Origin of the sequence: Micromonospora sp. WMMD964 (assembly GCF_029581455.1) — a bacterium.
GTDB lineage: Bacteria > Actinomycetota > Actinomycetes > Mycobacteriales > Micromonosporaceae > Micromonospora.
Genome location: NZ_CP120860.1, coordinates 2742959 through 2799871, shown reverse-complemented (window position 1 = coordinate 2799871; position 56913 = coordinate 2742959). Strand labels below are relative to the sequence as shown.

Sequence of the window (56913 nt, the reverse complement as noted above, 5' to 3'; positions counted from 1 at the left end):
GTCTCCATCTTGGTCACCACCCGCCCGGAGCTGCCGAGCTGAGCGGCCTCGGGCACCGCCGACGTCGCCTCGGTGAGGGCTTTCCGCACGGCGGGGAGGTCGGCGGTGTCGACGGCACCGAGGTCCGGTCGGGCCAGCCAGGACGCCGACACCGAGCCCGGGAACGTGCTGACGAAGTCCGCCGGGTCGAGCGTGAACGGCCCGTACGAGGTGCCGGAACCGGCGCTGCCGGTTCCCACTCCGGGGGCGAGCAACCAGTACGCGTCGGTGGCGTCGCGGGGCCGCCACGTGCCGGCGAGCACCAGCTCACCGCGTCGTTCGGTGGCCCGGTCACGCACCGGGATGCGTTCCCCGACGGTGAGGCCCAGCGCGCCCGCGACCCGCTCCGGCAGGCTCACCTCGACGGGGCTCGCGCCGGGGCGGGGCCAGGAGCCGCCGGTCAGCTCGGCGTGGCCGGCGAGGTCTTCGAGCGTGGCCAGGTTCGCGAAGACCGGTTCGTCGTCCGGGCGGGGGATCTGGCCGAGGTCGCCGGTCAGCTCCCGGCCGGTGCCGTAACGGGCGGCGGCGACGGTGACCGGGGCACCGGCCAGCCCGTCGGCGAACTCCGCGCGGACCGCCTTGTCCCGGGTGGCGAACTCGGCCTCGTCACGTCCACCGGAGCCGCTGACCAGGAGGCCACGCTCCTCGGCCGGCGAGGCGGCGACCAGGGCGCGCTGCCCGGCGTCCACCGCCCGGCGGTTGTAGTCGGACAGCCCGGTGACCAACGCGACGGCGACGAGGGCGGCGATCACCGCGGCAACCAGCAGCCCTCGCGCCTCGCGGGCCCGCCTCCACACCAGCTTCATCCGATGCCTCCCCTGGCCCTGGCGGGCCGACGACCATCAAGACAGGCCACCCCCGGGGAAAGGTTCGCGCCCGTTACATGATCGTTATTGCGGGGAAGGTGCGGTCGAAGCCGGGCGGCTAGGTGCCGCGTCGGAGGTTGCGGATGCCGAACACCACCGAGCCGATCACCAGCAGGACGCCGATGCCCTGTAGGCCCGGGGAGTCGTCGGCCCCTCCGAGCACGACGGCGGCGACGCCGAGCGCCACCCCGAGGAGGGCGACGGCGATCAGGGCGTACCTCATGGGGTTTCCTCCTCCACCCACTCCAGCAGGTCTCCCGGCTGGCAGCCGAGCACCCGGCACATGGCCTCCAGGGTGCTGAAGCGGACGGCCTTGGCGCGGCCGTTCTTGAGCACCGCCACGTTGGCCGGCGTGAGCCCGACGCGCTCGGCGAACTCGCCGACGCTCATCTTGCGCCTGGCCAACTCGACGTCGATGCGGACGACGATGGGCATCAGATCACCGCTTCCATGTCGCTGCGCAGCGTGGTGGCCTGCCGCAGCAGCGCACGCATCACCACCATGAGGAGCCCCAGAACGGTGACGCCCACCGTCAGGAGGAACAGCAGGAGGGGCACTCCCGGGTCGTCCGCGTTGAAGCCGACCCAGAGGAAGACGGCCACGAGCACCACCCAGGCGGCGGCGATGGCCCAGACGATCGCGTCCACCCACTTGAGGGACGCCTCGGTGAAGATGCGGTCGTTCTTGACCAGGCTGAGCAACTGCCACGTCGCGACGATGACCACCTGGACGCACAGCACCCAGAACACCGTCACGGCGGTCGCCGGCCAGCGTAGGTGGGCGTCCTCCGGCGACTGCTGCGCCATGTACGCGAACTGACCGGGCAGCGACAGGGTCTGGAACACGACCAGCACCCCGAACAGCACCACGAGAAAGACCCTGAGAGCGGCTACCGCTCGATGCTCTGTAACCATGCATCGAGTTTCGCTCGTTAGCTATCGAAAGTCAATCGACTCGTCAGCTGTCGCCTCCGGCCGGGGCCACGCGGTCCACCGGTAACGGCCTGGCCTTCTGCGGGTAGAACGTCTCGTGTCGGGCCAGCATGGCGACGAACTCGACGATCTTCCGCTCGCGGGTCTCCGCCCGCTTGACCGCGTTGAGGCGGTGGATGAGGGCGAACCGGTTGGCCTTGGTGAGCACGTCGAGCATCGCCTGCGCGGCGGGCTCGGCGGCGATGGCGGCGAGGAGGTCGGCCGGCACCTCCGCCTCCGACGGTGGGGCGTAGGCCGCCGCCCACCGCCCGTCCGCCTTCGCCGCCTCCACCGCGGCCCGACCCGCCGGCCGCATCCGCCCCTGCTCCTCCAGCCGGGCCACGTTCGCCACGTTGCGTTGCGACCAGGAACTGCGCGACCGGCGCGGAGTGAACCGGATCCACGAGGACTCCTCGTCCCGTTTGCGGGCCTGCCCGTCGATCCAGCCGAAGCACAGGGCCTCGTCCACCGCCTGCTGCCAGGTCAGCGTCGTGACCGTGCCGCCCTTCCTGGTCAGGGCGAGCCAGACGCCGGGTGACGAGGCGTGGTTGGTCGACAACCAGGCACGCAACGCGTCGGCGTCCGCGACGACCAACTCAGCCAGCTCGGCACTCGTCATGCCGGCACGCTATCCCCCGGGTACGACAACCGGCGGCCACCGTGAGACTCGATCAACGCGTCCGCCACGGCGTCGGCGTCCGCGTCGGCCACGTCCGCCGGGTACTCCGGCAGCAGGTCGTCCCAGGCGACCAACCACGACCCGAACATCTGGGCCTGCCCCTCCGGCCGCGCGAAGAACCAGATGTGCAGGTGTGCGCCACCGTCGCCGAAGCGGTAGACGTGGGCCCGTGAGATGTGCGGCAGCGCCTGCACGTGGCGAGCGATGCGGGTGCTCAACAACCCCAGCTCGGCGGCCAACTCGTCGGGCAGATCCTCCATGTCGTGGTGGTCGAGCGGCATCAGCATGAGCACCAGCGGGACGCCCACCCCCTTGATCCGGGTCAGCCGCCAGCGCTCGTTGAACCAGATCCCCTCGTCCCGGTTGCGGCAGGCATCGCAGTCCGACGGGTCCTCGCCGTGCCGGGCCGGCTCCGGCAGCACCGGCGGCCGCAACGGCGCCACCCGAAGTCCGTCCGGGTCGAACGGGCTGATGTCCCATCCCGTCATCCGCGCCAGGGGAAGGCGGCGCTCGCCGTCCGCGGCGGCGAGCGCGTGGTCGTAGAAGTCGTCCGGTCGCAAGGCCATGCGGCAGACAGTAGTACGAGATGATCTACATCGGCCGGGCCGGAAGCGCCCACCTGACCGGCCGTGCTGTTCGCGCGCTCTTCTCGGGAGCGATCGTCCACCGCCTGGTGACGCAGTGACCCGACGTACCCGCACGCTCTTCACGCCGACGGCCGGTCACGGGCCGGCGGACGCGCTCCGGTTGCGGCCCGGGTCGTTGATCTGACGTCGGAAGGCGAGGTACGCGCTCAGGTTCACCAGCAGCATCACCAACCCGATCACCGAGGCCAGGAGTCCCACATCCAGGCTCGGTAGTGCCACGAAGGTCAGTGCGGCGAGCACGATGGCGAAGATGTTGAGGAAGGTGAAGCCCAGCACCAGCTCGTTGAGCAGGCGGGACCGACGGTCCTGGAGTCGACCGACGAGTTGCTGGTGCAGCGTTCGGACGAAGTCGAGCCGCTCGTCCAACGTGGTGAGGACGAGCCGGAACTTCCACTGCTGCTCCAGCGCGTTCCAGACGGTGCCGCCGGCCGCGTCGAGGTGCGCCTCCACCGACGAGTAGCCGAGCCGGAACAGGCGGATGCGGTGGTAGCCGCCCAGGATGCGCTTGGCCTGGTCTTCGAGAGCACTCATCGACAGGTCCGCGCGCCCCGGGTCGATCTGGGACAGCTCCGCCGAGAGCACCGCGTCGTAGCGCAGGGCCGCAGCCCAGCAGACGTGGTGCACCCCGGTCAACCGCGCCAGCAGCAGGGCCGGGCGCGACCCGAAATCGTTGACCACCGCCGTGGTGTGCGACCCGACCCGCAACACGCCACCCCGGGCTCCGTCGGGCGTGCAGTCCACGCCGTCCGGGGTGAACTGCTCGGCGATGGCGCGCCTGCGCACCGGATCGCAGTCCGGGTCCACCCGGACGGCGAAGGTGGTGTTGGCCCAGAGGACGAACACCTCGTCCGCACCGGCCGGCGCCGGCAGGACGGCCCGCAGGAGCCGGGTCACCGCGGGCAGCATCCGCTGCACCGGCGGGGCGACTTCGGCGACCACGTCGCCGGTGCCACCGGCGATGCCGTCCGGCAGTTGGTACGTGACGCACACGAGGCCACAGTCGACGTTCCAGAGGCTGACCCGGGCCGAGACCACCTGCCACGCGCCTGAGGCGGTGGTGGGCACCAGCGAGGGGTCGATCTCCTCCCCGGCCGCCCGCAGGACCTCCGGGCCACCGCTGATCTCCATGGTCGGCCGCGGCATGCTGCCGAGCAACTCGTCGAGAAGCCGTTGACCGTAGGGCTGCAACGCGAGGTCGTCGAGGCCGTCAGTGACGCGCCAACCCGCCGGCACGTCACGTCGGGAGCCGGCCTCGGCGGACAACTGACACGGGAAGTAGGCGATCACCCGTACCGACGTGACGTCCTTGAGCATCAGCGACCTCTCCCCCGACCGACTCCCGCAGGGTATCGAGAAAGTCAATGACATCGATCATCGCGAGCGCCACACCGCCCCAGGTCAACCGACGCGGCCAGGCGGTGGCGCGACGGCTCGGCATGCGCCGTGGCGGCGCTCCACGGCAGGCCTTCCCGCTCCACGGCAGGCCTTCCCGCTCCACGGCAGGCCTTCCCGCTCCACGGCAGGCCTTCCCGCTCCACGGCAGGCCTTCCCGCTCGGCCGCGAGCGACACGAGGTCGGGGCCTGGTCGGGGCCTGGTCGGGGGCTGGTCGGGGCCTGGTCGGGGTCTGGTCGCCGCCGATCACTGGCGGTCACTGCCGGTCACCGCTGGCCTCCGAGGTGGCGGAACACCGAGAGGCGCGCGAGGGCCGAGGCCACGACCTGAGTGATGCCGAGCAACCGGCATGAGTCGGCCTACGTCCGTCGGTGGTAGTGGTTGCGGCGCGGAAGCTGGTCGGGGTCGAGCCAGGCGGGCGGGATGAACTCGGGGTGCCCGTCGTCACCGAGCCGTACCGTCCACTCCCTGTGGTGGATATGTCGGTGATGGTGGCCGCAGAGCAACACCGCGTTGTCGAGGTTGGTGGGGCCGCCGTCGGACCAGTGGTGGATGTGGTGGGCGGCGCACCAGCGGGGTGGGCGGTCGCAGCCGGGGAACGCGCATCCCCCGTCGCGGAGCACCAGTGCCCGCCGCAGTGGGCCGGTGATGAGTCGGCGTTGTCGACCGACGTCGAGGACCTGGCCCGTGCCGCCGAGGACGGCGGGCAGGATGGTGGCGTCGCAGGCCAGCCGGCGCACGGTGTCGGGGGTGAGCCGCACACCGATGTCGAGCGTCCCGGAGCCTAGTTGCCGGGTCAGGGTGTCGTAGTCGGTGGTGACGACGATCTGGGCGGGGTCGCCGCCGTGCTCGGGTAGGTCGCCGGTGCGCAGGGCGAGGCGGCACACGTCGGCGAGGGCGTCGTGGCGGCGTTGCCCGGGGGATCGCCCATCGTAGGGCCCGGCGGGTGCGCTGAGCGGGTCGATGGCGGCGCGTAGCAGACCTGCGGTTTCGGCGTCGAGCGTGCCGGTGAGCCGCAGCCGCCCGTCGGTCTGCGCGGACAGGGTGAGGTGTCGGTCGCGGGTGGCACGGGCGTCCTCGGCGGCGAGGGCAGCTGCGGCGGCGGCGTCGGCGAGATCGGGCGCGACGTGGTCGAGGATCCGGCTGCCCATCCGACGCAGCAGGGTGGGGTCGAACTGCCCGGCCCACTCGACCAGCACGCCGACGGCCTTCTCGGCCACCTCGGCGCCCGCCGACGCCGTCACCGTGGCTGCCGTGTCGGCGATGACCCGCGCCTGCTCCACACTGACCACCCCGCTCGCCAGCGCCTCCCGCACCGCAGGCGGTGCGACGTCGACCGAGGCCGCGAGGCCGACCAGCCGACGCGCGGCGGCGACGTCGAGGCGCAGACGATCGCGCAACCACACTGTCGTCGAGGACGCGCCCTGCGCGACCGCGGTGCCCCGCCCGTCCAACTCCCGGACCACCGCCAACTGCACTGCCGCCAGCCGCTGTTGCAACCGGTGGGTGGCGTCGAGCGCCGCGATCAGATCGCGCTCGGAGAGGGCCCAGGCAGCGGCGTCGGCGCAGCTCGCCACCGCACTCTCCACCCGCGCCAACTCATCGATCACACGCAAATTCTAGAACAGGTGTACGACAGAAATCGGCCGCGCGAAAGCGGGAACCGGAGCGACCACCCCCACCGAGAACCGCCAAGATCCGCACAACATCAGCGATGGTGCTGCCTCGCACGCATCAGAGGCAGCAACATCCGGGGGGTAGTTCCATCCTGAGTTGGCTGGTCAGGGGGTCTTGACGGTTGGTGGTGGTGGGTGGGAGGTCCAGGTTGGTGGTGAGGTGATCTTTGGGTTGATCGTTTGCCGTGGGTGGTTAGCGGGTGGTGTGGGTTTGGGTGAGGACGGTGAGTGCGCGGATCAGGGTGGTGGCGTGGTGGTGGTTGCCGCGTAGTCGGTCGAGGATTCGCCAGTTCTTGAGGTCGTTGAAGGCGTGTTCGTTGGTTGCTCGTTCGCGGCTGATGAGGGTGTTGACGATTGTTTGGTGGCGGGTGAGGGGTTTGCCGCGGGCGGCGCGGCGGCCGGTGATGATGGTGGGTTGGTCGTGGGGGTGGCCGGGGTGAGCGCCGCGGGGGCGAGGTGTGTGGCTGATGCCGGGTTGGTCGTCGAGGCGGGTGAAGCCGAGGTCGCAGATGGCGGCGAGGTCGGCTGCGCGTAGGTGTGCGGGGATGCGGTTGCGGCGGGCGGCGGTGATTTCCGCGGTGCGTGCGGGTAGGGCTGCGGAGGTCCAGAGCAGGTTGCCGTTGAGGTCGGTGATGGCGAGGACGAGTAGGCCGAAGGTTTTGTGTTTACCGCTGTAATGGGTGCGGCGGCGGTGTCGGTCGTGGGGGCGTTGGACCGGGATGAGGGTGCCGTCGAGCAGGACTACCTCGCTGTGGTGGCGGGCGCGGCGCAGGACCCGTGACAGGCGGGGCATCTCAGCGGCCAGGACAGCGATGACTTGCGCGACCCATCGACGGACGGTGGAGGCGGATATGCCGTTGCCGGCGGCCAGGTCGTGAGGGCGTTGGTTATGGCGCAATACCGCCAGCACGATCATCGCCGCGCGGTGATCGGACAACTTGCGCCATCGGGAACGCACCCGTGAGCGGTGCTGACGGATCGCGTTGACGACCAGGGTCAGGGTCTTCGTGGACAGCGCAAGGCTCGACTGGTAGACAAGCGGCGAGCCCTCGGCCACCGGGTTTTTGTGTGTCACGACCGAACACCCTGGCCGAGGGCTCATCTATCTTCTGCACGCCACACCGTCACCACCGGCAAACGATCACCGCGAAGATCACCAGCGGTTGACCTGCTCCATCCCCGCCACCCCCGCACCGTCAAGACCCCCTGACCAGCCAACTCAGGATGGAACTACCCCCGGGAAGTTGCCCGAATCTTGGGCGTGCGGCGTGCGGCGTGCGGCGGTGGGGCGTGGGGCGTGCGGCGGTGGGGCGTGGGGCGTGGGGCGCGCGACTCGCCTGCCGCCGTTGCCGTGCCAGCCGTGGACGCGAGCCGGCGCTCCCTACTTCAGCCGGCGCCGACAGCGCACACCGCCGAACGCGTCGCCACCCGGCACCACGAAAGCAGGGCGATCCGCCGAGAGAAGACGTTGTCAGTCCCCCGCCAGGTCCGGGCGATGCTCCCGTATCCACGCCTCGACGTCCGACTTTCGCCAAACCTTTCCCATGGCCAGGACGGCAATCGGCTCGGGGAAGTTCCGTTGATTGGCGATCACGGACGCACGCTGCCGGGACACGTTGCCCAGCATCTCCCGAATCTCCGACACGCCGACGAGGTCCACACATTGACGATGACAGCGGCGGCGTCGACAGATAGCGACAACTACGCAGTCCGTTGACAGAAGCAATAGGAGACGGCACGATCGGTGCATGACCGCGCCGAAGCCCGACCAGCAGCCGTTACGCAGCCTGCACCCGGTGCATCAGCACCTGCCGCGTCGACCTTCGTGGCTCTGCCGGGTGTGTGCCGCTACCTGGCCGTGCGCGTGCGCGCGGATGTTGCTGCGGGTGGAGTACGGGACCGACCGGGTGGCGTTGTCGATCTACATGGCCAGCCAGCTGTTCGACGCGACTGCCGACCTGCTCAGGCTCGAGCCCGCGCCCGACCCACGGGAGCTGTTCGACAGGTTCCTGGCGTGGACGGCCCAGCCATGCCCGTGAACGCGCGGACGGCCCAGCCATGCCCGTGAACGCGCGGACGGCCCAGCCATGCCCGTGAACGCGTGGACGGCCCAGCCGTGCCCGTGGTCGCAGAAGGTCAGGGACCCTCGGGGGTGCGCTTGGCGCGGCTGGGCTGCACGCGCTTGGGTTCGCCGGGCATCTTGGGATGGTCCGGCGGGTACGGCATGTCACCCTGACCGGCGGCGGCGTCGCGGTCGGCCCATTCCAGCAGCGGGGTGATGTCCCAGGGGGCGTCGTCGATGCCGGCGTGCGGGTCGCCACGTTCGGCGAGTCGGGCCGGGACGCTGCGCAGGTCGAAATCGTCCGGGTCGACGTCGGGCAGCTCGTCCCAGGTGACCGGGGTGGAGACGGTGGCTCGGGCGTTGGCCCGCAGTGAGTACGCGCAGGCGATGGTGCGGTCCCGGGCCATCTGGTTGAAGTCGACGAAGACGCGGCTGCCGCGCTCCTCCTTCCACCAGGCGGTGGTCACCAGGTCGGGGTGGCGGCGTTCCACCTCCCGGGCCAGCGCGATGGTGGCCCGGCGCACTTCGGTGAACGTCCAGCGGGGCTGGATGCGCAGGTAGACGTGCACGCCCCGACCGCCGGAGGTCTTCGGCCAACCGGTTACGCCCAGCTCGTCGAGGAGCGCCCGGACCTCGCCGGCGGCCCGGGCCGCGTCGGCGAAGTCGGTGCCGGGCTGCGGGTCCAGGTCGATGCGCAGCTCGTCGGGGCGGTCGGCGTCGGCGGCCCGCACCGGCCAGGGGTGGAAGACGATGGTGCCCATCTGCGCCGCCCAGGCCACGTGGGCCAGGTCGGCCGGGCACAGCTCCGCCGCGCTCCGACCGCTCGGAAAGGTGATCTCCGCGGTGGTGACCCACGGCGGCACCCCCCGGGTGGGCACCCGTTTCTGGAAGAACGCCTCACCCTCGATGCCCTCGGGGAAGCGCTGCAGCGTGGTGGGCCGCTGCCGCAGGGCGCGCATGATGCCGTCGCCGACCGCGAGGTAGTAGTGGAAGACATCCGCCTTGGTGAACCCCCGCTCGGGGAAGATCACCCGATCGGGACTGCTCAACCGTACGCTGTGCCCGGCCACCTCGACCTCGGTGACCGCCGCCTTGGTGCCCGCCATCTCGCGACCATATGCCACGCCCCCGACGTTCGACGTACCGTTGGGGGGTGAGTCTTGACGACAACGATCTGCCCCGCACCGAGGAAGAGTGGCGGGTCCGGCTGACCCCCGAGGAGTTCCACGTCCTGCGGGAGGCCGGCACCGAACGCCCGTGGACGGGCGAGTACGTGGACACGAAGACCCAGGGGGTCTACCACTGTCGCGCCTGCGGTCTGGAGCTGTTCTCCAGCGACACCAAGTTCGACTCGCACTGCGGCTGGCCGAGCTTCGACGACGCCATCCCGGGCCGGGTCAAGGAGATCGAGGACCGCAGTCTCGGCATGGCGCGTACGGAGATCCGGTGCGCCCGCTGCGACAGTCACCTCGGGCACGTCTTCCACGGTGAGGGTTTCACCCCGAAGGACACCCGGCACTGCGTCAACTCCATCTCGGTCCGCCTCGAACCCCGCTGAGCAAGGAACAAGCAGCAAGGGCAGGCAGCAAGGGCAGGCAGCAAGGGCGCAAGCAACAAGGCCCAAGAGAACCGAAGGGCCGCTCAGGGCGTACCCCGGAGTAGTTCGACCTCGGCGGTCCGGGACTGCTCGATGCGCCGGGCCAGGTCGCGGACCCGCTCGTTGCGGCCGACGCCGACCTGGGCTCGGGCCAGGTCGGCGGCCGACCGCTGGTGGTCGGCGAGCACCTCGCGCAGCACCCGGTCGACGTCCGGGGCGGGCGCGGTCCGCAGCCGGTCGAGCGCCGCGTCGTCGCCGTGCCCCTCGTGGTGGTGTGCGGTCACGCCGGCGCCCGGCCCGGTGGTGGGCAACCAGCTCCGCATCGCGGCCAGCTCGTCGGCCTCGGTGGCCTCGATGGCGGCGGCCAGGGTGCGCAGCGCGTCGTCGCGCACCCGGTCCCGGGACAACCGCACGATCTGCAGGGTGCGTTCGCTGTGCCCGACCATCGTGCTGAGGAACACCACGTCGATGCCGCTCATCGCGCCCAGGTCGGCAGTGGGTCCGGCGACCGTGGAGCCGGCCGGGGGCGCGGGGGCCGGTCGCGGCCCGCCCGGGTCCGGTGACCCGGCGCAGGCGCTGGTGAGCAGCACTGCCGCGAGCACTGACACCAGAGGGGTACGGGGCATGCCGGTGCTCCGTTCACGCGAGGGGGCGGCGACGGGTGCGACCCGAGGGGCCGCACCCGCGCGGTCAGACCTGTTGCCAGAGCGCCGGTACGTTCGGCGGCTCCCAGCCGGGGATCGCGGTGTGCGCCTGCCGGCAGCGGTAGGTGGCTCCGCCGTAGGTGACCTGGTCGCCGACCTGGTACGCGCGGCCGCTCGCCCAGGTGCCGCCCTGGGCGGGCGGAGTGGTCGGCGTGGGGGTCGGGGTGGGTCGTGGGGTGGCCGTCGGGGTGGGCGTCGGGGTGGGGTTGGAGCCTCCGCCGCCGATCTGCACGTCGACGCAGGAGTAGAAGGCGTTCGCCGTGTCGGAGATGTTCCACACCGCGAGGATCTTCTGCCGGCCGGTGAAGCCACCGAGGTTGACGGTGTGCGAAACGGTGGCGCCCGGCTGCTGACCGTTGCCGTTGACCACCCCGACGCGGGTGTTGCCGATCCAGTACTCCCAGTTGGCGGTGGCGTGCCGGGCGGTGTTGACCCAGGTGAAGGTCAGTGAGCTGCCGACCGAGGTGGCCGGCCAGCCCCGGCTGTCGTCGTTGAGGACGGCGAAGTGGGAGATCCCGGCGTTGCAGCTGCGCAGGCCCTTGGGCCCTTCGACGCTCTGCGGCTCGTACTTGATCTGCCCGCAGTCGGGCACCCGGCCCTGCGCGCAGAGCGCCTGGCGGCTCGGCGGGGCGGAGACGTAGCCGTGCGCCTGCGCGGGGGCGGCGACGGTGAGGGTGGCGGCGACGGCACCTGCCGCCACCAGCGGGATGGTGATTCTTCGACGCATGGGGCAGCTCCTTCTCCGGGGTCCGGCGGGGTGCCCTCAAGGTAATTTAAACATTGTTAACAGTAAAGACTCTGATCGATAAATACATTGATGCTGACGGTTTTCTTCGTCAGAGGCGGAGCAGGCTGCCCCGATCGTCCACAAGGTCGGCCGACTCGTCGTCCAGCCAGACGCCACCGGCGGCGAGATAACGGAAGCGGTACTCCCCCGGCGCCAACTTGACGGTCACCGTCCGGGTGCCGTCGCGGCGGGCGACCAGCTCGTGCCGGCCGGGCTCCCAGCCGTTGAAGCAGCCGACGACGCTCACCGGGCCGGGCGGGACGTCCCGGGGCAGGCAGAAGGTCACCCGGGTCTGGCTGCCGAAGAGCTTGTTGCGCTTGATCACGTGATCCTCCGGGGGTCGCGGCGGTTCACCCGGCACAACGGACAACACGCCGGGGCCGACACGCCGCCCACCGGCCCGAACATCGAGAATGCGCCACCCCGCTCGCCGGATCGAGCGCAACCTGTAGGTACATGTCCTGATATGGGAGGTTTTCGTGGCAACCTGCGAGGTCTGCGGCAACGACTACTGGATGGCGTTCGAGGTACGCACGGTCAGCGGCGACGTGCACACCTTCGACTCGTTCGAGTGCGCGATCCACCGGCTGGCACCGATCTGCGAGCACTGCCAAATCAAGATCGTCGGGCACGGCGTCGAGGTCAACGGCCGCTTCTTCTGCTGCGGCCACTGCGCCCGCGCCGTCGAGGGCGAGGTCGGCGCCGAGATCCGGGACGCCGTCGGCGCCCGCCCGGCCTGAGCACGATCCTGCGGTACGGTCGTCCCCATGCGGCCACTGCTGGGCGTCCTCCCCCCGCCGCGCTCCTGAACGGAGCGCCGCGCCCCTCGCCGACCGGGTGACCGACCCGTTCGGCCATCTCGCCGTACGCGCTCCGTCGACGTCGTCCCCGTCAACGGCTCACCCTTCGGAGCGCATCCGTGTCCCTCTCCCGTACCGCGCGCCCGGCCGCCCCGGCGCCGGCCGTCCACCAGGCCCGCACCGGCCTGATCCAGATCACCGTCACCGGCGTGCTGTGGGGCACCACCGGCGTGGCGGTGCAACTCCTGCACGACAGCACCGGGCTCAGCCCGGTGAGCATCGGCTTCCACCGCCTCGCGATCGCCGCGCTCGTCCTGCTGGTGTGCGCCGCCGGTCACCTCCGCGCCATCCTGGCCGCCCTGCGCGCGACCCCCGTACCGCTAGTGCTCACCGGTGTCGGCCTCGGCGTCTACCAGGCGCTCTACTTCGCCGCCGTGGCGTGGACCGGGGTCAGCGTGGCCACCGTCGTCAGCCTGGGGCTGGCGCCGGTGCTCGCCGTGGCCTGGGAGTCGGCCCGCGCCCGACAGGTCCCCGGCCCGCTGCGGCTCGGCACGCTGGTCGCGGCCGTCACCGGCCTCGTTCTGATCACCACCGCGACGGCGGATCCCGGCGCGGCGACGCCCGCCCCCCTGCTCGGCCTGCTCGCGGCGGCCGGATCCGGCCTCGGGTACGCGGTGACCACCCTGATCAGCCGTCAGGTGTCACAGCACACCGCGCCGATGACACTGACCACCATCTCCACCGTGATCGGCGCGCTCACCCTGGCGCCGTTCGCCCTGGTCTCCGGGATCGGCGTGCCGGTACGCCCCGACACCGTGGCACTGCTGCTGCACCTCGGCGTGATCACCACGGCGGTGGCGTACGCGTTGTTCTACGCCGGGCTGCGCACCACCCCGGGGAGCGTGGCCGCCGTACTGACCCTGCTCGAACCGCTCACCGCCGCGGCGCTGGCGGTGGCGCTGCTGCACGAGCCGCTGCCGCTTCCGGTGATCGTCGGCGGGGTCCTGCTGCTCAGCGCGGTGGCCGCCAGCTACCTGGCACCTCGGCCGGGCACCCGGTGACACGGCCTACCATCGTCGGGTGCCCTCGCAGACCACCGAGATCCAGACCGCCTCCTTCGCCGACCTGGACGCCCGCACCTTCCACGACCTGCTCAAGCTGCGCATCGACGTGTTCGTGGTGGAGCAGAACTGCCCGTACCCGGAACTCGACGGCCGCGACGTCGAGCCCGGCACCCGGCATCTGTGGCTGACCGACGGCGGCGCGCCGCTGGCGTACCTGCGAATCCTGGCCGACCCCGACGGCACCGCGCGGATCGGTCGGGTGGTGGTGGCGCCGGAGGCGCGCGGCGGTGGGCACGCCGGCCGGTTGATGACCGCGGCGCTGGAGGTGGTGGGCGACCGGCCCAGCGTGCTGGACGCCCAGTCGCACCTGGTCGCGTTCTACCGCCGGCACGGTTACGTGGTCAGCGGCCCGGAGTACGTCGAGGACGGCATCCCGCACACGCCGATGCGGCGCACCGCGCGGCCCCGCGCCGACGACGCCAACCATTGACGCCTGACGATCGACCTGGCATGGTGCCGGGTAGAGCCATCGCAGGAGCCAGCGAGTGGGGACGGGAGTGGGCAACTCCCGTCGGTCCGGTTGTCGTCGTCCGACCTCATCCCCCGGGGGCTCCATGTCCACCCTCACCCGATCACGACGCGTGCTCTGGTTGTTCGCCGTCGTGGCGACCGCCGCGCTCCTGTCGACCGCCGCGCTCACCACGATCCTGACCCGGCCCGCCTCGGCGCACGGGTCGGTCGTCGACCCTCCGTCGCGCAACTACAGCTGCTGGCAGCGCTGGGGCGGCGACTTCCAGAACCCTCGGATGGCCACCGAGGACCCGATGTGCTGGCAGGCCTGGCAGGCCGACCCGGCCGCCATGTGGAACTGGAACGGCCTGTTCCGGGAGGGCGTCGCGGGTAACCACCAGGGCGCCGTCCCCAACGGGCAGCTCTGCAGCGGTGGGCGCACCCAGAGCCCTCGGTACAACGCGCTGGACACCGTCGGCGCCTGGAAGACCACGCCGGTGTCGAACGACTTCCGGCTCCGCTTCTTCGACCAGGCGAGCCACGGCGCCGACTACATCCGGGTGTACGTGACCAAGCAGGGCTTCAACGCGGCCACCCAGCCGCTGGGTTGGGGCGACCTGGAGTTGGCCGGGCAGATCGGCAACACCCCGGCCTCGCAGTGGGACCAGGACACCGGTGGCGTCTCGATCCAGATCCCGGTCAGCGCGCCGGGGCGCAGCGGACGGCACATCGTCTACACCGTCTGGCAGGCCAGCCACCTGGACCAGTCGTACTACCTGTGCAGCGACGTCGACTTCGGCGGAACCAGCACCCCGCCCCCGACCACGCCGCCGCCGACCACCCCACCGCCCACGACTCCCCCGCCCACCACCCCGCCCCCGACGACGCCGCCGCCGGCCGGGGCGTGCACGGCTACCTACCAGGTCACCGGTCAGTGGTCCGGCGGCTTCCAGGGTGAGGTGAAGGTGACCGCCGGCGGTTCGGCGACCCGGGGCTGGTCGGTGAGCTGGAACTACGGCAACGGCCAACAGGTCACGTCGTCCTGGAACGCCACGGTCAGCACCAGCGGAACGCTGGTCACCGCACGCAACGCCAACCACAACGGCAGTCTCGCCGCCGGAGCGAGCACGACCTTCGGGTTCCTCGGCTCGTGGAACGGCAGCAACCCGGTTCCGCTGGTCACCTGCACGACGACCAGTTGATCCCCGTCCGGCGCCGTACCCGGGCGGGGGTGCGGCGCCGGACGGCGGGGGTCAGACGAGACGGTCGGCTCAGACCAGGCAGTTGACGATCTCCGCCACCGAGCGGCGGCGGCCCGTGTAGAAGGGCACCTCTTCGCGGACGTGCCGGCGGGCGCCGGACGCGCGCAGGTCCCGCATCAGGTCCACGATCCGGTGCAGCTCGTCGGCCTCGAAGGCGAGCATCCACTCGTAGTCGCCGAGCGCGAACGAGGCCACCGTGTTGGCCCGTACGTCCGGGTAGCCCCGGGCCATCTTCCCGTGCTCGGCGAGCATCTCGCGCCGCTCGGCGTCGGGCAGCAGGTACCACTCGTACGAGCGGACGAACGGGTACACGCAGATGTAGGGGCGGGCCTCCTCGCCGGCCAGGAACGCCGGGATGTGGCTCTTGTTGAACTCCGCCGGTCGGTGCAGCGCCATCTGCGACCAGACCGGGGTCATCGCCCGCCCCAGTGTGGTGCGGCGGAACCGCAGGTACGCGTCCTGCAACGCGTCGCTGGACGCGGAGTGCCACCAGATCATCACGTCGGCGTCGGCGCGCAGACCGGAGACGTCGTACACGCCCCGGACCACCACGTCCTTGCCGGCCAGCTCGTCGAAGAGGGCGACGACCTCACCGGTGACGTTGTCCCGCAGCGACGGCAGCGGGGAGCTGGCCCGGAACACCGACCACATGGTGTAGCGGATGCTGTCGTTCAGCTCCCGCAACCGGGCCGCGTTGGTCTGCTCGGTCATCTCGCCGATCCTCCCAGTGCTGTGATGATCTCCTCGGCCGCCGTCTCGCCGGAGCGGACGCAGACCGGGATGCCGACGCCGTCGTAGCCGGCGCCCGCGAGAACCACTGTGGGGTACGCGGCCCGCAACGCCGCGCGTGCGGCGGCGACCCGGTCGGCGTGCCCCGGGGCGTACTGGGGCAGCGCCCCGCCCCACCGCTGCACGTGCCCGTCGACCGGGGCGGGCAGCGGGGTGCCGAGCACCGCCGACAACTCCCGGTGCACGGTGGCCGCGAGGTCCTCGTCGGGGCGCTGGAGATGCGCCTCCTCGCGGTAGCGGCCCACCGAGGCGCGCAGCAACGCCACCCCGTCCGAACGGCGCAGGTGCCCCCACTTGGTGGTGAAGAACGTTGCCGCCTTGGTCAGCAGGCCCTCGGTGCTGGGCACCAGGAAGCCGGACAGCTCGGGCAGCCGGGGCTGCGGCACCGCCAGGGTGACGAGCGCGACGCTCGCGTAGTCCAACTCGCCGACACTCACCGCGGCCTCCGGGGCCGGGCCGGCGAGCAGCCGGGCCGCCGGGCGTGCGGGCACCGCCAGCACCACGGCGTCCACGTCCACGAACTCCGGGTCGCGGGTCGGACCGACGGTGAGCCGCCAGCCGGAGCCGGTCGGGGTCAGCTCGCGCACGGCCGCGTCGCGTCGGATCGTCGCGCCGCTGGCCGTCACCGCGGCCTCGACGAGGGTGCTCAGCCCACCGACCAGGGTGCCGAAGACGGGCGCGCCGGGAGCGCGCGGCGCGGCGGCCTGCGCGGCCCGGACCGCGCCGACGAGGGTGTGCTCCACCCGGGCCGTGCGGGCCAGCGCCGGCATCGTGGTGACCAGGGACAGGTCGTCGGCACGGCCCGCGTACACGCCGCCGAGCATCGGGTCGACCAGCCGCTCGACCACCTCGTCACCGAAGCGGGACCGGACCAGCGCACCCACCGACACGTCCGCGTCCGGCTCGACCAGCGGCCGACCACCGTCGGTGTCGGCGTCCGCGAGCGGGCGGGCGACAGCGGTCACTCGGTCCAGATCCCCGGGTACGCCCACCAGCGTGCCGCCCGGGATGGGGCGCAGCCCTCCGTCGACGACGAGCGCGGCCTGCCCCACCGTGGGGTGCACGATCCTCTCGGCCAGCCCGAGTCGGCGGATCAGGGCCACCGCCGCGCTCTCGGCACCCGCCGGGTCGCGCATCAGGAACGACTCGGCGCCGAACTCCACCGGCCGGCCGGCCAACTCACCGGTACGCAGCTTGCCGCCCAGCACGCCGGACTGCTCGTACACCGTGATCTCGGTGTCCGTCGGTGCCCCGTCGCGCAGGCGGACCGCAGCGGCCAGCCCGGCGATCCCGCCGCCGACCACCGCCACCCGCCAGGGCCGCCGCATCGCCGATCAGCCCTGGTCGGCCCGGCGGCTGGACAGCTCGTGCACCAGCGCGACCACCCGGGTCAGCACCTCCGGGTCGGTCTCCGGCAGCACCCCGTGACCGAGGTTGAACACGTGCCCGGGGGCCGCCTTGCCCTGCTCCAGGATCCGGCGTACCTCGGCCTCCACCACCGACCACGGCGCGAGCAGCACCGTCGGGTCCAGGTTGCCCTGCACCGCCTTGTCCGGACCGATCCGACCGGTGGCCACGTCCAGCGGGGTACGCCAGTCGACACCGACCACGTCCGCGCCCGCCTCGCCCATCGCGCCGAGCAGCTCGGCGGTGCCCACCCCGAAGTGGATCCGGGGCACCCCGGCGTCCACCAACCCGCTCAGCACGGCGGTCGAGTGCGGCAGCACGAAACGGCGGTAGTCGGCCTCGGAGAGCGCACCGGCCCACGAGTCGAACAGCTGCACGGCGGACACGCCCGCGTCGATCTGCACCCGCAGGAAGGCCAGCGTCACCTCGGCCAACCGGCCGCAGAGCGCGTGCCACAGCTCGGGGTCGCCGTACATCAGGGCCTTGGTCTTCGCGTGGGTCCGCGACGGCCCGCCCTCGACCAGGTAGCTGGCCAGGGTGAACGGCGCGCCGGCGAAACCGATCAGCGGGGTGTCGCCCAGCTCGGCCACCAACTGCCGGACGGCCTCGTCGACGTACGACACGTCGTCGCGGGTGATCTGGCGGATCCGCTGCACGTCGGCGGCGGCGCGGATCGGCTCGGCGACGACCGGGCCGGTGCCCGGCACGATGTCCAGGTCGATCCCGGCCGCGGCCACCGGCACCACGATGTCGCTGAACAGGATGGCCGCGTCCACGCCGTGTCGACGCACCGGCTGGAGGGTGATCTCGGTGACCAGGTCCGGACGGCGGCACGACTCCAGCATCGGCACGGTGGCCCGGATCTCCCGGTACTCCGGCAGGGAGCGACCGGCCTGGCGCATGAACCAGACCGGGGTGTGCGGGCCGGGCCGGCGTCGACAGGCCCGGATGAAGGGCGAGTCGGCTGGTCCGCCGGGGCGGGATTCTCCGTCTCGGGCGACAGTGCCCGTGGTGTCCGTGGTCATCGCCGCAATCGTGCCACGCCCACCACCCCTGACCGGGTGGGGGTGAGAGGAAGGGCACCGTTCCTTACGCCCGGTGCCCTTCACGAGCGTCGGCGCGCCGTCGAAGCGGGCGACGGACGGCGGCATAGGCTGCCGACATGGCCCCCCCGATCGCGCTCCCGGAGACGTTCGCCCGCGCGGTCGCCGGGCTGCGATCGGCGACCCCCCGGCCGGAGATCACGTTGGAGGAGGTCGGGGCGCCGCAACGACTCGCCCCGTACGCTTTCGCGCTCGCCGCCACCGTGTTGCGCGACGGCGACGAGGTGGCGACCGGGCGACTGATCCTGCTGCACGACCCGGCCGGGCACGAGGCGTGGCAGGGCACCCTGCGGTTGGTCACCTATGTGACCGCCGAGTTGGAGGTCGACCTGGCCGCCGACCCGCTGCTGCCCGGGGTCGGCTGGACGTGGCTGACCGACGCGCTGGACGCCCAGGCCGCACGTCACCGGGCGATCGGCGGCACGGTGACGCAGACCATGTCGACCCGGTTCGGCGACCTCGCGGGCCCACCGACGGTCGGCGACATCGAGATTCGCGCCTCCTGGACGCCTGTCGACGACGACCTCACCGCACACCTGCTCGGCTGGTGTGTGCTCCTGGCCGACACGGCCGGCCTCCCCCCACCCGGTGTGACGGCGCTACCCAACCGCCGCCCCGCCGGCGCCGCCTGAGGGGCGTCGATCATGGAGTTGTGGTGGGTGGATTGCTCCTCGACGCGGCATTTGTGAGGCACCACAACTCCATGATCGACCGCGCCGGGGCGACTGCGCTCGGACATCCTCTGGACACGTGATCGACACACGCCGGACCGGCTGCACCCGCTCGATCTCCACGCGCACTAGGGTTGACAGGTGACCGACGAACCACCCCTGCGCCGTCGGCCCGCCGAAGACCTTCCGGGAAACGCACCCGAGCACCCGCCGTCGGCCCAGCCGCAGCTGGCAGGCGAGGGGGCCGCCCCGGCCGACGGTGGGCCCGTTCCGCTGATCGCCCCGCGTGACGGCACCCCCGAACCGGTGGCCGCCCCGGCCGAGTTGGCCGAGGTGGTGGCCCGCTTCGCGGCGGGCACCGGCCCGGTCGCCCTGGACGCCGAGCGGGCCTCCGGTTACCGCTACAGCCAACGCGCGTACCTGGTGCAACTACGCCGCGCCGGAGCGGGCACGGCGCTGATCGACCCGCTGCCGCTGCCGGACCTCAGCACGCTGGACGCGGCCATCGGCGACGCCGAGTGGGTGCTCCACGCGGCCAGTCAGGATCTGCCCTGCCTGGCCGAGGTGGGGCTGCGGCCACGCCGGCTGTTCGACACCGAGTTGGCCGCCCGGCTGGCTGGTTTCGAGCGGGTCGGGCTGGCCGCGCTGACCGAGCAGTTGCTCGGCTTCACCCTGGAGAAGCACCATTCGGCCGCCGACTGGTCGAGTCGACCGCTGCCCGAGTCGTGGTTGACGTACGCCGCTCTCGACGTGGAGCTGCTCACCGACCTGCGCGACGCGCTCGACGCCGAGCTGACCCGGCAGGGCAAGTCGGAGTGGGCCGCCGAGGAGTTCGCCGCGCTGGTCCGCACCGGGGCGCGCCCGCCGCGGGTCCGCGCCGAGCCGTGGCGCCGCACGTCCGGCATCCACCGGCTGCGCGGTGCGCGGGCCCAGGCCCGCGTCCGCTCGATGTGGTACGCCCGGGACCAGATCGCGGCCCGGCGGGACGCCGCGCCCGGTCGGGTGTTGCCCGACTCGGCGATCATCGCCGCTGCCGAGCTGGACCCGAAGGACGAGAAGACCCTGTTGACCCTGCCCGGTTTCGGCGGTCGGTCGGTGCGTCGACTGGCCCGCACCTGGCTCGCCGCCCTCGACGACGCCCGGCAGCTCGCGGAGGATTCGCTGCCGGTCACGCCGACGGTGGAGGGCCCGCCCCCGCCGCACCGGTGGGCCGAGCGGGACCCGGTGGCCGCCGGTCGACTGGCTCGCTGCCGGGAGGTGGTCATCCGCATCGCCGGTGAGCACAACCTGCCGCCGGAGAACCTGATCACGCCGGATTCGATCCGCCGGTTGGCGTGGACCCCGCCCGAGGTGGTGACCGAGGAGTCGGTCGCGCAGACCCTACGCGGCCTCAACGCCCGGGAGTGGCAGATCGGTCTCCTCATCCAGGACCTGACCAAGGCCCTGACCCCCACCCCCTGACCCACCCCACCCCACCCCACCCCTCGCGGTGTGGGGTGGGCCACAGCAGGGGGTCGGGACGGGGTTGGTTACTGGCAAGTAGCATTCTGAGGAACGTGCCCGCGCCGGCCGACCCTCATTCGGTCCGGAGTGCCGCCTGGCGGCGCTGAGGCCGAATCATGGTCGAATAGGAGGCTCAAGTGCCCCGTGAAGTTCGGGATGTCGTCTTCGTCGACGGCGTCCGTACCCCGTTCGGCAAGGCGGGTGGCATGTACGCCAACACCCGCGCCGACGACCTGGTGATCCGCTGCATCCGGGAACTGCTGCGGCGCAACCCGCAGCTGCCGCCGGAGCGGGTCGAGGAGGTCGCCGTCGCGGCCACCACCCAGATCGGCGACCAGGGCCTCACCATCGGCCGCACCGCCGCCCTGCTGGCCGGTCTGCCGAAGACCGTTCCCGGCTTCGCCATCGACCGGATGTGCGCCGGTGCGATGACCGCGGTGACCACCGTGGCCAGCGGCATCGCGATGGGCGCGTACGACGTCGCCATCGCCGGTGGCGTCGAGCACATGGGCCGGCACCCGATGGGCGAGGGCGTCGACCCCAACCCGCGCATCATCGCCGAGAAGCTGGTCGACCCGTCCGCGCTGGTCATGGGTGCCACCGCGGAGAACCTGCACGACCTGGTCCCGCACATCACCAAGGCACGCACCGACGCGTTCGCGCTCGCCTCGCAGCAGAAGACCGCCAAGGCGTACGCCAACGGCAAGCTCCAGGACGACCTGGTGCCGATGTCCATCCGCGACGCGGAGGGCGGCTGGGGCCTGGCCACTGTGGACGAGGCCCCGCGGGACACCTCGCTTGCGAAGCTCGCCACCCTGAAGACCCCGTTCCGTCCACACGGCAAGGTGACGGCGGGCAACGCGGCCGGCCTGAACGACGGCGCCACCGCGAGCCTGCTCGCCGACGAGGCCACCGCCCGCGAGCTGGGTCTGCCGATCGCCATGCGGCTGGTGTCGTTCGGGTTCGTCGGGGTGGAGCCGGAGGTGATGGGTGTCGGCCCGATCCCCTCGACGGAGAAGGCTCTGCGCCTCGCCGGGCTCACCATCGACGACATCGGCCTGTTCGAGCTGAACGAGGCGTTCGCCGTGCAGGTGCTCGCCTTCCTCGACCACTTCGGCATCGCCGACGACGACGCGCGGGTCAACCCGTGGGGCGGCGCGATCGCCATCGGCCACCCGCTGGCCTCCTCCGGCGTACGGCTGATGACCCAGCTGGCCCGCCAGTTCGCCGAGCACCCCGAGGTCCGCTACGGCCTCACCGCGATGTGCATCGGCATCGGCATGGGCGGCACTGTCATCTGGGAGAACCCGAACTGGGAGGGTGGCGACAAGTGAAGGCACCGAACGAGGTCGTCACCAGGGCGCTGCTGCGTCAGGTGAACGTGCCGGGGCTGGACCGTCCCGCCGCCCTGATCACCCTGGACAACGGTCTCGACCACACCAAGCCGAACACCTTCGGCCCCGGTGGGTTGGCCAGCCTGGACGAGGCGATCACCGCCGCGCTCGCCGCCGACCCGGCGTTCATCGCGGTGACCGGCAAGCCGTACATCTTCTGTGTGGGTGCGGACATCGTCGGCCTGCCGCAGCTCGCCGACCGGGCGCAGGCGCTGGAGATCGGCCGGCTCGGCCACCGGGTCTTCGCCCGACTCAAGGACAGCGCCGTGCCCACGTTCGCGTTCGTCAACGGCGCGGCGATGGGCGGCGGCCTGGAGTTGGCGTTGCACTGCCACTACCGGACGCTCTCCGGTGGCGCTGCGGCGCTGGCGCTGCCCGAGGTCTCCCTCGGTCTGGTGCCCGGCTGGGGCGGCACGCAACTGCTGCCGAACCTGATCGGCATCCCCGCCGCCACCCAGGTGATCATCCAGAACCCGCTGATGCAGAACAAGATGCTCAAGCCGAAGCAGGCCGCCGAGCTGGGCATCGCGGACATCCTGTTGGAGCCGGCCGACTTCCTGGAGCGGTCCCTGGAATGGGCCGCCGGGGTGGTCCGGGGTCAGGTCACGGTGACCCGGCCGGAGGTCGACAAGGACATGTGGGCGGGTGTGCTCTACTTCGCCCGGGAGACCCTCGACCAGCGGCTGCACGGCGCGGTCCCGGCCGCGTACAAGGCTCTCGACCTGCTGGAGACGGCGAAGGACGGCGACTTCGCCGCCGGCACCGCCGCCGAGGACGAGGCCCTCGCGGACCTGGTCTTCTCGGAGGAGCTGCGCAGCGGCCTGTACGCGTTCGACCTGGTGCAGCGGCGGGCCAAGCGCCCGGCCGGCGCGCCGGACAAGGGCCTGGCCCGCACGATCACCAAGGTCGGCATCGTCGGCGCCGGTCTGATGGCAAGCCAGTTGGCGCTGCTGTTCGCCCGCCGCCTCCAGGTGCCGGTGGTGATGACCGACCTCGACCAGTCCCGGGTGGACAAGGGTGTGGGCTACGTGCACACCCAGATCGAGAAGGCCGTCACCAAGGGTCGGATGGACAAGGGCACCGCCGCCAAGCTGTACGGGTTGGTCAGCGGCTCGGTCGACAAGAGCGCCTTCGCGGACTCGGACTTCGTCATCGAGGCGGTCTTCGAGGACCTGGGAGTCAAGAAGCAGGTCTGGGCCGAGCTGGAGAAGATCGTCTCCCCGGAGGCGGTGCTCGCCACCAACACCAGTTCGTTGTCGATCACCGAGATGGCCGCCGAGCTGGAGCACCCGGAGCGGGTGGTCGGCTTCCACTTCTTCAACCCGGTGGCGGTGCTGCCGCTGTTGGAGATCGTCCGGGGCGAGCGCACCGACGACGTCACCCTCGCGACCGCGTTCGCGGTGGGCAAGCAGCTCAAGAAGTCGAGCGTGCTGGTGAAGGACGCTCCGGCGTTCGTGGTGAACCGCCTGCTCACCCGGTTCCTGGGCACCGTCTTCGCCGCCGTCGACGCCGGCACCCCGCTGGACGTGGCGAACAGCGCCCTGGACCCGCTGGGCCTGCCGATGCGCCCGCTCGCCCTGCTCCAACTGGTCGGGCCGGGGGTCGCGTACCACGTGGGCGGCACGCTGCACGCCGCGTACCCGGACCGGTTCTCCGTCAGCGAGAACCTCAAGCGGATCGCCGACTCCGGCCAGCCGATCGTGGTCGACGACCAGGTCAACGACGAGGTGGCCAAGCTGCTCGTCGTCGGTGACCAGCCGTTGACCGCCGAGCAGGTACGGCAGAACGGGCTCGACGCCCTCGCGCAGGAGATCCGGCTGATGCTGGACGAGGGTGTCGTCGCCGAGGCGCAGGACATCGACCTGTGCCTGATCCTGGGCGCCGGTTGGCCGTTCCACCTGGGCGGCGTCACGCCGTACCTGGACCGGACCGGCACCTCCGAGCGGGTCACCGGTCGGCGGTTCCTGCCGCGTGGGGCGGCGAGCCTGCCGGCCTGACCGATCGCAGTGCCACCGGTCGCGGTGGTCGGACCGTCCATCGTGGGCGGCCCGGCCACCGCGACCGTTTGTGATCAGCTCACCGCCGGAAGGTCCCTCCAGCAGGGACAACGCCGTGTTCCGCAACGGGTTAGGATCACGCGCTCTGCACCCCCATCTTGGAGCTGACTGAATGTCCCAGCCGCCGGCCAGTCCCTACGGCCCGCCGCACGATTCCTCCAACCCGCCGCAGCACCCCGGTCAGCCGGGCCAGCCCCAGCAGCCGGGCCAGCCCCAGCAGCCCGGTGGTTGGCCGCCCCCGCAGCAGCAGGGGTTCCCGCCCGCACAGCCGGGTCAGCCGTACGGTGACCCCAGCCAGTTCGCGGGCCCGCCACCGGCGAAGAAGTCGAACGTCGGCAAGATCATCCTGATCGTGCTGGCCGTGCTGCTGGTGGTCTGCCTCGGCGGCGTGGCGGCCATCTGGTTCACGGTCAAGGACGACCTGGGCGACGTCGTCGACGCCACCAAGACCCGGCTGGTCGCACCGGCCACCCTCGCCGGCCGGCCGAAGATCACGGAGCCGGACCTGCAGGCGGCCGCCGACCAGTTGGTCACCGAGATGAAGGCGGAGGTGCAGAACGAGACCAGCACCGTCGGCGCCTTCTACGGCGACCCGGCCAAGCAGGACCTCGTGATGATCGCGGGTGCGTCCGGCCTGCTGACGGACCCGAAGAAGGAGCTGGACGACGCGATCAACGGGCTCTCCACCGAGCTGACGCTGACCAACCTGGCGACCGTCGATCCTGGTCCACTCGGCGGTGACGCGAAATGCGGTGACGGCAAGGCCGAGAGCGTGCCGCTCGGCGTGTGCGTGTGGGCCGACCGGGGCAGCCTGGGCATGGTGGTCATGTACTTCAAGACCGCCGAGCAGACGAAGGCCGAGTTCGTCACGATCCGGGGCCAGGTCGAGCAGCGCTCCTGAGCCGTCGACGACCGGGGCCCCGACCACCCGAGGGTGGTCGGGGCCTCGTGCCGACGATCAGGCCGGCTCGTGGCCCTGCGCCGCGGCCCGTGCCGCCGCTGCCGCCGCCCGCTCGGCCTCGTTGCCGAGTACGCAGAACTCGTTGCCCTCCGGGTCGGCGAGCACCACCCAGCCGCCGCCGGTCGAGCTGACCCGGTCGTCCACCAGGGTCGCGCCGATGCCGAGCAGCCGCTCGACCTCCTCGGCCCGGGTGCGGTCGGCGGGTTGCAGGTCGAGGTGCAGCCGGTTCTTCACCGTCTTGCCCTCGGGCACCGCGATGAACAGCACCTCCGGGCCGCCCGGCGGCAGGAGCATCGCCTCCGGGTCGCCGGGGAAGTCGTCGGGCTGCCGGGGGCAGTCGAAGACCTGCGCCCAGAAACCGGCGAGGGCGTACGTGTCGTGACAGTCGATGCTGATGTTATGGATGATCGAACTCACAGCTGGTCCTCCACAGTGGTGCTGGCGACACGTTCCCCGGCGCTGCGGAGCACGCAGAACTCGTTGCCCTCCGGGTCGGCGAGCACCGCCCAGCCCGTCCCGTCGGCGTGCCGCCGGTCGGCGACCATGGTGGCTCCGAGGCCGAGCACCCGCTCGACCTCCTCGTCCCGGGTCCGGTCGACCGGTTCCAGGCAGACGTGGACCCGGTTCTCGGTCACCTTGTCCTCGGGCACCGCCTGGAAGAACAGGTTCGGGGTGGTCTCGTCCGGCGGCAGCAGGGCCGCCTCCGGATCACCCGGGGCGTCCTCGTCGTGCCGGGCGTAGCCGAGCACCGCCGACCAGAAACCGGCCAGGGTGTACGTGTCGTGGCAGTCGAAACTGATGTTGCGGATCCGTGGATACACGGGTGGTCCCTCCACTTTCGGATGAGGACGCTCCGCCGCGCGGGGTCAGCCTGCGATCACCCGGGGTGCGGAGTCATGACTGGTGGACATCAAACGCACCCCCCTTCACTCTCCGAGCCGACCCGGTGATCTTGCCATCGGCCGAGCGCCGTACGCAACCCCGCTCAGCCGACCGTCGGCACCGGCCCGGACACCGCCGGGGCGTCCGCCGACGGCAGGGTGACGGTCACCTCCAGGCCACCGCCGGGCTGCGCGATCACCTTCACCGTCCCGCCGTGCGCCGTGCAGACCGCCCGGACGATGGACAGCCCCAGGCCGGAACCACGGGCGCCGGTGCGCTCCCGGCCACCGCGCCGGAACGGCTCGAACAGGCCCGGCACGTCGGCCTGGTCCACCTCGAACCCGGTGTTGCCCACCACCAGCCAGGACCGGGCGCCGTCGGTGCCGGTACGCACCCAGAGCCGGCCGTGCAGGTGGTTGTAGCGGACCGCGTTCTCGATGAGGTTCCCGGCCAGCCGGTCGAGCAACCCCGGGTCGCCGACGACGGGCGCGGACTCCAGTGACGTCTGCACCCGCAGGCCGATCCGTTCCACCTCGCGGCGCATCGCCGACAAGGCGTTGACGGTCCCTGCGGCGAGGTCACACTCGGTACGCCGACCCAGTTGCCGCCCGGCCTGCGCCTCGCTGCGGGCCAGCACCAGCAGCGCGTCCACCAGGCCGTTGGCGCGTTCCGAGGCGTCCCGGACCACTGTCGCCATCCGACGGTATTCGGCGGCGTCCGCGTCGTCGTCGCTGAGCGTCACGTCGATCTCGGTCCGCATGACGGCGAGCGGGGTACGCAGCTCGTGCGAGGCGTTCGCCACGAAACGTTTCTGCGCCTCGAAGGCGGACGCGATCCGGTCCAACATGGCGTCGAACGTCTTGGCCAGCTCGGCCACCTCGTCGTCGGCGCCCGAGTAGCCGATCCGCTGGTCCAGGGTCGCCTCACCGAGCCGCTGCGCGGTCGCGGTGACCTGGTGCAACGGGCGCAGCGCCCGACCGGCCACCGCGTACGCGCCGGCCACCCCGACCACACTGACCGCCAGCAGCGCGACCAGTCCCTTGGCCAGCAGCTCCCCGGAGGCGGCGTCGACGAGTTGCCGCTGCCACTGGGCCGCGTCCATCGACTCGCCGTCGGCGAGCACCACCGTCGTGCCGGGCAGCAGCTCGTCGGTGGGCCGCAGCGCGTCCCGGACCAGCAGCCACGCCAGCACGACCAGGATCGCCCCCGCCCCGATCAGCAGCACCCCGTTGAGCAGTGTCAGCCGCAGTCGCAGGGTGGGCCGCAACCGGCGGCTCACCGTGCTGCCGCCGTTCGCGACTGCGGGGCTCGCAGACCCGGCTCACTCCTCGCGCTCACAGCCCCACCTCGGCGGTGCGGTAACCCGCGCCGACCACCGTCTCGATCAGCGGCGGGTCGCCGAGCTTCTTGCGCAGCGTCATCACGGTGACCCGGACGATCGTGGTGAACGGGTCGGTGTTCGCGTCCCAGACCCGTTCCAGCAGCTCCTCGCTGGAGACCACCGCGCCACGGGCCTTGAGCAGCTCGCTGAGCACCCCGAACTCCTTGTTGGTGAGGTCGACCGGCAGGCCGGCGCGGGTGGCCACCCGACGGGCCGGGTCGAGCACCAGGTCGGCCAGTTCGAGCACCGGCGGAGCGGCCGGAGTGGCCCGCCGACCCAACGCCTGTACCCGGGCGACCAGCTCGTCGAAGGCGAACGGTTTGGGCAGGTAGTCGTCCGCGCCGAGCTGCAACCCCTCCACCCGGTCCGCCACCGTGCCACTCGCGGTCAGCATCAGCACCCGGGTCAGCGCGCCGGAGGCGGCCAGGTCGGCGCAGATCTGGTCACCGTGCACTCCCGGCAGGTCGCGGTCGAGCACCACCACGTCGTACCGCGTGACGAACGCCGCCTCGTGCCCGGCGTCTCCGTCGTACGCCACGTCGACGGCCATCCCCCGCTTGCGCAACCCGCGCGCGATCGCGTCGGCGAGGTTGCGCTCGTCCTCCACCACCAGTACCCGCATCCCGGCCTCCTCGCTGCTGACCACCGACAACCTAGTGCCGGTCGGCAACCATCGTCCCTCGCCGCCCGCACCGGTCGGCGTTGCGGGCCAGGTCGGCGTACGCGATGCTGTCCGGCGGCACCGAGCGACGGACGGACCTGGAATGACGATCGCGGCACCACCCACCCGGCGGGACATCGTGTACCGGGTCTTCCACCTGCCGGCCGACGGCGCGTTCGACGGCGACGAGGGCGGTGTCGACGGGCGGCGCACCTGGACGTCCCCTCCGGTGCCGGTGGGCTTCACCGTCGCCGAGGTCGTGCCGTCCTGGACCGCCGACACCCCGGACGGCTGCTGGATCGAGGTCGAGCTGCGCGGCTGGCACGACGACGCCCCCGCCACCGGCTGGTATCGGCTGGCCCGCTGGGCCGCCGACGACCGGGCGGTACGACGCACCTCGATACCCGGGCAGCGCGACGGCGACGCCGCTGTCGACACCGACACCCTGATCGTGAACGGGGCGACGGTCACCGGTTGGCAGGCGCGGGTGACCCTGTGCCGACCGGTCGGCGCCCCGACCGGACCGGTGCTGCGCAGCTTCGGCGCGGTCGCCACCGGCCCCGCGCTGACCGGCCCGACCGACGCGTCGGCGCCCGCCTCGTCCGCCGCCCGTGGGCGGGTGCTGGACGTCCCCCGCTACTCTCAGCGGCTGCACGCCGGCCGGTACCCGCAGTGGGGCGGGGGCGGCGACTCCTGGTGCAGCCCCACCTGCACCTCGATGGTGCTCGCCTACTGGGGCCTCGGGCCGACGGAGGAGCACTACGCCTGGGTGCAGCCGCCCGGCCCGCGCCCGGTGGTGGTGCACGCCGCCCGGCACTGCTACGACCACGCGTACGCCGGGGCCGGCAACTGGCCGTTCAACACCGCGTACGCCGGTCGGTTCGGGTTGGACGCGTTCGTCACCCGGCTCCGGTCGCTGGCCGAGGCGGAGGCGTTCGTCGCGGCCGGTATCCCGCTGATCGTGTCCGCCGCGTTCCGGGCCGACGAGGTGCCGGGGCTCGACTACGACACCCGGGGGCACCTGATGGTGCTGGTGGGCTTCACCGACGACGGCGACCCGGTGCTCAACGACCCGTACGCCCCGGACGACGACGGCGTCCGCCGTACCGTGCCGCGGCGGCCGTTCGAGGCGGTCTGGCAGCGCGGCAGCGGCGGCGTGGCGTACGTGCTGCGACCGCCGTCGGTGCCGCTGCCCCCGCCGCCCGCCCAGGCGAACTGGTAGTCAGCGGCGCAATTGCCACAGCCGGTAGGTGCCGGGGCCCACGCACAGCAGGTGGGAGTCGGTCACCTGACAATCCCCGGTGGCATCGCGCAGCACGTCGAGTTTGCGTACCGTCCCGGCTCGCATATCCACCTCACCGACGACCACCCCGCCGTCGGGGTGCTTGCGGACGGCCGTCAGCGGACCGCCCCGATCCCGTCGGTACAGGTCCCACTGGCCCAGGACGGCCACCTCCTGACCGGTGGGCGCGTCCAGCACGACGAAGCGGCCAGGCGAATTTCCGCCGCCGACCACGTTGGCCAGCAGCCGATCCTCGGCCCCCCACGCCCACCCCCAACGATCGCTGCTCCAGCGCACCTCGCCGGTGGCCGGGTCGAGCGCCTGCAGTTGGTTGGCACCGGTGCGCAGACACAGGACGGGGCCACAGTCCAGCGCGAAGTCGACGGTCACGTTCGGGCGGATCCAGCGCCGGTCGAGCTGGTCCAGGCCGTACGCGGTGACCGCGCCCGAACCCCGGTCGATGACCAGCAGGAGGTCGTCCAGCACCTCCAGCCCGAATCGCCCACCATCGGCTGGTCGCAGGTCGGCGCGGGCCAGCACCGCTCCGGTGGTCGCATCGCGTACCTCGACCGGGCCGTCCGGCGGGTTGAGGATCAGCCGATCCAGCCCGCGCTCGGTCTCGCGCGGGATGATTGCGGCGGTGGTGGCGGGCAACTGCCAGCGGACGGTCCCGCAGCAGGGGTCGACCACCCGCAGGACGCTCGGCTCGCTCTCGCCGCCGGAGCGCAGCAGCAGGTTGCCGTCGACCAGTCTGTCGGCGCTCCCCGGTTGCTGCCACCGGTACGCGCCGGTCGCCCGGTCCAGCGCGATGGTCGTCACGTCCCGGCCTCGCGGGCCGATCTCAAACCCGGTGACGACCAGCAACTCGCCCAGCGGGAAGATCCCCCAGTACCGGGCGTCCGCCGACAGCGGCGCCTGCCAGGCCGGCTCGCCGCCGGGCAGCCGATACGCCGCCAGTCGCCGCTGCTGCAGGTTGGACGTGCTGGTCGGCTCGATCACCACGGCGAGGTCCCCGTCGACGAGCACGTCGGCCCCGGGCTGCGCCGGCAGCGTCACCACGGATCGCCGGGGCTGCGGCGCACCGGCGGCGGCGAGGGTGAGCAGCGCGAGCAGGGCGACCAGCGCCACGCGCAGCTGCCGACCGTTGGTGCGAGGTGGGCGGGGCGACGGGGCCGGGTCCGGGCCGTGCCGCAGCACACCGAGGTCGATCACCGAGTCGCTCATCGGGTCAACCGCCACAGCGCGGTGGTGCCGTCGAGGCGCTGACAGAGCAGCATCGGCAGGGACGCCTGGCAGCTGCCGGCGATGGCCGGCAACACGTCGACGATCCGCGCCCGGTGGGCCACCAGATCCAGCTCGGCGACGACCATCCGGCCGTCGTCACCCGACCGCGTCCCGACCAGGGGGCCGCCGGGACCGACCACCTGCATCAGAGACCACCCACCCAACTCGGTACGCACCTGACCGGTCGCCGCATCCCACACCTCGTACCCTCGGCCGGGCCTGGCCATCAGCAACTGACCATGCCGGACGTCCGCCAGGTTGTCCGGACCGGAGTCCGACCACCGTACGACGCCGGTGGCCGGATCGAGCACCTGGAGGCCACCGGTCTGCGGTACCGCGCAGAGCAGATCGGCGCAGCCGACCACGTGGGAGATCAACGGCACCTCGGCCGTCCACAGTGGCTCCAGTTCGGTCAGCCGGTAACCCACCAGCCGGGTGCTGCCGGGCGGGACGAGCAGCAGCAGATCCTCGACGACCTGTGCCCGCTGGTACGCCTCCCGGTCACCGGGCAGCGTGTCGACGCTGCGCAGCAGGCGGCCCGTGCCGGCGTCGTGCACCTGCACCTCGCCGGTCGGCAGGAGCAGCACGAACCCGTCGACCCGGCCTTCCCGGAGGTGGTAGGAGGGATTGGCGGCCGGGGGGATCGGCACCGACCAGAGCATCCGGCCGGTGTCCGGCTCGATCCGGTTCAGCGCGCCCGACCCGTCGTCCCGGACGTCGGTCAGCAGCAGGCCGTCGTCTGCGGTCGGTTGGGGCGCACCGGGAAGCTGCCACCGTCGCTCGCCCGAACCGATGTCGAAGGCGATGGTCCGGAACACCCGGCCCGGCGCGTCGACCGCCATCGCCAACACCAGCCCCTGCTCGACCCGGACGTCGAGGTAGTCACCGAGGCGGGCCAGCGGGGCCTGCCACCGCCGACGCACGCCCGCACCGGTCGGGGACGGCTGGGCGTACGCGGTCAGGTACCGGTCCCCCTCCGGTGCCGGCGGGTCGACCACGAAGACGCTGTCGCCGCCGAGGTACGCGGTGGACGTCCGCACCGCCGGCACCACGCTCACCACCCGCTGCGGCACCGGTGTCGCAGCGGCCGGCAGCACCAGGGCGAGGACCAGCACCGCCACGCTGCGCAGCGGGCGGCCGGCAGCGCGCGGTCGACGGACCGTGGGCGTCGACGCGGCTTCGTCCCGGACCTCGCCCAGCTCGATGATCGACAACAAGCGTCCTTCCGTCACCCCTGGTCACCGTCCGGCAAACCGGCCGTGGGTGCACCGGCCCGGCAAAAGCGACGGAACCGGGCCTGTACGATGGCCCGTCGTGGCCGTGCCGGTGGTAGACCCTTCGCTGAATCCCCTGACCGACGCCGACCCGGCCGAGGCCGAGTCGCCCCGACGGCCTCGACGCCGTCCGGCCCGAGCCGACCTGTTCGCCCTCGGAGCCTATGTGCTGCTGGGCGTCTTCGTCTGCCTCAACTACTGGGGTGACGTCAACGGCCGGGTCTCCTCGCACCTGCCCACCGACCACAGCTGGTTCGAGTGGCTGTTCGCGCACGGCGCGTACTCCGTGCGGCACCTGGAGAATCCGCTCTTCACGGCCCGGCAGAACGCCCCGGACGGGGTGAACATGATCGCCAACACCTCGTTGCTCGGGGTGACCCTGCCGCTGGCCCCGCTGACCATGCTGCTCGGCCCCCAGGTGATGTACGCGCTCTACCTGGGTGGAGCGCTGGCCGCCACCGCCGGCACCGGCTACTGGATGCTCTCCCGCCACCTGGTGCGCTCCCGCGCGGCGGCGTTCGTCGGCGGCGCGTTCCTCGGCTTCGCGCCGGGAATCGTCCACCACGCCAACGGCCAACCCAACTTCGTGTCCAACTTCCTGCTGCCGCTGATCGTGGTGCGGGTGCTGCGCCTCGGTGAGCCGGGCCGGTGGCGGCGCAACGGGCTGGTGCTCGGCGCGCTGGTGACGTACCAGATCTTCATCAACGAGGAGATGCTGCTCCTCACCGCCCTGGCCTGCCTGGTCGTCGTGCTCGCGTACGCCGTGCAGCGCCCGGCCGCCACCCGGGCCGCCGCCGGCACGTTCCTGGCCGGGCTCGGCGTCGCCGGCGGGCTCGCCCTGGCGCTCGCCGCGTACCCGATCTGGTTCCAGTTCAACGGTCCACAGTCCTACCGGGGCCTGCAGGGCGGCGTCTTCCACAACTGGGGCGAGGACCTGGTCGCCTTCGTCACCTTCGCCCGCGACACCTGGGCCGGTGACCCGGCGGTGGAGAAGACGATCGGGCTGACCGAGCAGAACACCTGGTTCGGCTGGCCGCTGGTGCTGCTGACGGTGGTCGCCCTGGTGCTGCTCGTCCGCCGCTCACTTCCCGCCCGGATCGCCGCGGTGCTGATCGTCGTCTTCACCGTGGCGTCGATCGGGCCCCGGGTGCGGTTCGACGGCGTCGAGACGGATGTCCGCGGCCCGTGGTCGTACGTGCCGGACGACCTGCCGCTGGTCGAGATGATGATGCCGACCCGGTTGACGCTCGTGGTCGCCGCCGCGGTGGGCGTCCTGCTCGCGCTGACCTGGGACGCCGCGCACCGCCAGGGACGCCCGGTGGCCGACCGACCGCGGGTGCCGGCGCAGCGCGCGGGCGACGCGGTCGCGGCGACTCCCGACGACACCGGGGCCGGAGACCAGCCCGCGCCGGTCGCGACCCGTCGCCGCTGGCTGCGCCCGGTGGGGTACGCGGCGGTCGCCCTCGCCGTGCTGCCGCTCTTCCCCCGGCCGTTGCCGGCCCAGCAGATCGACCCGCCGCCGCACTTCATCACGTCGGGTGGTTGGCGGCCGTACGTGCCGGCGGGCCGGACCCTGGTGCCGGTGCCGATCCCGAGCAACGTGCACGGCCTGCCCACGTTGCGCTGGAGCGCGCTGACCGGGCAGGAGTTCCCCATCCCGGGCGGCTACTTCATCGGCCCGAACGAGGTGGGCGAGGGGGTCTTCGGGGCGCCGAACCGGCCCACCAGCACGCTCGTCTACTCCACGATGGACAAGGACGCGGTCCCGGTGCTGACCGAGGAGAACCGCCGCCAGGCCGTCGAGGATCTGCGGTTCTGGCGGGCGTCGGTGGTGGTTCTCGGGGCGCACCCACGCGAGGCGGTGCTGCGTGAGCTGGTCACCGGCCTGATCGGGCCGCCGCAGCGGGTCGACGACGTCTGGGTCTGGGACGTCCGCGCCCTGGTGGGCTGATCAGCCGACCTGGTTCCGCACGTCCCACATCCACCCGCCGTCCACCGGACGGCCCGGCCCGAGCAGGTCGTCGACGGTCCGCCGGACCGGGTCTGCGTTGGGCAGCGGGCCGAGCACCACGACAGCGGCCCGCCAGTGCCGCAGGTCCTCGACGGCCCGGCGGCGGTCGAGGTCGGTCAGCACGGGCACCGCGCCGGTCTCGGCGACCCGGCGCAGCAGCACCGACGTGGGCCGGTCCGGCGCACCCCAGCGGGCCGCCGGGTCGTCCGGGCTGCTGGGGCCGATGAAGTAGCCGCCCGGCGCGGTGAACGCCAGACCGCTACGGGCGGACCAGAGCATCACCGGGCTCCGCGCCGCGCCGGTCACCGGCGGTACGGCGACCAGCGTGCGACCCGGCGGCACCAGCGACCGCCACCCGCCGTCCGCGACGAACCCGGGCACCGGGTTGACCGGCACCACCCGGATCGGCGTCGGCACCAACGGCAGCAACACGGCGGCCACCGCCCCGGCCCACAGCAACCGCACCGGCAGCCCGGGGGCGGCCGCCAGCCGACGCGCCGCGCGAACCCGGTCCAGGGAGAGCGCCACCAGGACACCCAGCACCGGTACGCAGACCAGCGCGAACCGGGCCGGCACCGCGAGGTCGAGCAGGGGCAGCCCGGCGACCAGCCGGTACGGCCCGGGGATGCCGGTGGCGGTGCCGTCGACCCGCAGTTCGGTGCCGAGGGAGAGCAGGGCGAACACCAACCCACAGCCGGCCAGGGCGCGGACCAGCGGTCGCCGCCACAGCCAGATCACGATCACCACGGCGAGCACCAGCAACCCCGGGCCGAAGAACGAGTTCTCCTCGGTCGGGTTCGGCGAGAGCAACCCCGGGAGCCAGTCGTCGCCGAGTACGGTCTGCCGCGCCGACGCGGTGAACGACGCGGCGTCCAACTGGAAGGCGTGCGCGGCGAACGCCATCCCCGAGTAGTGCTGCGGGCCGTAGAACTGGAACCACAGGGGGTACGCCAGCAGCACCGTCGCGACACCGGCCGCCACCGCCAGTCGGCCGAACAGTGCCGGTGCGAGCCGCCGGGCGGCCACCCGGTCGGCGAGCGCGTAGCCGAGCGCGAACACCCCGGCCGCGAGCGCCAGGAAGACCAGCACCTCCTCGCCGATGAAGACCTGCCAGACCAGCAGCAGCCCGAGGACGACGCCGGGTCGCCACACTCCGGCCAGCCGGTGCGGCCCGTCCGAGGTGGGCCGGAACACCACCGCGAGGATCGCGGGCACCAGGAACTGCGCGGCGATGTGCAGGTGCGCGCCCGCCTGGGCGATCATGCCCGGGGCGAAACCGCAGACCAGGCCACCCACCGCGGCTGCGGCCCGGGTGGTGACCAGGCGGCGGCGCAGCAGCGCGTACCAGGCCGAGGCGGTGCCGGCGAGGCAGCAGACGACAGCCACGCAGAACGCGACCTGCGAGCCGAAGAGCAGCGTCACCGGGGTCAACGGGACGCCCAGGCCGAGCACCGAGGTGTTCGCCATCAGGTTCACCCCGTCGGGGGCGTTCAACAGGGCGCTGTAGAGCGGGTTCTCCCAGTCGACGACGGCGTGCGCCGCGTGGGCCAGCATCCACTCGAAGAGGATCTGGTCGCCCGCCTGGTGGAACAGCCGCCACTGGTACCCCCACTGCGCGCTGGTCAGCACGACGGCCAGCGCCAGGTAGCCGGTCACCACCAGCAGGTCCCGGAGCCGGTCCGGACGGGGTGTACGGGCCTCGGTCGCGGGCGCCTCGGTCGGGGACGCCGTCCCGGTGGTCATCAAACCGAACGGTCGGTCAGCGCCCGAACGTCCCACACCCAGACGTCCAACTCCTGGCGGCCGGGGCCGACCAGATCCTCGACGGCACGTCGTAGCGGCTCGGAGTTCTGCTGACGGACCGGGAGCACCAGGATCGCGGCCCTCCAGTGGCGCAGTTCGTCGGTGAAGCGACGCCGCTGCCGGTCGTCGAGCTTCGGCGTACGCCCGGTGGTCGCCACCTCCTCCAGCATCTGACCCACACCGCTGGGTCGGCCGCCGAACCGCCCCGCGTCGCCGGTGTTGCCGTTGCGCGGGGCGAGGAAGTAACCACCGGGGATCTTGAAGTCGAGGTTGGTCGCCGCCGCCCAGCGCATGCCGTGCGTGTTGCCCATGCTGGGCACCGGAATCGGCACCAGCGTCTGGTCCGGTCCGACGTACGCCCGCCAGCGGTCGGCCGTGATGAAGTCCGGCACCGGCGGACGGGAGACCATCCGCAGGGGCATCGGAGCGATCGGCAGCAGCGCGAACGCCAGGCCCGCCGCGGTGAGCGTCCGAACGGTACGCCGGTCGGCCGGGCGCAGCGCCCAGGCCCGCTCGACGGCGAGCGCGAGCAGCAGACCGACCACCACGCTGGTGATCAGGCCGAACCGGGTGGGCACCACCGCGTCCAGCAGCGGCAGGTGCACCAGGAACTGCCACGGCCCGGTGAACAACTCCCGGTCCCACCAGGAGACCCGCTCACCGAGGGAGAGCACGGCGAAGAACACGCCGGTCGCCGCGAGCGCCCGGACGATCATCTCCCGGCGTAGCCAGACCACGATGCCGATGGCGAGCATCGCCAGGCTCCAACCGAAGAAGGCGTTCTCCTCGGAGTAGTTCGGCGCCAGGTTGATGTTGGCCCGCTGGTTGCCGCCGAGGGTGGGCGAGCCCTGGGCGAAGAAGGCCGCGATGTCGTTGCCGTAGTCGCGCACCGCGTCGCTGAGCCCGTGGTACGCCATCGGCCCCGCGAACTGCACGTACAGGGGGTACGCCAGCAGCGCCCCGGCCAGCAGCGCGCAGGTCAGCACGCCGACGCCGAGCGGTCGCCACGCCGCCCGCCAGCGGGCCGGCTCCTGGGCGAGCACCGCGAGCAGGAACACCCCGCAGGCCAGCGCCGTGAAGAGCAGGATCTCCTCGTTGATGAACGCCTGCGCGGTGACCAGCAGGGCGAGCAACGCCCCGTCCCGGATCGGCCGACCGGACCGGGTGAGCACCAGCACCCGCCAGATGATGAACGGCAGCAGGAACTGACTGATGATGTTCGGGTGCCAACTCGCGTGCGACAGCATCGCGGGCGAGAAACCGCAGAACCAGCCGCCCACCGCGGCGGCGAGCGGGGTGCGCACCAGGTGGCGGGAGAGCATCAGGTACCAGGCCATCGCGGTTCCGGCGAGGCCGAGCGTCACCAGCACCACGAAGGAGACCGCCGGCCCGAAGAGCAGCGTCACCGGGACCATCGGGATGCCCAGTGCCAGTACCGCCGTGTTGGCCATCAGGTTGACGCCGTCGGGGTAGTTGAACTGCTCGGTGTAGAACGGATACTCCCCGTGCAGCACCACGCGTACCGAGTGGGCGAGGAAGAACTGCACCTGGGCCGGGTCACCGGTGTAGAGCGACGCCACCCGACCGGACGGGTCCAGCCAGATCCGGCTGGTGACCCAGAGCGCGGCGAGCAGGAACAACCCGCCCACGGCGAGGTGCTGTCGCCGCCGGGTCCAGCGATGCCACCACCGGTTGGTCGCCACCGCCTCCGCGTCGTCGGCGGCCGCTCCGGGCTCGACCGGCGCCGCGTCCTCGACCGGAGCGTCCGGCTCGACCGGAGCGTCCGGCTCGACCGGAGCGTCCGGCTCGACCGGAGCGTCCGGCTCGACCGGAGCGTCCGGCTCGACCGGCACTACGGGTTCGGCCGGAGCGTCCGGGGTCTTGGTGGGGGCCGGCGCGGTGGCGTCGGTTGTCGCGGCGAGCGCCGCGCCGGAGGCGGGCGACGACTCGGCCGGGGCGGTGGACGTGCCGGTCAGGGCGGCGGGGCCGGCGAGGATGCCGACAGGTGTGCGGTAGTTCACCAGTTCGTCGGGGCCGGCGGCGGCCTCCGGGTGCGGCGCGGGCAGGGCGCGGGACTCGGCAGGCGTCACAGTCGGCGGAGTCTACCGGAGCAACGAAAAAGCACTAAAGCCCCGGTGTGGTCCAATGTGGCGAGTTCGGCGGCGGGCAACTGAGGGTTCGCGTCGGACATCTCGTACTATGGCGCTTTCCGACAGCGACGGTGAAGCGATCGGGGGCGGGCCAGGTGACTCCAGGCCGTCGGTACGGCAGGGCGCTTCCCGTCCTGCTCAGCGCGCTGCTGGTCAGCACGGCCTGCGGTCCGGTGGCCGAGAGGAAGTCGCAGGACCTGCGGGTCGGGTACGACACCCTGGACGGGGCGTTGGCCGTCTGGCCGCCCCGGGGTGACCTGTCGACCGACGCCACGGCGACGACAGCCGTCACCCGGGCCGTCCGCGACTGGCGCTCACCGGACGACGACCGGGCGCACCTCCCCTCGTCCGGCATCCTCTTCTCCGGTCGGGTGGACGGCGCCCCGGTGGCTCTGGTGGCCGCCGACGTGCCCGGTGAGAGCGCCTCCTGGCTGCTGCAACTCACCCGCGACGGCGACCGGTACGCGGTGACCCGCGCCACCGAATACACCGACCCGGGTTACCTCGTCTACTCCGACGTGCTGCCGGTGCAGACCGCGGCCGGCCGGCGCTACCTGGTCTCCGCCCGGGTGCAGACGCTGGTCGGGCCGCAGGATCGGACGTTGACCGTGGCGGACGGTCTCAGCGCGCCGGTGGACGTGCCGTCCTGCACGGCCGTCGGGGTGACCGCGACCCTGCGCAGCACCGAGTCGCTGCCCCGGGGCCGGGCCGCCGACCGGCTACTCGACCTGGGCACCGGCACCGTCGATCCGCGTTATCCGCTGGTCCGCGACGAGTCGGGCACGGGGCGGCGGGCACTGACCGGCCTGGACACCTGCGTGCTGGCCGGGGACCGTGGCCCGTTCGGCAGCATCCCGCGCCGGATCGGCGACCGGGACGCGCCGCGTTCGGTGCCGACGTCCTGGCCGATGGCGAAGCTCACCGTCCGCTCGCTCGGCGAGGTCGCCCTCGGCGGTGGCGAGGCAGCCGAGTTGCAGCAGCTCAGCTGGGACACCGACGCCGGGGCGATGACCGCGGTGGTCTACCGACCGGCCGACGGGAGCGCGCCGGTCGTCTCCCCCGCCGACCGGGCCACCCCGTTGCAGGCGTACCAACTGCCGGTCCCCGGTCAACCGCTCGTGGTGCTCAGCTGGCGGCCCACCCGGGACAGCTCCCTGTCGGTGCCGCCGGGCACTCCGCTGCTCGTCGAGCGGCCCGGCCTGGCGGTCATCCCCAGCCCGTCCCGTTCCCAGACCTACAGCCTCGCCAACACCGACAAGACCCACTACCGCTCGATCAAACCCACCGACTAACCCCCCCCCCGTCCCCCCACCCTGGTCCACCCCACCCCACCCCACCCCCGGTCGATCATGGAGTTGTGGTGCCCTACAAAAGGGGCGAAACACCACTCATCGCCCACCACACGTCCATGATCGACGGCGCAGGGGGGCGCAGGGGGCGGCGCGGGCGGCGGGGGCGGGGCGGGGCGGGCGATACGACGGCGGGCGCCCCCGGGAGGGAGCGCCCGCCGTGCGTTGATCGGGTCAGTTCTGCGCGGCCGCGTCGCTCGGGGTCAGGCGGTCCGGCGTGGCGTCCAGGCCGGAGATCCAGCCGGTGACGTCACGCGCCACGTCCTGAGCGGTCAGGCCCAGGTCAGCGAGGATCTGCGCCCGCGTGCCGTGCGGGTGCCAGTCGGCCGGCACACCCAGGTCCTTCAGCGGCACCCGGACGTCAGCGTCACGCATCGCCTGGGCGAGCGCGTCGCCCACCCCGCCGACCCGTACGCCGTCCTCGACGCTGACCACGAGCCGGTGCCGGGCGGCCAGGTCGACCAGCTCCGCCGGGACCGGACGCACCCAGCGCGGGTCGACCACAGTGACTCCGTAGCCCTGCTCGGCGACCCGAGCGGCCACCTCCATGCCCAACTGACCGAACGAGCCGACGGCCACCAGCAGCACGTCGGTACGCGCCGACTCGGCCAGCACGTCGACGGTGCCGACCCGGCGCAGCGCCGGAAGGTCCGCGGCGACCGAGCCGGTCGGGAAACGCAGCACGGTGGGGCCGTCGTCGACGGCCATCGCCTCGCGCAACTCCTCCCGCAGCGTGGCGGCGTCGCGGGGGGCGGCGATCCGCAGCCCGGGCACCACCCCGAAGACCGACATGTCCCAGATGCCGTAGTGGCTGGGGCCGTCCGGGCCGGTGATGCCCGCCCGGTCCAGCACGAAGGTCACCGGCAGCTTGTGCATCGCCACGTCCAGCAGGACCTGGTCGAACGCACGGTTGAGGAAGGTGGCGTAGACCGCGACGACGGGGTGCAGGCCGCCGAGCGCCAGCCCGGCCGCCGAGGTGGCGGCGTGCTGCTCGGCGATGCCCACGTCGTACACCCGCTCGGGGTACTTGCGGGCGAGCTTCGCGATGCCGGTCGGCTCGGCCATGGCGGCGGTGATGCCCACCACGTCCGGGCGCTCGTCGGCGATGGCGAGCAGCTCGTCGGCGAAGACGTGCGTCCACTTCACCGACGGGGCGGCCAGCAGGGCGCCGGTCTCGACGTCGAAGGCGCTGCTCGGGCCGTGCAGGCAGTCCGCGTCGTCCTCCTCGGCCGGACGGTAGCCGTAGCCCTTGCGGGTGACCGCGTGCACGATCACCGGGCCGCCGAAGTTCTTCGCCGCGCGCAGCGCCGCCTCGACCGCCGCCACGTCGTGCCCGTCCACCGGGCCGACGTACTTGATGCCGAGGTCCTCGAACATGGCCTGCGGGGCGACGGCGTCCTTGATGCCCTTCTTGACCGCGTGCAGCACCTCGTACATCGGCTTGCCGACCAGCGGGGTGGAGCCGAGGGCGTCCTTGACCGTGTCGAGGACCTTCTCGTAGCCCGGGTTGAGCCGCAGCGAGGAGAGGTGGTCGGCCAGGCCGCCGATGGTGGGCGAGTAGGACCGACCGTTGTCGTTGACAACGATCACCAGCGAGTTGCCGGCGGTGGCGATGTTGTTCAGCGCCTCCCAGCACATGCCGCCGGTGAGCGCGCCGTCGCCGACCACGGCCACGACGCTGCGCTGCTCACCTCGCAGGGCGTACGCCTTGGCCAGGCCGTCGGCGTAGGAGAGCGCGGTGGAGGCGTGCGAGTTCTCGATGAGGTCGTGCTCACTCTCCGCCTGGCTGGGGTAGCCGGAGAGGCCACCGCGCTGGCGGAGCTTGTCGAAGCCGGCCTGGCGCCCGGTGAGGATCTTGTGCACGTACGCCTGGTGGCCGGTGTCGAACAGGAGCCGGTCGCGGGGCGAGTCGAAGACGCGGTGCATGGCCAGGGTCAGCTCGACCACACCGAGGTTGGGCCCGACGTGCCCACCGGTGCGGGAGACCTTGGCGATCAGGAAGTCCCGGATCTCGGCGGCGAGGACGTCCAGCTCCTCGCCGGACATCCGCTTGACGTCCTGCGGACCGCGCACCGTCCCGAGCAGCCGGCCGTGGTTGGCCGTGTCCTCTTCAACACTCATGACCGGAGAGTCTATCGGCCCGGTGGTACTCCGCAGCCCGGGCCGAGCCCGGCGTACCCACGCCCACGGGCTGACTGCCCGATCAGGGCCGGATCCGCAGCCGCCGGGGTGGTTCGGCGGGACGGCCCGCGTACGTCGGCCCGGCGGGTGTCCAGGACCCCAGCACCGCGCCACGGGCGGCGCCGGTCACCGACGGGATCGACCCGGGCAGCCCGTGCCAGGACAGCCAGCCGAGCAGCGCGAAGGCGTACGCCTCCTTGGCCTGCGCGGGGACGCCCAACTCGTCGGTGCCGCGCAGCCGCCACCGGCCGTCGCCCAGGGCGGCGAGCCGCCGCAGCAGGGTGGGGTTGCGCACCCCACCACCGGCGGCGATCACCTCGGTCACGCCGTGCCTGTCGCACTCGGCGGCCACCACCCGCGCGGTCAGCTCGGTCAGCGTGGCCAGCAGGTCGTCCACCGGCACCGGCGTGTCCAGCGCGGCGAGGTGCCGGTCCAGGTAGCCGGCGTGGAACAGCTCCTTGCCGGTGGACTTGGGCGGGGCCGCCGCGTAGTACGGCTCGGCCAGCAGCGCGGCGAGCAGCCCGGGACGCACCCGACCGGCGGCCGCCCGCGCGCCGTCGATGTCGCACGGCTGGTCCAGGAAGCGGCGGGCGGCGGCGTCCAGCAGCGCGTTGGCCGGGCCCACGTCGTACCCGAGGACCGGTGCCCCCGGGGCGACCACGGTGAGGTTGGCGATGCCGCCGAGGTTCAGCGCCGCGCGCGGTCCGGCGGCGGCGTCGAGCAGCAGGGCGTCGAAGGCCGGCACCAGCGGCGCGCCCTGCCCGCCGACGGCGATGTCCGCCGAGCGCAGGTCACTGAGCACCGGTACGCCGACCCGGGCGGCCACCCGCGCCACCGCGCCCAGTTGCAGGGTGCCCAGGGCCCGGCCCTCGTCGACCCAGTGGAAGACCGTCTGGCCGGGCGAGACCACCGCGTCGGCCCGCCCACCGGCCAGTTCCAGGCCGATCGCCGCCGCGTCGGCGAAGACCTCGCCGAGCCGGTTGTCGAGCCGGCAGACGGCCTCGACGGTGGTGGTCGCCGGGGGCAGCAGCGCCGCGATCTCGGCGCGCAGCTCCTCGTCGTAGTCCAGCCCACGGTGGCCCAACGGCCGCAACCAGAGGGTGTCCCCGTCGACGTCGAACTCCGCCGCGACGACGTCCACCCCGTCGTACGACGTCCCGGACATCAACCCGACGATCTTCATCGGGCCAGGGTAGTCAGGCGGTCGGTGGGAGCAGCAGCCCCACCTGCTCGACGTGCTGCGTCATCGGGAACAGGTCGAAGCCCCGCACCGCGGCCAGCCACCACCCGAGATCGGTGAAGGTGCGGACGTCCCGGGCGAAGGCCGCCGGGTCGCAGGCCACGTACGCGACCGCCCGCGGGCCGGCGGCGGCCAGCGCGCGCACCACCGGGGCGCCCGCGCCGGAGCGCGGCGGGTCGAGCACCACCACGTCGACCGGGCCGGTGATCCGTCGACGGGCCAGCGCGGTCTCCACCCGGGCCGACACGACCTCCACGGTGGGCAGGTCGGCGAGGTTCTCCCGGGCCGCCGCGACGCCCTGCCCGGCCGCCTCGACCAGGGTCACCCGGCCGGTCGCACCGACCCGCTCGGCCAGCCCGGCGGCGAACAGCCCCGCGCCGCCGTACAGGTCCCACGCGATCTCGCCCGGCTGCGGGTCCAGCAGCTCCAGCACCGCAGCGGAGAGGGTGCTCGCCGCTGCCGGGTGCACCTGCCAGAACGCGGACGCGGGCAGCGTCCAGTCCCGCCCGGCGGCCACCTCGCGGACCTCGGCCGGCCCACTCACCGGGGCGGGCACTCCCTCGCGGATCTCCGTGACCGTGACGTCCCCACCGGTGCTGGCGACGGTCTCCACCGCCTCGGCGGCCGACCAGCGCGCGCCGGTCGGGCTGAGCACCGGCAGCTGCTGGATGGCCGGGTGGGCGATCCGGCAGCGGTCGATGGGCACCACCTCGTGCGACCGGTGTTTGAGCAGGCCGGCCCGATCCGCGGCGTCCACCGCGTAGCGGACCCGGGAGCGCCAGCCGAGCAGCCCGCCGGGCAACGCCCGGACCCGGACGTCGAGCCGGTCCAGCTCGGCGTCGGTCAGCCCGCCGAGGCGGACCAACTGCTCGCGCACCACGGCGGTCTTCCAGGCCAGTTGCGCCTCCGGGGCCACGTGTTGCAGGTCGCAGCCACCGCAGGCACCCGGTTTCGCGTACGGGCAGGGCGGCTCGACCCGATCCGGTGAGGCGTCCAGCACCGTCACCGCGTCGGCCCGCACGAACCCGCGGTGCACCTCGGTCACCTCGGCGATCACCCGTTCACCGGGCAGCGCGTGCCGGACGAAGACGACCTGCCCGTCCACCCGGGCCACGCAGTGCCCGCCGGGGGCGACCGCGTCGACGGTCAGCTCGACCCGCTGCGCCTCGGCCAGTCCGCGCTCGTTCGGCTCAGCCACGGCCACCGTCTCCCGTCCCGTCACCGGCCGGGCCCTCCCCGGGCGGGGCGGAGACCGGCGCCGTCGAGACCACCGGCGAGCCGGAGGCCGGCGGGGCGGAGATCACCGGTGGGGCGGAGACCGGCGGCACCGTGCCGCGTGGCCCGCGCGCCGGTGTCCGGGACAGCGTGGCGTCGAGCCGGTCCAGGTTCTTGCTGGCCGTCGACGCGAGCTGCCACGGCACGCTGACCACCATCACCCCCGGCTCGAAGAGCAGCCGGCCCTTGAGTCGCAGGGCGCTCTGGTTGTGCAACAGGTTCTCCCACCAGCGGCCGACCACGTACTCCGGGATGAAGACGGTGACCACGTCGCGGGGTGACTTACGGCGGGTGGAGGCCACGAAGTCCAGGATCGGCCGGGTGATCTCCCGGTACGGCGAGTCGATCACGGTGAGCGGGATGGCCATCTCCCGCCGCTCCCAGTCGGCCTGCAGGTCCCGGGTGTCGTTCTCGTCCACGTTCACGGTCACCGCGGTCAGGGTGTCCGGGCGGGTGGCCCGGGCGTAGGCGATGGCCCGCAGCGTCGGCTGGTGCAGCTTGCTGACCAGCACGATCGCGTGGTTGCGGGCGGGTAGCACGGCCCGGCCCTCGTCCGGCGGGGTCAGCTCGACGGCGATCCGGTCGTAGTGCCGGCGGATGGCGAGCATCAACACGTAGATCACCGCCATCGCGGCGATCGCGATCCACGCGCCGAGCAGGAACTTCGTGACCAGGACGATCACCAGCACGGTGCCGGTCAGGCCCGCGCCGAAGGTGTTGATCGCCCGGGAGCGGTACATCCGGCGGCGCGCCTCCGGGTCCCGCTCGGTACGCAGACGCCGGTTCCAGTGCCGGATCATGCCGGCCTGGGAGACGGTGAACGAGACGAAGACCCCGACGATGTAGAGCTGGATCAGCTTCGTCACCTCGGCCTGGAAGCCGACGATCAACACGATCGCGAAGAGGGCGAGGAAGCTGATGCCGTTGGAGAAGGCCAGCCGGTCGCCCCGGGTGTGGAACTGGCGGGGCAGGTAGCGGTCCTGGGCGAGGATCGAGCCGAGCACCGGGAAACCGTTGAACGCGGTGTTCGCCGCCAGGAACAGGATCAGCGCGGTCATTCCGGCCACCACGTAGAGCAGGATCGAGCCGGAGCCGAAGACCGTCTCGCCGAGCTGGGTGGTGACCGTCTTCTGCACGTACCCGTCGGGGCCGGAGACGATCTGGAGACCCGGATCCTCGACGAACTGCAGGTGGGTCAGTCGGGCCAGCCAGATGATCCCGACCAGCATGCTCACCGAGATGGTGCCGAGCAGCAGCAGGGTGGTGGCGGCGTTGCGACTCTTCGGCGCCTTGAACGCCGGCACCCCGTTGGAGATCGCCTCCACGCCGGTGAGCGCGGCGGCACCCGAGCTGAACGTCCGCAGCAGCAGGAAGACGAGCGCGAAACCGGTCACGCTGTGCTCGGCCTGGATCACCAGGTCGGCGCTCGGCGCGCGGAGGTCGTCGCCCAGCACGAACACCCGGAACAGCCCGGTGAGCAGCATCCCACCCATCACGATCACGAAGCCGTAGGTGGGGATGGCGAACGCGGTGCCCGACTCGCGCAGCCCGCGCAGGTTGACGGCGGTGAGCAGGACCACCGCCAGCACCGCGATCATGACCTTGTGGGTGGCCACGAACGGCACCACCGAGCCGAGGTTGGCCACCCCGGAGGAGACCGACACCGCCACCGTGAGCACGTAGTCGACAAGGAGCGCGCTGGCCACCCCGACGCCGAACTTCGGGCCCAGGTTGACGGTGGCCACCTCGTAGTCGCCGCCGCCGGAGGGGTAGGCGTAGACGTTCTGCCGGTAGCTCGCCACCACGGTGAGCATCACCACGACCACCGCGAGGGCGATCCACGGGGAGAACACGTACGCGGAGGCCCCCGCGATGGAGAGGGTCAGCAGGATCTCGTCGGGCGCGTACGCGACGCTGGACAGCGCGTCGGAGGCGAACACGGGCAGCGCGATGCGCTTCGGCAGGAGGGTGTGCTGCAGCCGGTCGGACCGGAACGGTCGACCGAGGAGAAGTCGCTTCACCAGCGAGGTGGGACTGGCCACGAACGCCAAGAGTACGACCACCACGGCGGGAACGCGGGGGTGGGCGATCACCTCCGCTCACGACGACGGGGTACCGTCGGTCCCCGCTCCGCACCCGGACGTGGCAGGCTCGCACTCGGAAGGCCACCGGCAGCCGGGGGCGGTCGCACCTTGGGAGGGACAGCGTGCACGTCGTGATCATGGGGTGTGGCCGGGTCGGGTCGACCCTCGCCCACAGCCTGGAGTCCCGAGGGCACTCGGTGGCGGTGATCGACCAGGACGCCGACGCCTTCCGCCGGCTCGGCCCCGACTTCGCCGGGATCACGGTGACCGGCGCGGGCTTCGACGGCGAGGTGCTCCGACAGGCCGGCATCGAGCGCGCGGACGCCTTCGCGGCGGTCTCGAGCGGCGACAACTCCAACATCATCTCGGCCCGACTGGCGCGCGAGACGTTCGGCGTGTCCCGGGTCGCCGCCCGCATCTACGACCAGCGCCGCGCGCAGGTCTACGAACGGCTGGGCATCCCCACCGTCGCGACGGTGCGCTGGACGGCCGACCGGATGCTGCGGCACCTGGTGCCGGAGGGCAACGTGGAGATCTTCCGCGACCCCACGAGCACGGTGTCGATCGTCGAGGTTCCCGTGCACAAGGACTGGATCGGCCGGTCGGTGCGCAACCTGGAGGACGCGACCGGCGCCCGGGTGGCCTACCTGATCCGCTTCGGCATCGGCACGCTGCCCACCGGCTCGACCGTCATGCAGGAGGGTGACCAGGTGTTCATGCTGGTCAGCGATGACATCGTGGCGACTGTCACGTCGGTGGCGGCGGCGCCGCCGGAAGGGGGGCACTGAGCCATGCGGGTCGCCATCGCGGGCGCGGGCAACGTGGGCCGCTCGATCGCCCAGGAGTTGATCGACAACGGCCACCAGGTGATGCTCATCGAACGCCAACCCAAGATGCTGCGCCCGGACCGGGTGCCGGCCGCCGAGTGGGTGCTCGCCGACGCGTGCGAGGTGGCGAGCCTGGAAGAGGCGAACGTCGCCGGCTGCGACGTGGTGGTCGCGGCGACCGGCGACGACAAAGCCAACCTGGTGCTGTCGCTGTTGGCCAAGACCGAGTTCGCGGTGCCCCGCGTGGTGGCCCGGGTCAACCGGGCCGAGAACGAGTGGCTGTTCACCGAGCAGTGGGGGGTCGACGTCGCGGTGAGCAAGCCGCGGGTGATGGCCGCGCTGGTCGAGGAGGCGGTCACCGTCGGCGACCTGGTCCGGCTGATGACGTTCCGCCAGGGTGAGGCGAACCTTGTCGAGATCACCCTGCCGCCGACCGCGCCCTACGTCGGTCAGCCCCTGCACGCCGTGCCGCTGCCCCGCGACGCCGCGCTGGTGGCGATCCTGCGCGGCAAGCGGGTCCTGGTGCCCAGCCCGGACGACCCGATCGAGGCCGGCGACGAGCTGATCTTCGTCTGCACCGCCGAGGTGGAGGACCAGGTCCGCGTGGTGGTCCTCGGGCCGGACAGCGTCGAGCGGACCCGCAGCTCACGCTGACCGGCGGCCGACCGGCCCCGCCTCGCTCAGGCCCCGGGCACCGGGGTCGGCGGAGCGTCCCGGGTGACCCGGCGCACCGTCCAGACCGTGATCAGCAGCAGCAGCGCGTACGGCGGGTAGCCCAGCACCAACCGGGCCACGCCCAACGCGGTGTCCTGGTGGGCCAGGTAGAGCCCGGCCTGCACGCCCACCTTGGCCAGCCAGACCACGCCCCAGAGCACGGTGAGCTGGGTGAAGGTCCGCACCAGCTTCGGATCGGCCCGCCACTCCGAGCGGCCCTTCGCGACCAGCACCGACCAGATCCAGCCGACCAGGGGCTGCCGGATCGCCGCCGAGATCAGCAGGGCGACGCCGTACCCGATGCCGTAGAGGATGCCGGGAAGGTAGAAGTCGCGCTCGTCGCCGGTGCGCCAGGCGATGGCCGCGCCGACGCCGACGCCGAACAGGCCGTTGACGGCGTGCCGGATCGGCCGACGCTGGGCCAGTCGCACCCCGGCGATCAGCAGCGCGACGGCGACCGAGGCGATCACCGCGGGCCGCAACTCGCCGATGATGTTGGCGAGCACGAAGACCACGACCGGGATGCTCGACTCGACCAGGCCCCGCCAACCGCCGAGTTGGTCGGCCATCTGCTCGGCGATGGTCGGCAGCGGCTCGTCGCCCTGAGGGTCGATCTCCGGCTGTGCCGCCCGGTCCTGTCCCGTCGTCATCGCCGGCCTTCCGTCCGCGGTGCCGTCACTTCGGCGAGTCCAACTCGTAGTACGGGTTGTAGATGACCTTGCGGTCGTCACGGACGGCCACCCGACCCCGCGCGGTCAGGTGCCGCCCCGGCTCGATGCCCGCGATGTGCCGTCGACCCAACCAGACCAGGGTGACCACGTCGCTGCCGTCGTAGAGGTCGGCTTCGAGGGTGGGCAGGTTGGTGCGTGGCGTGTAGACCACGGTGCGCAGCCGACCGGCGATCGAGACCAGCTGACCCCGGGAGCACTGCTGGGCCGGGATCCCGCCGCACTCGGCGCTCTCCCGACGCAGCTCCTGCGCGTCGATCTCGGCCTCGCTGGCGGTGAACCGTTGCAGAAGCCGCCGCAGCGACGCCCTGCCCTCGTCGGTCATCATGACCTCCGCGTCACCCTCTCCACGCTCGCCGGCACCGGCGGCGCCGGAACCGTGCCGCCAGCGTACGCCGACGGAGCCGATTCCGGCGGGCCGGTGCGCTCGGGTCAGACCTGGCGCGGCTCGGCGGCGGCGTCGCCCGACTGGGCGGCGGCCTGGTCAGCGACCTCCCGGGGCAGCCGCAGCGGCAGCGGCTCGCGGACCGGCTTTGCCTCCTGACCACGGTCGACCACCAGACCGTCGAGGCACTCCACCAGCGGTCCGGCCAGGGCCGGGTCGGTGGCCACCGGGCCCTGGAACACGCCGCGGACCATCCAGCGCGGCCCGTCGACACCGACGAACCGCAGGTTCGTCGGGCCGTCCGGGGTACGCACCTGAGCGTGCAGCTCCGGCCCGTACTCGCCCTCGACCTCCTGGGCGCTCGCCCCGTCGCGCAGCAGCGACTGGCGGATCTCCTCGCGCACCTCGTCCCAGATCCCCTCGGACCGGGGGGCGGCGAAGACGCCCAGCTGAAGCGCGTTGTCGCCGTGCACCAGCACGACCTGCTGGATCACGCCCTGCGGGTCGGCCTGCACCCGAACCTCGACGTCGGCGATCGCCGGGATGTGCAGGCTGCCCAGGTCGAGCCGCTGCACGTCGGGGTAGCTCTCGGAGATGTCGTACGGACCGCGCTCCAACGTCGGCGCCGCATCGCCCTGGTCCGGGACCTGGGTGGCCCGCTCGTCACGGGTCTGCCGCTCGGCACCGGCCCGCTTTCGGGAGAAGATCACTGCGCCCACCCTCCGCTGTTCACACTCACCCTGCCATTTCTTCCGTCTGCCCGCGGCCCGGCTCGTCCGTCCGACGCTCGACGCGCTCCTGACCCGTCGGCGACGGCACCAGCCCCGCGTGCCCGCCGGTGGAACCATGCCCGCCGGTCCCGCGCCGGGAGGCCGGCAGCTCGGCAACCGGCTCGAACCGCGCCCGCGCGACCTGCTGGACCACGAGCTGAGCGATCCGGTCACCACGGGAGATCTTCGCCGGCACATCCCGATCATGGTTGATCAGGTTGACCAGGATCTCACCCCGGTAGCCGGCGTCGACCGTACCGGGCGCGTTGAGCACCGTCACGCCGAGCCTGGCCGCCAGACCGGAACGGGGATGGACCAGGCCCACGTACCCCTCCGGCAGCGCGATGGCCACGCCGGTGGGCACCAGGGCGCGGCCACCGGGTGGCAGCTCCACGTCCGCGGCCGCCACCAGGTCGGCCCCGGCGTCGCCGGGATGGGCGTACGTGGGCAGCGGCAGCTCGGAGTCGAGCAGCTGCACGGGCACGGGTACGACGTCGGTCACGGGTCCCCTCTTCCGTCCGTTTCTCGGGGTGACCCTGCCATCCTGCCGGTTCACCCGGCCGCCGTGCGCCGTACCCTCGCAGGAGTGAGCATGTCGCCCTCTCCGTCCGCCGATCAGCCGCCGGTCGACGCCCGCACGGCGTACGCCGAACGGCTGGACCTGCCCTGGTGGCTGTGGCTGGCCGGGCTGGTCGCCGCCGCGCTGTTGGCCGTCGAGATCTGGATGGGTGCCCCCGGCCTCCGCTCCTGGCTGCCGTTCGCCGTGCTGCTGCCACTCACCGCGGCCGGCCTGTGGTGGCTGGGCCGGATCCGGGTCGGTGTCGTCGGCTCCGAGCTGCGGGTCGACGACGCGCGCCTGCCGGTCCGCTTCGTGGCCGACGTGGTGCCGTTGGACACGGCCGGCCGCCGTGAGGTGCTCGGCGTCGGCGCGGACCCGCTCGCGTTCGTGGTGCAGCGACCGTGGATCGGCGGCGCCGTGCAGGTGGTGCTCGACGACCCGGCCGACCCGACCCCGTTCTGGGTGGTGAGCACCCGGCACCCGGTCGAGCTGGCCGAGGCCGTGCTGGCCGCGCGGGACGCGCTGGCGGTCAGCGGACCGACCACCGAACAGGGCTGACGCCGTCCCGCTCAGGTTCCCGTCGGCGGGCCCGACAGCGCCGCCGGTGGCGCGGGTCGGGCGATGCCCCGCCGGCGTAGGTCCACCTGAAGCTGCTCGGCCATCTGCTGGGTGGCCCGCCGGTTGAGGAAGCTGGCCACCGCCGCGCCGGTCAGGAACGGCCCGAGGGTGGTGAGGTTGCGACCGAACCGCCGCAGCAGCATCTCCCGCAGTTCCTTGCGGGCGGCGGTGCCGAGCACCGCGCCCACTCCCACGCCGGGCACCATCGGGTTGACGCCCCGCTGGGTGGCCCAGGAGTGCACCAGGGCGACCGCCCGTTGGCTGCCGCCCTCGGGCAGCGCCACGCCGTGGATCTCGTGCAGCTCGCCGACCAGCTTCAGCTCCACCGCCACCACGGCGACGGTCTCGGCGGCGAGCAGCACCGGCGCGGAGAGCAGGGTCGGAGCGACGGTCCACTCGACGGCGGCGACGCCGCCCCCGGCCGCGCCGATCGCGGCGGTGGTCCGGGAGGCGTTGCGAACGAGTCGGTCGGCCAGGGCGGCATCGTCCAGGCCGGGAAAGTGCCGACGTAGGGTGTCCAGGTCCCGGACCGGGACGTGCGGGGCGATCTCGGCGACGGTGTCGACCATCCAGCGCACGGCGGCACGGGGTTTGAACAGGTCGGAGATGCCCCGTGCGCGGGCCTGCCCGACCATCCGGGTCAGCAGTTGACGGCGGCGGGCCGGCGCGATGTCGTCCGCCGTCAACGCGGCGACGGTGGCGCCGAGGTCGTCCGCGCCACCGGTGGCGCCGGGGTCTGCTGTGCCACCGGTGGCGTCGAGGTCGCCTGTGCCGCTGGGCGCGCCGGGATCACCCACACCGCCGGTGGCGTCGAGGTCGCCCGTGCCGCCGTCGGTGGTGCCGCGTCGATCGCTCATCGGACCTCCCGGTGTGTGGCTACCCGTTACGAGTCAAGCAGGTACCCACCGGTGGCGCATGCCTACACCGGCGGCGGCGGCCCCGTTCCGGAGGCCGCCGCCGGTGTCGTTGATGTCAGACGCACTCGCGGCAGATCAACTCGCCGTTACGCTCGACTGCCAGCTGGCTACGGTGGTGGACCAGGAAGCAGCGGGCGCACCGGAACTCGTCCTGCTGCATCGGAAGCACCTTGACCGTGAGCTCCTCGTCGGCCAGGTCGGCGCCGGGCAGCTCGAAGCTCTCGGCCACCTCGGCCTCGTCGACGTCCACCGCGCCCGACTGTGAGTCGACGCGCCGTGCCTTGAGCTCTTCCAGGCTGTCCTCGCCGAGGTCGACCTCGTCGCGACGCGGGGCGTCGTAGTCGGTGGCCATCGGTTTCACTCTCCCATATCGATGTTGTCGCTTCCGGTTGTAACGCCGGACGACGCTGTTTCGGTTCCGCTGGCCGGCCACCACTTGTGTCGGGCACCCGACCCGAGGACCGAACGGGTCGAGCTCGCCGGGGCGACTCCCCCGCGAGCGCGGAACCTTACCCCCCCTTGGGCGAGGCATGTATACCGCCCTTGCGGCTGAGATGTACGCCCCTGCACGCGAAGTTGTTCCCAATGTGATTCAGGCGACACGAAGATAGGGGTAGTAGTACCCGGTTCGCGGTCGGCGCGCCGGGATGTCGGGCTGTTTCCACGCGACAGCCGGACAACCGTTAACCTCAGCGGCGTATTCGACGGCCGGCGGCCTGTCCGATCGTTTCCGGCCGCCGCCACCCACCTGAGGTCCCGGGAGTGCTCAGATGAGTTTTGCGCGGGTGCGAGCACTCGTCGTCGTCGGCCTGCTGGGGGTGCTGGCCCTGGCATTCGTGGTGACCGCGATCGTTCGGGACACCCAGGGGAAGGCGGGAACGGCCGAGGGCTGCCCGGAGGGTTGGCCGCTGGCCGACGTGACCCTGCACGAGCCCAAGGACGTCAAGATCAACGTTTTCAACGCGACCGACGAGCCCGGCCGGGCCGGCAGCGTCGCGGACGACTTCCGTAACCGCAAGTTCCAGGTCAAGAAGATCGGCAACGAACCCAAGGGGATCGACGACGTGGCGTTGCTGCGGTACGGCCCGAAGGGTGTCGGCTCCGCGCACCTGCTCCAGGCGTACTTCCTGAACAACGCCGTGCCGGGCTACGACGAAAAGCGTACCGACGACACCGTGGACGTGGTGCTCGGCAACGGCTTCCAGCAGCTCGCCACCACCACCGAGGTCAACCAGTCCCTCGGTGACATCGGCGCGCCCCGCGCGCCCAAGGGCTCCTGCCCCTCGCCGGTCGCCAAGTGACCGCCGGGCCGGTCTGACCGGCCCGTCAGGGGCCACCTGCGGCGTCCAGCTCCGCGAGCCGGTCGTGCAACGGCCCGAAGAGCGCCGGCGGGGCCGCGATCACCAGATCCGGCCCCGGCGGCGCACCGGCCAGACCGGCGACCCGGACCCCCGCCTCCGCCGCGACCAGCCCACCCGCCGCCAGGTCCCAGGCCGCGAGACCCTTCTCGAAGTACGCGTCGAGCCGGCCCTCCGCGACCAGACACAGGTCCAGCGCGGCCGCGCCCAGCCGGCGGATGTCCCGTACGTGCGCGATCAACCCGGCCACCACCCGGGCCTGGTGCGCGCGACGACCAGCGTCGTATCCGAAGCCGGTGCCGACCAGCGCCTGCCCCGGATCGACCTCGCCGGAGCAGCGCAGGCGGACACCGTCGCGCCAGGCCCCGCCCCCGACCGTGGCCGTCCACTCCTCGCCGGTGTGCACGTTGCGCACCACGCCGGCGACCACCACCCCGTCCACCTCGGCAGCCAGCGACACGGCGCTGTGCGGCAGCCCGTAGAGGTAGTTCACGGTCCCGTCGATCGGGTCGACGATCCACCGTACGCCGCCCGGGGCGACCGGCCCGGTGTCGCGCGTACCGTATTCCTCGCCCAGCACCGCGTCGTCCGGTCGCAACTGTTTGAGCGCGTCCAGCACCTGCCGCTCGACCGCCCGGTCGGCGGCGGTGACCACGTCGGTGACCGTGCTCTTGGTCGCCGCCACGGAAACACCCTCGACCCGCATCCGGTACGCGGTGGCCGCCGCATCCCTCGCGACGCCCAGCGCGACAGCCAGAAGTTCCCGAGGTGACGGCGCCGAATGCTCCATCCCGACGTCCCCTTCCCGCACGACCGGGGCGTTCCGGGCCCCGCGCGAGTATCATCCTTACAAAGTCCACATCAGCGCCGAATCGGCGGTCCCGCTGCGGTTACGCAGTGCGGCGCAGGATGATCGCCGCAGACGGCGTTACAATTCACCCCTGCCCACGCGCCACGGACCGCCGACCACCGGCCGGTCCGGGACACGAGGGTCCCTCAACCACATCGCCCGGCCCGGTTGCCCCTCGCTGTGCCGGACAACCCGGCCGTGCCCGCTCTTCGCCTCCGGAAGGTCATTCGTGACAGAACCCCGCCAGACCGGCGCCGACGTTCGCTCGCTCACCGACACCCTGATCGCCCACGCCCAGAGCGCCGGCGGCCAGCTCACGTCGGCCCAGCTCGCGCGCACCGTCGAGTCCGCCGAGGTGACTCCGGCCCAGGCCAAGAAGATTCTCCGGGCGCTCTCCGAGGCGGGAGTGACAGTGGTGGTGGACGGCTCGGCGAGCACCCGCCGTCGCGTCGCCGCGGCCCGCTCGACCACACCGGCGTCCCGGGCCACCACCGCCAAGACCACCAAGAAGGCCGCCGCCCCCGCCCCGAAGCAGGCGCCCGCCTCCGACGACACGCCGTCCGCGCCGGCCCCGCGCAAGGTGGCCGCACGCAAGGCCACCGGCACCCCGGCCGACGGCGCTGCCGCGCCGGCGAAGGCCACCAAGTCGACCCGGGCCACCAAGGCGACGGTCGCCGCCGCCGGCGCCAAGGCCGGCACCAAGGCCAAGGGCGAGGGCGCCGAGGGCGAGATCGACCCGGAGGAGCTCGCCGCCGCCATCGAGGACGTGGTGGTCGAGGAGCCCGCCGAGCTGGCCCAGGCCGCCGAGACCGACGCGGCCGCCTCGGCGACCGACAACGACTTCGAGTGGGACGACGAGGAGTCCGAGGCCCTCAAGCAGGCCCGGCGAGACGCCGAGCTGACCGCCTCCGCCGACTCCGTCCGGGCGTACCTGAAGCAGATCGGCAAGGTCCCGCTGCTCAACGCCGAGCAGGAGGTGGAGCTGGCCAAGCGGATCGAGGCCGGGCTCTACGCCGCCGAGCGGCTGCGGGCCGCCGACGAGGGCGAGGAGAAGCTGGTCCGGGAGATGGTCCGTGACCTGGGCTGGATCTCCCGCGACGGCGAGCGGGCCAAGAACCACCTCCTGGAGGCGAACCTCCGCCTCGTCGTCTCCCTCGCGAAGCGGTACACCGGTCGCGGCATGGCCTTCCTCGACCTGATCCAGGAGGGCAACCTCGGCCTGATCCGCGCGGTGGAGAAGTTCGACTACACCAAGGGCTACAAGTTCTCCACGTACGCGACCTGGTGGATCCGGCAGGCGATCACCCGCGCGATGGCCGACCAGGCCCGCACCATCCGCATCCCGGTGCACATGGTCGAGGTCATCAACAAGCTCGGCCGCATCCAGCGCGAGCTGCTCCAGGACCTGGGCCGCGAGCCCACCCCGGAGGAGCTGGCCAAGGAGATGGACATCACACCGGAGAAGGTGCTGGAGATCCAGCAGTACGCCCGGGAGCCCATCTCTCTGGACCAGACCATCGGTGACGAGGGCGACAGCCAGCTCGGTGACTTCATCGAGGACTCCGAGGCCGTGGTCGCGGTGGACGCGGTCTCGTTCTCGCTCCTGCAGGACCAGCTCCAGCAGGTGCTGCAGACGCTCTCCGAGCGTGAGGCGGGTGTGGTACGCCTGCGCTTCGGCCTGACCGACGGCCAGCCGCGGACGCTGGACGAGATCGGCCAGGTCTACGGGGTGACCCGGGAGCGGATCCGGCAGATCGAGTCCAAGACGATGTCCAAGCTGCGCCACCCGTCCCGCTCGCAGGTCCTCCGCGACTACCTGGACTGACCGGGATTCGTCAACCGAACGTGTCGTTTTGACCACCTGGTGTGCAACACCAGATGGTGATCGTCCGGATGCACGAATGTGATCGTTGACGTGGCACCCTTGGTGCACGGCACACTGTCCCTGCCAGGTGTGACCTCGGTCCCCCGCGGGCACACAGGGAAGGCAGTGCCTAGTAAGGGTGTTGCACCATAGGTGAGCAACGACCGAAGAGATTGTTCATCGGTGACGACCAGAGGAGGAAGGCGATGACCCCGACCCTCACGCCGCCGCCCGAGACGGTGGCGCCCCCAGCCGCCGATGAACGGTGCGACCGCTGCAATGCTGCCGGGAAGCTCCGGATCACTCTGGCGGGTGGGAGCGAGCTGGTGTTCTGCGGGCACCATGCGAACAAGTACGCGGAGGATCTCGTGAAGATCACCGAGCGGTTCGCGACGGAGCCCGATTTCAGCTGGCGTGGCGCCGATCTGATGGCGAACTAAATCCGCAAACCGACATAGCCGACCGGAGGCACCCCGAGGGTGTCTCCGGTCGGCTTTTTCCTGCCCGAACCCCCGCCCTCCGGGCGCGGCCCCGTGCGACGGCTTCGTACACCCGTCACGCCGGACTATTCCCCAAGATCCGCGCACTTTCCGGGGGGTAGTTCCATCCTGAGTTGGCTGGTCAGGGGGTCTTGACGGTTGGTGGTGGTGGGTGGGAGGTCCAGGTTGGTGGTGAGGTGATCTTTGGGTTGATCGTTTGCCGTGGGTGGTTAGCGGGTGGTGTGGGTTTGGGTGAGGACGGTGAGTGCGCGGATCAGGGTGGTGGCGTGGTGGTGGTTGCCGCGTAGTCGGTCGAGGATTCGCCAGTTCTTGAGGTCGTTGAAGGCGTGTTCGTTGGTTGCTCGTTCGCGGCTGATGAGGGTGTTGACGATTGTTTGGTGGCGGGTGAGGGGTTTGCCGCGGGCGGCGCGGCGGCCGGTGATGATGGTGGGTTGGTCGTGGGGGTGGCCGGGGTGAGCGCCGCGGGGGCGAGGTGTGTGGCTGATGCCGGGTTGGTCGTCGAGGCGGGTGAAGCCGAGGTCGCAGATGGCGGCGAGGTCGGCTGCGCGTAGGTGTGCGGGGATGCGGTTGCGGCGGGCGGCGGTGATTTCCGCGGTGCGTGCGGGTAGGGCTGCGGAGGTCCAGAGCAGGTTGCCGTTGAGGTCGGTGATGGCGAGGACGAGTAGGCCGAAGGTTTTGTGTTTACCGCTGTAATGGGTGCGGCGGCGGTGTCGGTCGTGGGGGCGTTGGACCGGGATGAGGGTGCCGTCGAGCAGGACTACCTCGCTGTGGTGGCGGGCGCGGCGCAGGACCCGTGACAGGCGGGGCATCTCAGCGGCCAGGACAGCGATGACTTGCGCGACCCATCGACGGACGGTGGAGGCGGATATGCCGTTGCCGGCGGCCAGGTCGTGAGGGCGTTGGTTATGGCGCAATACCGCCAGCACGATCATCGCCGCGCGGTGATCGGACAACTTGCGCCATCGGGAACGCACCCGTGAGCGGTGCTGACGGATCGCGTTGACGACCAGGGTCAGGGTCTTCG

The 56913-nt window shown here is 72.2% G+C and carries 57 protein-coding genes (2 of these 57 only partly in view); 20 read left to right on the top strand and 37 right to left on the bottom strand.

Translation table 11 applies throughout. The annotated features are described in order from the left end of the window. The 10 genes from O7616_RS13050 to O7616_RS13005 all read right to left on the bottom strand — a co-directional run. Positions 1–845, bottom strand: partial view of an ABC transporter permease gene (locus tag O7616_RS13050; RefSeq protein WP_282307027.1) — the 5' end (the start) only. The gene continues 2341 nt to the left of window position 1, outside the view; the window shows 845 of its 3186 coding nt (coding positions 1–845); its start codon is at positions 843–845; its stop codon lies beyond the left edge, outside the window. Positions 846–963: 118 nt separating this feature from the next. Then, a complete protein-coding gene (locus O7616_RS13045) occupies positions 964–1128 on the bottom strand; it encodes a hypothetical protein (protein ID WP_282261635.1) in 165 nt (54 codons plus the stop codon). After that, positions 1125–1340, bottom strand: a complete 216-nt coding sequence (locus O7616_RS13040) for a helix-turn-helix transcriptional regulator (RefSeq protein ID WP_282307026.1) — start codon at positions 1338–1340, stop codon at positions 1125–1127. The genes O7616_RS13045 and O7616_RS13040 overlap by 4 nt, the downstream gene beginning before the upstream one ends. Then, entirely contained in the window at positions 1340–1774 is a 435-nt protein-coding gene (locus O7616_RS13035) for a DUF2975 domain-containing protein (RefSeq protein WP_282307025.1), read from the bottom strand. The genes O7616_RS13040 and O7616_RS13035 overlap by 1 nt, the downstream gene beginning before the upstream one ends. Before the next feature lie 88 nt (positions 1775–1862). Continuing rightward, entirely contained in the window at positions 1863–2495 is a 633-nt protein-coding gene (locus O7616_RS13030; protein ID WP_282307024.1) for a YdeI/OmpD-associated family protein, read from the bottom strand. Continuing rightward, positions 2492–3121, bottom strand: a complete 630-nt coding sequence (locus O7616_RS13025) for a hypothetical protein (protein ID WP_282307023.1) — start codon at positions 3119–3121, stop codon at positions 2492–2494. Before O7616_RS13025 ends, O7616_RS13030 begins: the two co-directional genes overlap by 4 nt. Positions 3122–3277: 156 nt before the next feature. Next, the gene (locus O7616_RS13020; protein ID WP_282307022.1) at positions 3278–4516 is read right to left on the bottom strand and encodes a hypothetical protein; all 1239 of its coding nucleotides are present in this window, start codon (positions 4514–4516) and stop codon (positions 3278–3280) included. Positions 4517–4954: 438 nt separating this feature from the next. Next, the gene (locus tag O7616_RS13015) at positions 4955–6205 is read right to left on the bottom strand and encodes an HNH endonuclease signature motif containing protein (protein ID WP_282307021.1); all 1251 of its coding nucleotides are present in this window, start codon (positions 6203–6205) and stop codon (positions 4955–4957) included. 259 nt (positions 6206–6464) lie between these two features. After that, the gene (locus O7616_RS13010) at positions 6465–7346 is read right to left on the bottom strand and encodes a transposase family protein (protein WP_282303345.1); all 882 of its coding nucleotides are present in this window, start codon (positions 7344–7346) and stop codon (positions 6465–6467) included. Between the two features lie 396 nt (positions 7347–7742). Then, entirely contained in the window at positions 7743–7931 is a 189-nt protein-coding gene (locus O7616_RS13005) for a hypothetical protein (protein WP_282307019.1), read from the bottom strand. Between the two features lie 88 nt (positions 7932–8019). Here O7616_RS13005 and O7616_RS13000 point away from each other — a divergent pair, with 88 nt between their 5' ends. Next, positions 8020–8310 (top strand): hypothetical protein, encoded by a 291-nt coding sequence (locus O7616_RS13000; RefSeq protein WP_282307018.1) that lies wholly within the window; start codon positions 8020–8022, stop codon positions 8308–8310. Positions 8311–8407: 97 nt separating this feature from the next. Here O7616_RS13000 and ligD read toward each other — a convergent pair whose 3' ends face one another. Further along, the gene (gene ligD / locus O7616_RS12995; RefSeq protein WP_282307016.1) at positions 8408–9439 is read right to left on the bottom strand and encodes a non-homologous end-joining DNA ligase; all 1032 of its coding nucleotides are present in this window, start codon (positions 9437–9439) and stop codon (positions 8408–8410) included. 47 nt (positions 9440–9486) lie between these two features. Here ligD and msrB point away from each other — a divergent pair, with 47 nt between their 5' ends. Continuing rightward, positions 9487–9891: a peptide-methionine (R)-S-oxide reductase MsrB gene (msrB, locus tag O7616_RS12990; RefSeq protein WP_282261645.1), complete on the top strand. Its 405-nt coding sequence runs from the start codon at positions 9487–9489 to the stop codon at positions 9889–9891. An 83-nt stretch (positions 9892–9974) separates the two neighbouring features. Here msrB and O7616_RS12985 read toward each other — a convergent pair whose 3' ends face one another. From O7616_RS12985 to O7616_RS12975, 3 genes are all read right to left on the bottom strand, one after another. Beyond that, complete coding sequence (locus O7616_RS12985; RefSeq protein ID WP_282307014.1) at positions 9975–10556, bottom strand: DUF305 domain-containing protein; 582 nt, start codon at positions 10554–10556, stop codon at positions 9975–9977. Positions 10557–10620: 64 nt separating this feature from the next. Next, positions 10621–11361, bottom strand: a complete 741-nt coding sequence (locus O7616_RS12980) for a lytic polysaccharide monooxygenase (RefSeq protein WP_282307013.1) — start codon at positions 11359–11361, stop codon at positions 10621–10623. A gap of 109 nt (positions 11362–11470) precedes the next feature. Further along, complete coding sequence (locus O7616_RS12975) at positions 11471–11746, bottom strand: isoamylase early set domain-containing protein (protein WP_282307012.1); 276 nt, start codon at positions 11744–11746, stop codon at positions 11471–11473. A 154-nt stretch (positions 11747–11900) separates the two neighbouring features. Between O7616_RS12975 and O7616_RS12970 the strand changes: the two genes are divergently transcribed. The 4 genes from O7616_RS12970 (at position 11901) to O7616_RS12955 (ending at position 14997) form a co-directional block, all read left to right on the top strand. Next, positions 11901–12161 carry a Prokaryotic metallothionein gene (locus O7616_RS12970; protein WP_145784868.1) on the top strand — a complete coding sequence of 87 codons (261 nt, stop codon included), beginning with the start codon at positions 11901–11903 and terminating at the stop codon, positions 12159–12161. Between the two features lie 179 nt (positions 12162–12340). Next, positions 12341–13282 (top strand): EamA family transporter, encoded by a 942-nt coding sequence (locus O7616_RS12965; protein ID WP_282307011.1) that lies wholly within the window; start codon positions 12341–12343, stop codon positions 13280–13282. Between the two features lie 19 nt (positions 13283–13301). After that, complete coding sequence (locus O7616_RS12960; RefSeq protein WP_282307009.1) at positions 13302–13775, top strand: GNAT family N-acetyltransferase; 474 nt, start codon at positions 13302–13304, stop codon at positions 13773–13775. A 124-nt stretch (positions 13776–13899) separates the two neighbouring features. Continuing rightward, entirely contained in the window at positions 13900–14997 is a 1098-nt protein-coding gene (locus tag O7616_RS12955; protein ID WP_282307008.1) for a lytic polysaccharide monooxygenase, read from the top strand. A 69-nt stretch (positions 14998–15066) separates the two neighbouring features. Here O7616_RS12955 and hemQ read toward each other — a convergent pair whose 3' ends face one another. From hemQ to hemE, 3 genes are read right to left on the bottom strand one after another with little or no spacing between them, the layout of a single operon-like run. Then, positions 15067–15768, bottom strand: a complete 702-nt coding sequence (gene hemQ / locus O7616_RS12950) for a hydrogen peroxide-dependent heme synthase (RefSeq protein WP_282307007.1) — start codon at positions 15766–15768, stop codon at positions 15067–15069. After that, on the bottom strand, positions 15765–17174 hold the full coding sequence (gene hemG / locus O7616_RS12945; RefSeq protein WP_282307006.1) for a protoporphyrinogen oxidase: 1410 nt from the start codon (positions 17172–17174) through the stop codon (positions 15765–15767). The genes hemQ and hemG overlap by 4 nt, the downstream gene beginning before the upstream one ends. 6 nt (positions 17175–17180) lie before the next feature. Further along, positions 17181–18278, bottom strand: coding sequence for a uroporphyrinogen decarboxylase (gene hemE / locus O7616_RS12940; RefSeq protein ID WP_282307005.1), 1098 nt, complete (start codon positions 18276–18278; stop codon positions 17181–17183). Positions 18279–18415: 137 nt separating this feature from the next. Here hemE and O7616_RS12935 point away from each other — a divergent pair, with 137 nt between their 5' ends. The 5 genes from O7616_RS12935 to O7616_RS12915 all read left to right on the top strand — a co-directional run bounded on the left by O7616_RS12935 (position 18416) and on the right by O7616_RS12915 (position 24882). Then, positions 18416–18988: a DUF3000 domain-containing protein gene (locus O7616_RS12935; protein WP_282307004.1), complete on the top strand. Its 573-nt coding sequence runs from the start codon at positions 18416–18418 to the stop codon at positions 18986–18988. A gap of 180 nt (positions 18989–19168) precedes the next feature. Next, positions 19169–20488 carry a ribonuclease D gene (locus O7616_RS12930; protein ID WP_282307003.1) on the top strand — a complete coding sequence of 440 codons (1320 nt, stop codon included), beginning with the start codon at positions 19169–19171 and terminating at the stop codon, positions 20486–20488. 179 nt (positions 20489–20667) lie between these two features. Continuing rightward, positions 20668–21864: a thiolase family protein gene (locus O7616_RS12925; protein ID WP_282307002.1), complete on the top strand. Its 1197-nt coding sequence runs from the start codon at positions 20668–20670 to the stop codon at positions 21862–21864. After that, the gene (locus O7616_RS12920; RefSeq protein WP_282307001.1) at positions 21861–23921 is read left to right on the top strand and encodes a 3-hydroxyacyl-CoA dehydrogenase NAD-binding domain-containing protein; all 2061 of its coding nucleotides are present in this window, start codon (positions 21861–21863) and stop codon (positions 23919–23921) included. Before O7616_RS12925 ends, O7616_RS12920 begins: the two co-directional genes overlap by 4 nt. 172 nt (positions 23922–24093) lie before the next feature. Then, the gene (locus tag O7616_RS12915; protein WP_282307000.1) at positions 24094–24882 is read left to right on the top strand and encodes a hypothetical protein; all 789 of its coding nucleotides are present in this window, start codon (positions 24094–24096) and stop codon (positions 24880–24882) included. Between the two features lie 57 nt (positions 24883–24939). On the opposite strand, the gene O7616_RS12910 is transcribed toward O7616_RS12915, so the two are convergent. From O7616_RS12910 to O7616_RS12895, 4 genes are all read right to left on the bottom strand, one after another. Next, the gene (locus O7616_RS12910) at positions 24940–25359 is read right to left on the bottom strand and encodes a VOC family protein (protein WP_282306999.1); all 420 of its coding nucleotides are present in this window, start codon (positions 25357–25359) and stop codon (positions 24940–24942) included. After that, positions 25356–25763, bottom strand: coding sequence for a VOC family protein (locus O7616_RS12905; RefSeq protein ID WP_282306998.1), 408 nt, complete (start codon positions 25761–25763; stop codon positions 25356–25358). Before O7616_RS12905 ends, O7616_RS12910 begins: the two co-directional genes overlap by 4 nt. A 164-nt stretch (positions 25764–25927) precedes the next feature. Further along, a complete protein-coding gene (locus O7616_RS12900; RefSeq protein ID WP_282261665.1) occupies positions 25928–27103 on the bottom strand; it encodes a HAMP domain-containing sensor histidine kinase in 1176 nt (391 codons plus the stop codon). Positions 27104–27158: 55 nt separating this feature from the next. Further along, positions 27159–27827 (bottom strand): response regulator transcription factor, encoded by a 669-nt coding sequence (locus O7616_RS12895; RefSeq protein ID WP_282306997.1) that lies wholly within the window; start codon positions 27825–27827, stop codon positions 27159–27161. 142 nt (positions 27828–27969) lie between these two features. Between O7616_RS12895 and O7616_RS12890 the strand changes: the two genes are divergently transcribed. Continuing rightward, complete coding sequence (locus O7616_RS12890; protein WP_282306996.1) at positions 27970–29088, top strand: peptidase C39 family protein; 1119 nt, start codon at positions 27970–27972, stop codon at positions 29086–29088. Here O7616_RS12890 and O7616_RS12885 read toward each other — a convergent pair whose 3' ends face one another. Then, positions 29089–30372, bottom strand: coding sequence for a PQQ-binding-like beta-propeller repeat protein (locus O7616_RS12885; RefSeq protein ID WP_282306995.1), 1284 nt, complete (start codon positions 30370–30372; stop codon positions 29089–29091). Further along, positions 30369–31664, bottom strand: coding sequence for a PQQ-binding-like beta-propeller repeat protein (locus O7616_RS12880; RefSeq protein WP_282306994.1), 1296 nt, complete (start codon positions 31662–31664; stop codon positions 30369–30371). Before O7616_RS12880 ends, O7616_RS12885 begins: the two co-directional genes overlap by 4 nt. Positions 31665–31746: 82 nt before the next feature. Between O7616_RS12880 and O7616_RS12875 the strand changes: the two genes are divergently transcribed. Then, entirely contained in the window at positions 31747–33657 is a 1911-nt protein-coding gene (locus tag O7616_RS12875; RefSeq protein WP_282306993.1) for a hypothetical protein, read from the top strand. On the opposite strand, the gene O7616_RS12870 is transcribed toward O7616_RS12875, so the two are convergent. Together O7616_RS12870 and O7616_RS12865 are read right to left on the bottom strand one after the other, a co-directional pair. Beyond that, on the bottom strand, positions 33658–35460 hold the full coding sequence (locus O7616_RS12870) for a hypothetical protein (RefSeq protein ID WP_282306992.1): 1803 nt from the start codon (positions 35458–35460) through the stop codon (positions 33658–33660). It lies immediately after the preceding gene. Next, positions 35460–37223 carry a hypothetical protein gene (locus tag O7616_RS12865; RefSeq protein WP_282307615.1) on the bottom strand — a complete coding sequence of 588 codons (1764 nt, stop codon included), beginning with the start codon at positions 37221–37223 and terminating at the stop codon, positions 35460–35462. Before O7616_RS12865 ends, O7616_RS12870 begins: the two co-directional genes overlap by 1 nt. A gap of 581 nt (positions 37224–37804) precedes the next feature. Here O7616_RS12865 and O7616_RS12860 point away from each other — a divergent pair. Continuing rightward, positions 37805–38962: a hypothetical protein gene (locus tag O7616_RS12860; protein WP_282307614.1), complete on the top strand. Its 1158-nt coding sequence runs from the start codon at positions 37805–37807 to the stop codon at positions 38960–38962. 231 nt (positions 38963–39193) lie between these two features. Here O7616_RS12860 and dxs read toward each other — a convergent pair whose 3' ends face one another. The 4 genes from dxs to O7616_RS12840 all read right to left on the bottom strand — a co-directional run bounded on the left by dxs (position 39194) and on the right by O7616_RS12840 (position 45757). Continuing rightward, positions 39194–41140: a 1-deoxy-D-xylulose-5-phosphate synthase gene (gene dxs / locus O7616_RS12855; protein ID WP_282261673.1), complete on the bottom strand. Its 1947-nt coding sequence runs from the start codon at positions 41138–41140 to the stop codon at positions 39194–39196. 82 nt (positions 41141–41222) lie between these two features. Then, positions 41223–42383: an anhydro-N-acetylmuramic acid kinase gene (locus tag O7616_RS12850; protein ID WP_282306990.1), complete on the bottom strand. Its 1161-nt coding sequence runs from the start codon at positions 42381–42383 to the stop codon at positions 41223–41225. 13 nt (positions 42384–42396) lie between these two features. Beyond that, positions 42397–43638: a class I SAM-dependent RNA methyltransferase gene (locus O7616_RS12845; RefSeq protein WP_282306989.1), complete on the bottom strand. Its 1242-nt coding sequence runs from the start codon at positions 43636–43638 to the stop codon at positions 42397–42399. After that, positions 43631–45757 carry an APC family permease gene (locus O7616_RS12840; protein WP_282306988.1) on the bottom strand — a complete coding sequence of 709 codons (2127 nt, stop codon included), beginning with the start codon at positions 45755–45757 and terminating at the stop codon, positions 43631–43633. Before O7616_RS12840 ends, O7616_RS12845 begins: the two co-directional genes overlap by 8 nt. Before the next feature lie 164 nt (positions 45758–45921). Between O7616_RS12840 and O7616_RS12835 the strand changes: the two genes are divergently transcribed. Next, on the top strand, positions 45922–46587 hold the full coding sequence (locus O7616_RS12835; protein WP_282261677.1) for a TrkA family potassium uptake protein: 666 nt from the start codon (positions 45922–45924) through the stop codon (positions 46585–46587). A gap of 3 nt (positions 46588–46590) precedes the next feature. After that, positions 46591–47280 carry a TrkA family potassium uptake protein gene (locus tag O7616_RS12830; RefSeq protein ID WP_282261678.1) on the top strand — a complete coding sequence of 230 codons (690 nt, stop codon included), beginning with the start codon at positions 46591–46593 and terminating at the stop codon, positions 47278–47280. Between the two features lie 26 nt (positions 47281–47306). Here the strand turns inward: O7616_RS12830 and O7616_RS12825 are convergent, their stop codons facing one another. The 4 genes from O7616_RS12825 to dut form a co-directional block, all read right to left on the bottom strand. Further along, a complete protein-coding gene (locus O7616_RS12825) occupies positions 47307–47990 on the bottom strand; it encodes a DUF3159 domain-containing protein (RefSeq protein WP_282306987.1) in 684 nt (227 codons plus the stop codon). A gap of 25 nt (positions 47991–48015) precedes the next feature. After that, the gene (locus O7616_RS12820; RefSeq protein ID WP_282261683.1) at positions 48016–48396 is read right to left on the bottom strand and encodes an OB-fold nucleic acid binding domain-containing protein; all 381 of its coding nucleotides are present in this window, start codon (positions 48394–48396) and stop codon (positions 48016–48018) included. 104 nt (positions 48397–48500) lie between these two features. Beyond that, positions 48501–49163 carry a DUF3710 domain-containing protein gene (locus O7616_RS12815; RefSeq protein ID WP_282261684.1) on the bottom strand — a complete coding sequence of 221 codons (663 nt, stop codon included), beginning with the start codon at positions 49161–49163 and terminating at the stop codon, positions 48501–48503. Between the two features lie 25 nt (positions 49164–49188). Beyond that, complete coding sequence (gene dut / locus O7616_RS12810; RefSeq protein ID WP_282306986.1) at positions 49189–49725, bottom strand: dUTP diphosphatase; 537 nt, start codon at positions 49723–49725, stop codon at positions 49189–49191. Positions 49726–49815: 90 nt separating this feature from the next. On the opposite strand from dut, the gene O7616_RS12805 reads away from it, so the two are divergent. Next, positions 49816–50340: a DUF3093 domain-containing protein gene (locus tag O7616_RS12805; RefSeq protein WP_282306984.1), complete on the top strand. Its 525-nt coding sequence runs from the start codon at positions 49816–49818 to the stop codon at positions 50338–50340. Between the two features lie 11 nt (positions 50341–50351). Here O7616_RS12805 and O7616_RS12800 read toward each other — a convergent pair whose 3' ends face one another. Both O7616_RS12800 and O7616_RS12795 read right to left on the bottom strand, forming a co-directional pair. Next, positions 50352–51257: a hypothetical protein gene (locus O7616_RS12800; RefSeq protein WP_282306983.1), complete on the bottom strand. Its 906-nt coding sequence runs from the start codon at positions 51255–51257 to the stop codon at positions 50352–50354. A 115-nt stretch (positions 51258–51372) separates the two neighbouring features. Further along, positions 51373–51669, bottom strand: a complete 297-nt coding sequence (locus O7616_RS12795) for a DUF4193 domain-containing protein (RefSeq protein ID WP_007075406.1) — start codon at positions 51667–51669, stop codon at positions 51373–51375. 433 nt (positions 51670–52102) lie between these two features. Between O7616_RS12795 and O7616_RS12790 the strand changes: the two genes are divergently transcribed. Further along, on the top strand, positions 52103–52618 hold the full coding sequence (locus tag O7616_RS12790) for a LytR C-terminal domain-containing protein (RefSeq protein ID WP_282307613.1): 516 nt from the start codon (positions 52103–52105) through the stop codon (positions 52616–52618). A gap of 25 nt (positions 52619–52643) precedes the next feature. Here the strand turns inward: O7616_RS12790 and O7616_RS12785 are convergent, their stop codons facing one another. Next, positions 52644–53465, bottom strand: a complete 822-nt coding sequence (locus tag O7616_RS12785) for an inositol monophosphatase family protein (protein WP_282261691.1) — start codon at positions 53463–53465, stop codon at positions 52644–52646. 289 nt (positions 53466–53754) lie between these two features. On the opposite strand from O7616_RS12785, the gene O7616_RS12780 reads away from it, so the two are divergent. Both O7616_RS12780 and O7616_RS12775 read left to right on the top strand, forming a co-directional pair. Further along, positions 53755–55350, top strand: a complete 1596-nt coding sequence (locus O7616_RS12780; protein WP_282306982.1) for an RNA polymerase sigma factor — start codon at positions 53755–53757, stop codon at positions 55348–55350. Between the two features lie 245 nt (positions 55351–55595). Further along, entirely contained in the window at positions 55596–55829 is a 234-nt protein-coding gene (locus O7616_RS12775; RefSeq protein WP_030337431.1) for a hypothetical protein, read from the top strand. Between the two features lie 269 nt (positions 55830–56098). Here the strand turns inward: O7616_RS12775 and O7616_RS12770 are convergent, their stop codons facing one another. Then, positions 56099–56913, bottom strand: the 3' portion of a protein-coding gene (locus tag O7616_RS12770; protein ID WP_282303345.1) for a transposase family protein. It continues 67 nt past the right edge of the window; the window shows 815 of its 882 coding nt (coding positions 68–882); its start codon lies off the right edge, out of view — the gene reads right to left on this strand; the stop codon is at positions 56099–56101.

Coding starts and splice junctions, on each gene's coding strand:
- O7616_RS13045 (WP_282261635.1), bottom strand. CDS start 1,128: ATGAGGTACGCCCTGATCGCCGTCGCCCTCCTCGGGGTGGCGCTCGGC.
- hemE (WP_282307005.1), bottom strand. CDS start 18,278: ATGACCACGGACACCACGGGCACTGTCGCCCGAGACGGAGAATCCCGC.
- O7616_RS12955 (WP_282307008.1), top strand. CDS start 13,900: ATGTCCACCCTCACCCGATCACGACGCGTGCTCTGGTTGTTCGCCGTC.
- O7616_RS13030 (WP_282307024.1), bottom strand. CDS start 2,495: ATGACGAGTGCCGAGCTGGCTGAGTTGGTCGTCGCGGACGCCGACGCG.
- O7616_RS13040 (WP_282307026.1), bottom strand. CDS start 1,340: ATGCCCATCGTCGTCCGCATCGACGTCGAGTTGGCCAGGCGCAAGATG.
- O7616_RS12800 (WP_282306983.1), bottom strand. CDS start 51,257: ATGAGCGATCGACGCGGCACCACCGACGGCGGCACGGGCGACCTCGAC.
- hemG (WP_282307006.1), bottom strand. CDS start 17,174: ATGCGGCGGCCCTGGCGGGTGGCGGTGGTCGGCGGCGGGATCGCCGGG.
- O7616_RS12775 (WP_030337431.1), top strand. CDS start 55,596: ATGACCCCGACCCTCACGCCGCCGCCCGAGACGGTGGCGCCCCCAGCC.
- O7616_RS13025 (WP_282307023.1), bottom strand. CDS start 3,121: ATGGCCTTGCGACCGGACGACTTCTACGACCACGCGCTCGCCGCCGCG.
- O7616_RS13000 (WP_282307018.1), top strand. CDS start 8,020: ATGACCGCGCCGAAGCCCGACCAGCAGCCGTTACGCAGCCTGCACCCG.
- O7616_RS12870 (WP_282306992.1), bottom strand. CDS start 35,460: ATGACCACCGGGACGGCGTCCCCGACCGAGGCGCCCGCGACCGAGGCC.
- O7616_RS12890 (WP_282306996.1), top strand. CDS start 27,970: ATGACGATCGCGGCACCACCCACCCGGCGGGACATCGTGTACCGGGTC.
- O7616_RS12885 (WP_282306995.1), bottom strand. CDS start 30,372: ATGAGCGACTCGGTGATCGACCTCGGTGTGCTGCGGCACGGCCCGGAC.
- O7616_RS12980 (WP_282307013.1), bottom strand. CDS start 11,361: ATGCGTCGAAGAATCACCATCCCGCTGGTGGCGGCAGGTGCCGTCGCC.
- O7616_RS12985 (WP_282307014.1), bottom strand. CDS start 10,556: ATGCCCCGTACCCCTCTGGTGTCAGTGCTCGCGGCAGTGCTGCTCACC.
- O7616_RS12805 (WP_282306984.1), top strand. CDS start 49,816: ATGTCGCCCTCTCCGTCCGCCGATCAGCCGCCGGTCGACGCCCGCACG.
- hemQ (WP_282307007.1), bottom strand. CDS start 15,768: ATGACCGAGCAGACCAACGCGGCCCGGTTGCGGGAGCTGAACGACAGC.
- O7616_RS12850 (WP_282306990.1), bottom strand. CDS start 42,383: ATGAAGATCGTCGGGTTGATGTCCGGGACGTCGTACGACGGGGTGGAC.
- dxs (WP_282261673.1), bottom strand. CDS start 41,140: ATGAGTGTTGAAGAGGACACGGCCAACCACGGCCGGCTGCTCGGGACG.
- O7616_RS12785 (WP_282261691.1), bottom strand. CDS start 53,465: ATGGAGCATTCGGCGCCGTCACCTCGGGAACTTCTGGCTGTCGCGCTG.
- O7616_RS13020 (WP_282307022.1), bottom strand. CDS start 4,516: ATGCTCAAGGACGTCACGTCGGTACGGGTGATCGCCTACTTCCCGTGT.
- O7616_RS12825 (WP_282306987.1), bottom strand. CDS start 47,990: ATGACGACGGGACAGGACCGGGCGGCACAGCCGGAGATCGACCCTCAG.
- O7616_RS12820 (WP_282261683.1), bottom strand. CDS start 48,396: ATGATGACCGACGAGGGCAGGGCGTCGCTGCGGCGGCTTCTGCAACGG.
- O7616_RS12935 (WP_282307004.1), top strand. CDS start 18,416: ATGGCCCCCCCGATCGCGCTCCCGGAGACGTTCGCCCGCGCGGTCGCC.
- ligD (WP_282307016.1), bottom strand. CDS start 9,439: ATGGCGGGCACCAAGGCGGCGGTCACCGAGGTCGAGGTGGCCGGGCAC.
- O7616_RS12830 (WP_282261678.1), top strand. CDS start 46,591: ATGCGGGTCGCCATCGCGGGCGCGGGCAACGTGGGCCGCTCGATCGCC.
- O7616_RS12915 (WP_282307000.1), top strand. CDS start 24,094: ATGTCCCAGCCGCCGGCCAGTCCCTACGGCCCGCCGCACGATTCCTCC.
- O7616_RS12895 (WP_282306997.1), bottom strand. CDS start 27,827: ATGCGGGTACTGGTGGTGGAGGACGAGCGCAACCTCGCCGACGCGATC.
- O7616_RS12795 (WP_007075406.1), bottom strand. CDS start 51,669: ATGGCCACCGACTACGACGCCCCGCGTCGCGACGAGGTCGACCTCGGC.